Annotated in this window: 49 protein-coding genes and 2 pseudogenes; 22 read left to right on the forward strand and 29 right to left on the reverse strand. The window is 73.7% G+C overall.

Going from position 1 to position 56,878, the window contains the following annotated elements:
* Positions 1 to 191 (reverse strand): annotated as a pseudogene (locus ABZU32_RS25895) (hypothetical protein); the annotation flags it as partial.
* Positions 192 to 273: 82 nt separating this feature from the next.
* On the opposite strand from ABZU32_RS25895, the gene ABZU32_RS25900 reads away from it, so the two are divergent.
* The 8 genes from ABZU32_RS25900 to ABZU32_RS25935 all read left to right on the forward strand — a co-directional run bounded on the left by ABZU32_RS25900 (position 274) and on the right by ABZU32_RS25935 (position 7,676).
* Positions 274 to 1,302, forward strand: coding sequence for an AAA family ATPase (locus tag ABZU32_RS25900; protein WP_354853318.1), 1,029 nt, complete (start codon positions 274 to 276; stop codon positions 1,300 to 1,302).
* Positions 1,299 to 2,279, forward strand: coding sequence for a DUF58 domain-containing protein (locus tag ABZU32_RS25905; RefSeq protein WP_354925954.1), 981 nt, complete (start codon positions 1,299 to 1,301; stop codon positions 2,277 to 2,279). The genes ABZU32_RS25900 and ABZU32_RS25905 overlap by 4 nt, the downstream gene beginning before the upstream one ends.
* Complete coding sequence (locus ABZU32_RS25910; protein WP_354853314.1) at positions 2,276 to 3,223, forward strand: VWA domain-containing protein; 948 nt, start codon at positions 2,276 to 2,278, stop codon at positions 3,221 to 3,223. Before ABZU32_RS25905 ends, ABZU32_RS25910 begins: the two co-directional genes overlap by 4 nt.
* A gap of 64 nt (positions 3,224 to 3,287) precedes the next feature.
* On the forward strand, positions 3,288 to 3,926 hold the full coding sequence (locus tag ABZU32_RS25915) for a methyltransferase (protein ID WP_354925956.1): 639 nt from the start codon (positions 3,288 to 3,290) through the stop codon (positions 3,924 to 3,926).
* A 7-nt stretch (positions 3,927 to 3,933) separates the two neighbouring features.
* Positions 3,934 to 4,557, forward strand: a complete 624-nt coding sequence (locus tag ABZU32_RS25920; protein WP_354925958.1) for an RNA methyltransferase — start codon at positions 3,934 to 3,936, stop codon at positions 4,555 to 4,557.
* 241 nt (positions 4,558 to 4,798) lie between these two features.
* Positions 4,799 to 5,602 (forward strand): glycerophosphodiester phosphodiesterase, encoded by an 804-nt coding sequence (locus tag ABZU32_RS25925; RefSeq protein WP_354853308.1) that lies wholly within the window; start codon positions 4,799 to 4,801, stop codon positions 5,600 to 5,602.
* A 200-nt stretch (positions 5,603 to 5,802) separates the two neighbouring features.
* Positions 5,803 to 7,152, forward strand: a complete 1,350-nt coding sequence (locus tag ABZU32_RS25930; protein ID WP_354925960.1) for an MFS transporter — start codon at positions 5,803 to 5,805, stop codon at positions 7,150 to 7,152.
* 179 nt (positions 7,153 to 7,331) lie between these two features.
* Positions 7,332 to 7,676 carry an RNA polymerase-binding protein RbpA gene (locus ABZU32_RS25935; protein WP_184981820.1) on the forward strand — a complete coding sequence of 115 codons (345 nt, stop codon included), beginning with the start codon at positions 7,332 to 7,334 and terminating at the stop codon, positions 7,674 to 7,676.
* Positions 7,677 to 7,776: 100 nt separating this feature from the next.
* Here the strand turns inward: ABZU32_RS25935 and ABZU32_RS25940 are convergent, their stop codons facing one another.
* From ABZU32_RS25940 to ABZU32_RS25975, 8 genes are all read right to left on the reverse strand, one after another.
* Positions 7,777 to 8,733: a GNAT family N-acetyltransferase gene (locus ABZU32_RS25940; protein WP_354925962.1), complete on the reverse strand. Its 957-nt coding sequence runs from the start codon at positions 8,731 to 8,733 to the stop codon at positions 7,777 to 7,779.
* A 49-nt stretch (positions 8,734 to 8,782) separates the two neighbouring features.
* A complete protein-coding gene (locus ABZU32_RS25945) occupies positions 8,783 to 10,108 on the reverse strand; it encodes an MFS transporter (RefSeq protein WP_354925964.1) in 1,326 nt (441 codons plus the stop codon).
* Positions 10,108 to 10,896 (reverse strand): DinB family protein, encoded by a 789-nt coding sequence (locus tag ABZU32_RS25950; RefSeq protein ID WP_354925966.1) that lies wholly within the window; start codon positions 10,894 to 10,896, stop codon positions 10,108 to 10,110. Before ABZU32_RS25950 ends, ABZU32_RS25945 begins: the two co-directional genes overlap by 1 nt.
* 108 nt (positions 10,897 to 11,004) lie before the next feature.
* Positions 11,005 to 11,670 carry a hypothetical protein gene (locus ABZU32_RS25955; protein WP_354925968.1) on the reverse strand — a complete coding sequence of 222 codons (666 nt, stop codon included), beginning with the start codon at positions 11,668 to 11,670 and terminating at the stop codon, positions 11,005 to 11,007.
* A 496-nt stretch (positions 11,671 to 12,166) separates the two neighbouring features.
* Positions 12,167 to 12,736 (reverse strand): FxsA family protein, encoded by a 570-nt coding sequence (locus ABZU32_RS25960; RefSeq protein ID WP_354925970.1) that lies wholly within the window; start codon positions 12,734 to 12,736, stop codon positions 12,167 to 12,169.
* A gap of 213 nt (positions 12,737 to 12,949) precedes the next feature.
* Positions 12,950 to 13,693 carry a polyprenol monophosphomannose synthase gene (locus ABZU32_RS25965; RefSeq protein WP_354925972.1) on the reverse strand — a complete coding sequence of 248 codons (744 nt, stop codon included), beginning with the start codon at positions 13,691 to 13,693 and terminating at the stop codon, positions 12,950 to 12,952.
* Positions 13,693 to 15,279 carry an apolipoprotein N-acyltransferase gene (gene lnt, locus ABZU32_RS25970; RefSeq protein ID WP_354925974.1) on the reverse strand — a complete coding sequence of 529 codons (1,587 nt, stop codon included), beginning with the start codon at positions 15,277 to 15,279 and terminating at the stop codon, positions 13,693 to 13,695. The genes ABZU32_RS25965 and lnt overlap by 1 nt, the downstream gene beginning before the upstream one ends.
* 641 nt (positions 15,280 to 15,920) lie before the next feature.
* Positions 15,921 to 18,128 (reverse strand): helicase, encoded by a 2,208-nt coding sequence (locus tag ABZU32_RS25975; RefSeq protein ID WP_354925976.1) that lies wholly within the window; start codon positions 18,126 to 18,128, stop codon positions 15,921 to 15,923.
* 395 nt (positions 18,129 to 18,523) lie between these two features.
* Here ABZU32_RS25975 and ABZU32_RS25980 point away from each other — a divergent pair, with 395 nt between their 5' ends.
* The 6 genes from ABZU32_RS25980 (at position 18,524) to ABZU32_RS26005 (ending at position 25,455) form a co-directional block, all read left to right on the forward strand.
* Positions 18,524 to 19,741, forward strand: coding sequence for an ROK family transcriptional regulator (locus ABZU32_RS25980; RefSeq protein WP_354853290.1), 1,218 nt, complete (start codon positions 18,524 to 18,526; stop codon positions 19,739 to 19,741).
* A 235-nt stretch (positions 19,742 to 19,976) separates the two neighbouring features.
* Positions 19,977 to 21,323: an extracellular solute-binding protein gene (locus ABZU32_RS25985; protein ID WP_354925978.1), complete on the forward strand. Its 1,347-nt coding sequence runs from the start codon at positions 19,977 to 19,979 to the stop codon at positions 21,321 to 21,323.
* Between the two features lie 4 nt (positions 21,324 to 21,327).
* Complete coding sequence (locus tag ABZU32_RS25990) at positions 21,328 to 22,293, forward strand: sugar ABC transporter permease (protein WP_354925980.1); 966 nt, start codon at positions 21,328 to 21,330, stop codon at positions 22,291 to 22,293.
* Positions 22,290 to 23,177: a carbohydrate ABC transporter permease gene (locus ABZU32_RS25995; protein ID WP_354852860.1), complete on the forward strand. Its 888-nt coding sequence runs from the start codon at positions 22,290 to 22,292 to the stop codon at positions 23,175 to 23,177. The genes ABZU32_RS25990 and ABZU32_RS25995 overlap by 4 nt, the downstream gene beginning before the upstream one ends.
* Complete coding sequence (locus ABZU32_RS26000) at positions 23,177 to 24,451, forward strand: 6-phospho-beta-glucosidase (protein WP_354925982.1); 1,275 nt, start codon at positions 23,177 to 23,179, stop codon at positions 24,449 to 24,451. The genes ABZU32_RS25995 and ABZU32_RS26000 overlap by 1 nt, the downstream gene beginning before the upstream one ends.
* The gene (locus ABZU32_RS26005) at positions 24,448 to 25,455 is read left to right on the forward strand and encodes a BadF/BadG/BcrA/BcrD ATPase family protein (protein WP_354925984.1); all 1,008 of its coding nucleotides are present in this window, start codon (positions 24,448 to 24,450) and stop codon (positions 25,453 to 25,455) included. Before ABZU32_RS26000 ends, ABZU32_RS26005 begins: the two co-directional genes overlap by 4 nt.
* Before the next feature lie 8 nt (positions 25,456 to 25,463).
* On the opposite strand, the gene ABZU32_RS26010 is transcribed toward ABZU32_RS26005, so the two are convergent.
* The 5 genes and pseudogenes from ABZU32_RS26010 to ABZU32_RS26030 form a co-directional block, all read right to left on the reverse strand.
* The gene (locus tag ABZU32_RS26010) at positions 25,464 to 26,471 is read right to left on the reverse strand and encodes a LysR family transcriptional regulator (protein ID WP_354852855.1); all 1,008 of its coding nucleotides are present in this window, start codon (positions 26,469 to 26,471) and stop codon (positions 25,464 to 25,466) included.
* Between the two features lie 206 nt (positions 26,472 to 26,677).
* Entirely contained in the window at positions 26,678 to 27,733 is a 1,056-nt protein-coding gene (locus ABZU32_RS26015) for an amidohydrolase family protein (RefSeq protein WP_354925986.1), read from the reverse strand.
* Positions 27,734 to 27,892: 159 nt separating this feature from the next.
* Positions 27,893 to 28,096: pseudogene (locus tag ABZU32_RS26020) on the reverse strand (alpha/beta fold hydrolase); the annotation flags it as partial.
* 49 nt (positions 28,097 to 28,145) lie between these two features.
* Complete coding sequence (locus ABZU32_RS26025) at positions 28,146 to 28,601, reverse strand: Lrp/AsnC family transcriptional regulator (protein ID WP_354925988.1); 456 nt, start codon at positions 28,599 to 28,601, stop codon at positions 28,146 to 28,148.
* 120 nt (positions 28,602 to 28,721) lie between these two features.
* A complete protein-coding gene (locus tag ABZU32_RS26030; RefSeq protein WP_354925990.1) occupies positions 28,722 to 29,321 on the reverse strand; it encodes a TetR/AcrR family transcriptional regulator in 600 nt (199 codons plus the stop codon).
* Between the two features lie 70 nt (positions 29,322 to 29,391).
* On the opposite strand from ABZU32_RS26030, the gene ABZU32_RS26035 reads away from it, so the two are divergent.
* On the forward strand, positions 29,392 to 30,216 hold the full coding sequence (locus tag ABZU32_RS26035; protein WP_354925992.1) for a class I SAM-dependent methyltransferase: 825 nt from the start codon (positions 29,392 to 29,394) through the stop codon (positions 30,214 to 30,216).
* A 100-nt stretch (positions 30,217 to 30,316) separates the two neighbouring features.
* Here the strand turns inward: ABZU32_RS26035 and ABZU32_RS26040 are convergent, their stop codons facing one another.
* Positions 30,317 to 30,697 carry a hypothetical protein gene (locus ABZU32_RS26040; RefSeq protein WP_354925994.1) on the reverse strand — a complete coding sequence of 127 codons (381 nt, stop codon included), beginning with the start codon at positions 30,695 to 30,697 and terminating at the stop codon, positions 30,317 to 30,319.
* A gap of 211 nt (positions 30,698 to 30,908) precedes the next feature.
* Here ABZU32_RS26040 and ABZU32_RS26045 point away from each other — a divergent pair, with 211 nt between their 5' ends.
* On the forward strand, positions 30,909 to 32,564 hold the full coding sequence (locus ABZU32_RS26045) for an AAA family ATPase (protein WP_354925996.1): 1,656 nt from the start codon (positions 30,909 to 30,911) through the stop codon (positions 32,562 to 32,564).
* Between the two features lie 90 nt (positions 32,565 to 32,654).
* Here the strand turns inward: ABZU32_RS26045 and ABZU32_RS26050 are convergent, their stop codons facing one another.
* Both ABZU32_RS26050 and lanL read right to left on the reverse strand, forming a co-directional pair.
* Positions 32,655 to 32,792, reverse strand: coding sequence for a hypothetical protein (locus ABZU32_RS26050; RefSeq protein ID WP_354852844.1), 138 nt, complete (start codon positions 32,790 to 32,792; stop codon positions 32,655 to 32,657).
* Between the two features lie 196 nt (positions 32,793 to 32,988).
* Entirely contained in the window at positions 32,989 to 35,856 is a 2,868-nt protein-coding gene (lanL, locus tag ABZU32_RS26055) for a class IV lanthionine synthetase LanL (RefSeq protein ID WP_354925998.1), read from the reverse strand.
* Positions 35,857 to 36,383: 527 nt separating this feature from the next.
* Here lanL and ABZU32_RS26060 point away from each other — a divergent pair.
* Positions 36,384 to 37,292: a serine hydrolase gene (locus ABZU32_RS26060; RefSeq protein ID WP_354926000.1), complete on the forward strand. Its 909-nt coding sequence runs from the start codon at positions 36,384 to 36,386 to the stop codon at positions 37,290 to 37,292.
* Positions 37,293 to 37,298: 6 nt separating this feature from the next.
* On the opposite strand, the gene ABZU32_RS26065 is transcribed toward ABZU32_RS26060, so the two are convergent.
* The 9 genes from ABZU32_RS26065 to ABZU32_RS26105 all read right to left on the reverse strand — a co-directional run bounded on the left by ABZU32_RS26065 (position 37,299) and on the right by ABZU32_RS26105 (position 45,317).
* Complete coding sequence (locus ABZU32_RS26065) at positions 37,299 to 38,354, reverse strand: VWA domain-containing protein (RefSeq protein WP_354926002.1); 1,056 nt, start codon at positions 38,352 to 38,354, stop codon at positions 37,299 to 37,301.
* Complete coding sequence (locus ABZU32_RS26070) at positions 38,355 to 39,305, reverse strand: VWA domain-containing protein (RefSeq protein ID WP_354926004.1); 951 nt, start codon at positions 39,303 to 39,305, stop codon at positions 38,355 to 38,357.
* Between the two features lie 62 nt (positions 39,306 to 39,367).
* Positions 39,368 to 40,252, reverse strand: a complete 885-nt coding sequence (locus ABZU32_RS26075) for a DUF58 domain-containing protein (protein WP_354926006.1) — start codon at positions 40,250 to 40,252, stop codon at positions 39,368 to 39,370.
* A 4-nt stretch (positions 40,253 to 40,256) separates the two neighbouring features.
* Positions 40,257 to 41,246 carry a MoxR family ATPase gene (locus ABZU32_RS26080; RefSeq protein ID WP_354926008.1) on the reverse strand — a complete coding sequence of 330 codons (990 nt, stop codon included), beginning with the start codon at positions 41,244 to 41,246 and terminating at the stop codon, positions 40,257 to 40,259.
* A 24-nt stretch (positions 41,247 to 41,270) separates the two neighbouring features.
* Positions 41,271 to 42,077 (reverse strand): trypsin-like peptidase domain-containing protein, encoded by an 807-nt coding sequence (locus ABZU32_RS26085; RefSeq protein ID WP_354926010.1) that lies wholly within the window; start codon positions 42,075 to 42,077, stop codon positions 41,271 to 41,273.
* Between the two features lie 101 nt (positions 42,078 to 42,178).
* Positions 42,179 to 42,910, reverse strand: a complete 732-nt coding sequence (locus tag ABZU32_RS26090) for an ABC transporter ATP-binding protein (RefSeq protein ID WP_354926011.1) — start codon at positions 42,908 to 42,910, stop codon at positions 42,179 to 42,181.
* Entirely contained in the window at positions 42,883 to 43,641 is a 759-nt protein-coding gene (locus ABZU32_RS26095) for an ABC transporter permease (protein WP_354926013.1), read from the reverse strand. Before ABZU32_RS26095 ends, ABZU32_RS26090 begins: the two co-directional genes overlap by 28 nt.
* Positions 43,638 to 44,573 carry an aliphatic sulfonate ABC transporter substrate-binding protein gene (locus tag ABZU32_RS26100; RefSeq protein ID WP_354926015.1) on the reverse strand — a complete coding sequence of 312 codons (936 nt, stop codon included), beginning with the start codon at positions 44,571 to 44,573 and terminating at the stop codon, positions 43,638 to 43,640. Before ABZU32_RS26100 ends, ABZU32_RS26095 begins: the two co-directional genes overlap by 4 nt.
* Before the next feature lie 267 nt (positions 44,574 to 44,840).
* Entirely contained in the window at positions 44,841 to 45,317 is a 477-nt protein-coding gene (locus ABZU32_RS26105; protein ID WP_354926017.1) for a hypothetical protein, read from the reverse strand.
* 621 nt (positions 45,318 to 45,938) lie between these two features.
* Here ABZU32_RS26105 and ABZU32_RS26110 point away from each other — a divergent pair.
* The gene (locus ABZU32_RS26110; protein ID WP_354926019.1) at positions 45,939 to 46,841 is read left to right on the forward strand and encodes an alpha/beta hydrolase fold domain-containing protein; all 903 of its coding nucleotides are present in this window, start codon (positions 45,939 to 45,941) and stop codon (positions 46,839 to 46,841) included.
* Between the two features lie 86 nt (positions 46,842 to 46,927).
* Here ABZU32_RS26110 and ABZU32_RS26115 read toward each other — a convergent pair whose 3' ends face one another.
* Complete coding sequence (locus ABZU32_RS26115; protein WP_354852822.1) at positions 46,928 to 48,076, reverse strand: acyl-CoA dehydrogenase family protein; 1,149 nt, start codon at positions 48,074 to 48,076, stop codon at positions 46,928 to 46,930.
* A 105-nt stretch (positions 48,077 to 48,181) separates the two neighbouring features.
* Positions 48,182 to 49,297: a Xaa-Pro peptidase family protein gene (locus ABZU32_RS26120; protein WP_354852820.1), complete on the reverse strand. Its 1,116-nt coding sequence runs from the start codon at positions 49,295 to 49,297 to the stop codon at positions 48,182 to 48,184.
* A gap of 331 nt (positions 49,298 to 49,628) precedes the next feature.
* Between ABZU32_RS26120 and ABZU32_RS26125 the strand changes: the two genes are divergently transcribed.
* Genes ABZU32_RS26125 through ABZU32_RS26140 form a run of 4 tightly spaced genes read left to right on the forward strand, consistent with a single transcriptional unit; the run spans position 49,629 to position 53,778 of the window.
* Positions 49,629 to 50,297, forward strand: coding sequence for an NAD(P)-binding domain-containing protein (locus ABZU32_RS26125; RefSeq protein ID WP_354926021.1), 669 nt, complete (start codon positions 49,629 to 49,631; stop codon positions 50,295 to 50,297).
* Positions 50,298 to 50,345: 48 nt separating this feature from the next.
* Positions 50,346 to 51,410 carry an LLM class flavin-dependent oxidoreductase gene (locus tag ABZU32_RS26130; protein WP_354926023.1) on the forward strand — a complete coding sequence of 355 codons (1,065 nt, stop codon included), beginning with the start codon at positions 50,346 to 50,348 and terminating at the stop codon, positions 51,408 to 51,410.
* A 29-nt stretch (positions 51,411 to 51,439) separates the two neighbouring features.
* A complete protein-coding gene (locus tag ABZU32_RS26135; RefSeq protein ID WP_354852814.1) occupies positions 51,440 to 52,345 on the forward strand; it encodes a 5'-3' exonuclease in 906 nt (301 codons plus the stop codon).
* Positions 52,346 to 52,356: 11 nt separating this feature from the next.
* On the forward strand, positions 52,357 to 53,778 hold the full coding sequence (locus ABZU32_RS26140; protein WP_354926025.1) for an RNB domain-containing ribonuclease: 1,422 nt from the start codon (positions 52,357 to 52,359) through the stop codon (positions 53,776 to 53,778).
* Positions 53,779 to 54,001: 223 nt separating this feature from the next.
* Here ABZU32_RS26140 and ABZU32_RS26145 read toward each other — a convergent pair whose 3' ends face one another.
* Complete coding sequence (locus tag ABZU32_RS26145; RefSeq protein WP_354852811.1) at positions 54,002 to 56,752, reverse strand: DEAD/DEAH box helicase; 2,751 nt, start codon at positions 56,750 to 56,752, stop codon at positions 54,002 to 54,004.
* Positions 56,753 to 56,878 lie beyond the last annotated feature (126 nt).

Here is a 56,878-nt window from a genome sequence, read left to right on the forward strand (position 1 = left end):
GCCGCCGCCAGGAACCGCTCGCGGGCCGCCGCGTCCAGCGCGGCGCCGCGGGTCAGCAGCGCGATGGACACCGCGCGCCCCTCGGCGTCCTGCGCCAGGTACACGAACCCGGTGGCGAGCGACTGCAGCCGCGCCTGCACGACGTAGGGACCCAGCCTGGGCGGGTCACCGTACTGGAGCGGAGTGGCCACGCAGCCATGAAAGCACACCACGACACCCGGCTCACCGCGACGGTGCCGTGCACCTTTGCGCCGTGTTTGATGGAATGGCCGCATGACCGTTGCCGAAGAGCGCAGTGACGGGTCCGGGCCGGACGACGGCGCCGACGCGGACCTCCGTCTCCTACAGCAGTCCCTCGCCGAGGTCCGCCGGGTGATCGTCGGCCAGGACCACATGATCGAACGGCTGCTGGTGGCGTTGCTGGCACGCGGTCACTGCCTGCTGGAGGGCGTGCCCGGCGTGGCCAAGACGCTGGCCGCCTCCACCCTGGCGACCGTGGTGGGCGGCACCTTCGCCCGCATCCAGTTCACTCCCGACCTGGTGCCCAGCGACATCGTCGGCACCCGGGTGTACCACCCCTCCAGTGAGAGCTTCGACATCGAGCTCGGCCCGGTGTTCGTCAACTTCCTGCTCGCCGACGAGGTCAACCGGGCCCCGGCCAAGGTGCAGTCGGCGCTGCTGGAGGTCATGGCCGAGCGGCAGGTCACCCTCGCGGGGCGCACCCATCCGCTGCCGCGGCCGTTCATCGTGCTGGCCACCCAGAACCCCATCGAGTCCGAGGGGGTCTACCCGCTGCCGGAGGTGCAGCGCGACCGGTTCCTGTTCAAGGTGAGCGTCGCCCACCCGACCGCCGGCGAGGAGCTGGAGATCCTGCACCGCATGAGCGTCTCCCCGCCGCTGCCCTCCCAGGTGCTGGACCCGGCGCGGCTGATGGCGCTGCAGAAGCTCGCCGACCAGGTGTCGGTGCACCAGCTCGTCGCCGACTACGTCGTCCGCCTGGTCATGGCCACCCGCTCCCCCGCCGAGTACGGGCTGCGCGAGCTGGAGGAGGCCGTCGAGATCGGGGTGAGCCCGCGGGCCACGCTCGGCCTGGTGGCGGCCGGGCGCGGGCTGGCGCTGCTGCGCGGGCGCGACTACCTGCTGCCCGACGACGTGCGCGACGTCGCCGTGGACGTCATGGGCCACCGCCTGATGCTGACCTTCGACGCGCTGGCCGACGGCGTCGAGCCGGAGGACGTGGTGCGCCAGATCCTGGCCGCCGTGCCTCCTCCGCTCGTCGTGTGGAACCAGGCGCAGCGATGAGCGGCGCGCACGCCCCCGCCACCGGGCGGGCGGCCGGCCCCGAGCACGCCCTGCGGCGCCTGGAGCTGACCGTGGTCCGCCGCCTGGACGGCCTGCTGCACGGGCAGCACCAGGGGCTGCTGCCGGGCCCGGGCAGCGAGCCCGGCGACAGCCGGGTGTACGTGCCCGGCGAGGACGACGTGCGCCGCATGGACTGGTCGGTCACCGCCCGCACGACCGTCCCGCACGTCCGCGACCTGGTCGCCGACCGCGAGCTGGAGACGTGGGTGCTGGCCGACCTGTCCCCGAGCATGGACTTCGGCACCGCCGCGATGGAGAAGCGCGACCTGGTCGTCGCCACGGTGGGCGCCATCGGCTTTCTGACCAGCCGCATCGGCGACCGGTTCGGCGCGTATGTGATCCACGGTGACGAGGTGCACCGCCTGCCGGCCCGCACCGGCCGCCCGGCCATGTACGCGCTGCTGCAGACGCTGCTCGACGCCCCGCGCGGCGCCGCGGTCTCCGGCCCCACCCGCCTGGCCGAGGCCATCGACCTGATGGGAAAGGCGAGGCGCAAGCGGGGCCTGCGGGTGGTCGTCTCCGACTTCCTGGACCTCGGCAGGGACGGCGACCTGGCGACCGAGCGCGACTGGGAGCGGCCGATGCGCCGCCTGGCCGCCCGCCACCAGGTGCTGGCCGTGGAGGTGGTCGACCCGCGCGAGCTGGAGCTGCCCGACGTGGGCCTGGTCGCCCTGACCGACCCCGAGACCGGGCGCACCCGGGAGATCCACCTCACCCCGAAGATCCGCCGCGCCTACGCCGAGGCCGCCGCGGCGCAGCGGGCGGCCAACCGGGTGGCGCTGCGCCGGTGCGGGGTAGGCCACCTGGTGCTGCGCACCGACCGCGACTGGGTGTACGACATCGTCCAGTACACCCTCAGGCACCGTCGCACCGCCCACCTGGCCGGTCGGCACCCCACCAGGAGGGCGGGCGCGTGACCTTTCTGTCTCCGGGATGGCTGTGGCTGTTCGCGGCGCTCGCGCTGATCGTGGCGGCCTACGTCTACACCCAGTTCGCCCGCCGCCGGTACGCGATGCGCTTCACCAACCTGGCGCTGCTCAGCCTGGTCGCGCCCGAGCGGCCCGGGTGGCGGCGCCACGTGCCCGCCGCGCTGTTCCTGCTGATGATGGCCCTGCTGATCACCGCCGCGGCCCGGCCGGCCGACGCGACGCGGGTGCCCAGGGACCGGGCGACGATCATCATCGCGGTGGACATCTCGCTGTCGATGGAGGCCGCCGACGTCTCTCCCACCCGGCTGGTCGCGGCCCAGCAGGCGGCCCAGCAGTTCGTCAAGGACCTTCCCGAGCGGTTCAACGTGGGCCTGGTCTCCTTCGCCCGCTCGGCCGCGGTGGTCATCTCGCCGACCACCGACCACCTGGCGGTGATCACCGCCATCGGCAACCTGTCCACCCGTCCGGGCACCGCGATCGGCGAGGCGGTGTTCAACTCGCTGGACTCGGTGCGCTCGTTCGACCAGCGCGCGGTGACCGACCCGCCGCCCTCGGCGATCGTGCTGCTGTCCGACGGCGACAACACCTCAGGCCGCTCGGTCAACGAGGCCATCCAGGCGGCGTCGGGCCTGCACGTGCCGGTCTCCACCATCGCCTACGGCACGCCGGACGGCACGGTGAGCATCGACGGGCGCGACGTGCAGGTGCCGGTCAACAAGACCACCCTGCAGTCGCTGGCGGACGGCACCAGCGGGCGGGCCTACACCGCCGAGTCGGGCGACGAGCTGCGCGAGGTCTACAGCCAGATCGGCAGCTCGCTGGGCTACCGCATCGTGCACCAGGAGGTCGGCCAGTGGTTCACCGTGGCCGGCGTCCTGGCCGGCCTGCTGGTGGCCGGGGCCGCCATGCTCCTCGGCACCCGCCTCCCCTGACGACGCCGGCGCCGGGGCGGGCGTGGCGGCGAGCACCGCCGTGTGGTTGGTAACGTCTCTGCACGTGACGTCCAAGGGGGCACATTACTTCGACGAGCGGCCCGGCGCGGCCGCCCGGCCGGGCACGGTCGACGTCGTGCTGCCAGACCTGCACCTGCGCCTGGCCACCGACAGCGGCGTCTTCTCGCCCGGCCGGCTCGACCCGGGCACCCGGGTGCTGCTGGAGAGCGTGCCCGAGCCGCCACGGGAGGGCGACCTGCTCGACCTCGGCTGCGGCTACGGGCCGGTGGCCCTCACCATGGCCTCCCGGGCGCCCGAGGCGACGGTGTGGGCGGTGGACGTCAACCGGCGCGCGCTCGAGCTGTGCGAGCGGAACGCCCAAAGCGCGGGCCTTTACAAAGTAAGAGCGGCCCATGTGGACGAGGTGCCACGGCACGTGCGGTTCTCGGCGATCTGGTCCAACCCGGCCATCCGCATCGGCAAACCCGCGCTGCACGCCATGCTCACCCGCTGGCTCGACCGGCTCACCCCCGACGGCACGGCCTACCTGGTGGTGCAGAAGCACCTCGGCTCGGACTCCCTGCAGCGGTGGCTCGGCGAACAGGGCTGGGAGGCGACGCGCGCGGCCTCCCGGTCGGCCTACCGCGTGCTGCGGGTCGCCCGGGGCGGCCGCACATCCCCAGGCGACGACGAGGAGCGATGAACGCCCGATGAGCACAGGCACCCGCAGGCAGCTGCGCCCGACCGACGTCAAGCGGCTCAACCGCTCCTGGCGCCGGGGCACCGAGAACCGGCTGTCGCTGATCCTGGAGTCGGTGACGGGCCCGTTCAACGTCGGCTCGATCTTCCGCACCGCCGCCGCGTTCGGCGCCGACCAGCTGTGGCTGGCCGGCAACGCCATCCCGCCCACCAACCCCAAGGTGCAGAAGACCGCCCTCGGCACCGACCGGCTGGTGACCTGGCACGACCCCGTCCCCGCGCTGGAGGCGGTGCGCGAGGCCAAGGACCACGGCTACACGGTGATCGCCGTCGAGCTGACCGGCGACGCCGTGCCGCTGCACCGGGCGAGACTCGGCCGCGACGTGTGCCTGGTGCTGGGCAGCGAGGACCACGGCTGCTCCCCCGCCGTGCTGGAGGCCGCCGACGAGGTGATCTACATCCCGCAGGTCGGCCGGGTCGGCTCGTTCAACGTGGGCGTCGCCGCCGCGATCGTGCTGGCCGAGGCCCGCCGCCAGGAGTGGGCGGCGGCCGACGCCTCCGGCTCCGCGCCCGACGGCGACACCGATTCCGATTGGGGCACCGAAGGCGACACCGAGGACGCCGGCGGCACCTGACGGCCGCCCGCGGACCCGCCTCCCGCCGACCCGCCGCCGGGACGTGACCTGCCATGGCGGAGACCCGTCGGCGGCACCTGACGGCCGCCGCGCGAGCCCGCCGGAAGCATCCGGCGGCCCGCGCGGGCCCGTCCCGATCGGGTGATCGACTCCTCCCCGGGCCGGGAGAAGTGGCTTCGTGACCCGAATGTTCATCCAGGTAGGCTGACGTGACAGCCTTACACAGGGGATACTCCTCGTCGTGCAACGCCGCTACCCGTTCCTGGACCATCCCGGACCGCTCGCCTTCGCCCACCGTGGCGGGGCCGCCGAAGGCCGGGAGAACACCATGGCCGCCTTCTCCCGGGCCGTCGAGATGGGGTACTCCTACCTGGAGACCGACGCCCACGCGACCGCCGACGGGGTGCTGCTGGCCTTCCACGACCACACCCTCGACCGGGTGACCGACCGCCACGGCAGGGTGGCCGAGCTGCCCTACCGCGAGGTGCGCCGGGCGCTCATCGGCGGCGTCGAGCAGATCCCGCTGCTGGAGGAGGTCCTCGGCACCTGGCCGGACGTGCGGGTCAACATCGACGTCAAGGAGGCCCCGGCGATCGGCCCGCTGGCCGAGGCGATCCGCCGCACCGCCTCCTACGACCGGGTGTGCCTGACCTCCTTCTCCGACATGCGCCTGGCCAGGGCCCGCATGGCGGTCGGCCGCCCGATCTGCTCGGCGCTCGGCCCGCGCGGGGTGGCCCGGCTGCGCGCCGCCGCCATGGGCTCCGGGTACGGCCGGCTGCTCGGAGGCCTCGCCCGCGAGGGCGTCCCGTGCGCGCAGGTGCCGGTCGGGTTCCGCGGCGTGCGGGTCACCACCCGGGCGCTGGTCCGCACGGCCCACGCCCTCGGCATGCAGGTGCACGTGTGGACGGTGGACGACCCGCGGGTCATGGAGCGGCTGCTCGACCTCGGCGTGGACGGCATCATGACCGACAACATCTCCGGGCTGCGCGACGTGCTGCGCGACCGGGGCCAGTGGCACCCGAGACGTCCCGCCGCCCACGCCTGAGGCTTCCCGCCGCCCCTTCCCTGGGGCGGCGGCCCCCACTCCGCTCCCGCCGCCCCTTGCCTGGGGCGGCCCGCACTCCGCTCGCGCCGCTCCTCGCCCCCTCCGGGGCGCCGGACGGCAGTCCGCTCCCCCGTCCCCTTCACGGCCCGGCGCCCGCCGCGGCGCCGCCCGCACCCCCTGTGACCCATCAGGAGACCCCCATGAGCAGCACCTCCGTCGTCGCCGAAGACCCCCCAGAGTCGCGCAGGCGGGAGCAGCGGGGCTGGTACTGGTACGACTTCGCCAACTCCGGCTTCCAGACGACGGTCATCACGGTCTTCCTCGGCCCCTACCTGACCTCCCTGGCCGAGCGGGCCGCCGGCGGGGAGGAGGGGCTGGTCGGCTTCCTCGGCTTCGACGTGCGCGCCAAGGCGTACTTCTCGGCCGTCGTGACGGCGTCGGTGGTGCTGCAGATCCTGATCATGCCGATCGCCGGGGCGCTGGCCGACCATACCGGCCGCAAGCGGGAGCTGCTCGGCGTGTTCGCCTACCTGGGCGCGGCGGCGACCCTCGGGTTCTACTTCGTCGCCGGGGACGCCTACCTGCTCGGCGGCGTGCTGTTCATCGTCGCCAACACCTCCTTCGGCGCGGCCATGGTCGTCTACAACTCCTTCCTGCCGCAGATCGCGGGCGCCGAGGAGCGCGACGCGGTCTCCTCGCGCGGGTGGGGCTTCGGCTACCTCGGCGGGTTCGCGCTGCTGGCGATCAACCTGGCGCTGTACCTGGGCAGCGGCATCGAGGAGGGCCTGGCCGTGCGCATCAGCCTGGCCTCCGCGGGCGTGTGGTGGGCCGTGTTCACCGTGATCCCGCTGCTGCGCCTGCGCAACCGCCCTGTGGGCACCCACGACGCCACGTCCGTCAGGGCCGTGGCCGGCAGCTTCCGCCAGCTCGGCCGCACGCTGGCCGACCTGCGCCGCTACCCGCGCAGCCTGCTGTTCCTGCTGGCCTATCTGATCTACAACGACGGCGTGCAGACGGTGATCTCGTTCTCGGCGACCTACGCCGACCAGGAGCTCGGGCTGAACAAGACCGTGCAGATCACCGCGATTCTGGCGGTGCAGTTCTTCGCCTTCGGCGGCGCGCTGCTGCTCGGCCGGCTCGCCGGGCGGTTCGGCACCAAGCGCACGGTGCTGGTCAGCCTGGTGGTGTGGACCGGCGTGGTCGCGGTGTCGTACTTCCTGCAGAAGGGCGCGGCCGTGCAGTTCTACGCCATCGCCCTGATCATCGCGATCGTCCTCGGCGGCACGCAGGCCCTGTCGCGGTCGCTGTACTCGCTCGTGATCCCGGCGGGCAAGGAGGCGGAGTACTTCAGCCTGTTCGAGGTCAGCGACAAGGGCTCGGCGTTCCTGGGGTCGTTCACGCTCACGCTGGCGCTGCAGCTGACCGACAGCTACCGCTCGGCGATCCTGTCGCTGCTGGTGTTCTTCGTGGCCGGTTTCGCGTTGCTGCTGGCGGTGAACCTGCCCCGGGCCGTGCGCGAGGCGGGCAACGCGGTGCCTTCCCACCTGTAACCCCGCGGGGGCCGGGCGAGCGCCGCCCGGCCGGGGGGCGCAAAGATCGGCGGGTATCGAGGACCGCGCGAAATGGCGCGATTGGATCACCCTCAGGGTGGGAATCCATCCACGGTATCAAGCGTTGTAAGCCGTGGAGACCCACCCCTCATGATGGGGCCCTCAGGAGGCATTGAAACATGGGCGAGCGTGCACTACGCGGTACCCGTCTCGGAGCCACCAGCTACGAGAACGACCGCAACACCGATCTGGCCCCGCGCCAGGAGGTGCCTTACACCTGCCCGAAGGGCCATCGCTTCGACGTGCCCCTTGCCGCGGAGGCGGAGATCCCGGCGACCTGGGAGTGCCGTAGTTGCGGCGCCACCGCCCTACGGGTGGACGCCGAGCAGCCGCAGCAGAAGAAGGCCAAGCCACCGCGCACCCACTGGGACATGCTACTGGAGCGCCGCACGATCGAGGACCTGGAAGAGGTGCTGAACGAGCGCCTTGCGATCCTTCGGGCACAACGGCGCAAGAGCGCCTGACCTACCGGCCGATGCCTCCGAGCCGCCCTCCGCGGGCGGCGTCGGGGGCATCGTTGTTCTCACCGGACTTTCATCCGGCCTTTACCGGTCGTGTACCCGCTCACCGCGCCGCGGCCGCCTCGCGCCGTGGGACGGCGCCGCGCGGCACGAGGTGGACGGCCCTGCCGCGCAGGAACGGCGCCTCGAAGGGACGGGTGTCGAGGTCCCCGCCGCCGCTGAACACCTCAAGGCGCAGCTCGCGGCCGGGGTGGGGTCCGGCGTAGGCCAGGAAGAAGGACGGGTCGCTGAGGCGGCCCAGGTGGAGCAGCAGGTCGGCCTGGTCGGCGCCGGTTTCGGGGTCGACGCTCTGGGACGGGACGCCGGTGAAGCCCAGACGCCACTTGAAGCCGAACAGGCCCGGCTTGGCGACATGGCCGTAGATGTTGGGGTCCATCCCCAAGGTGAGCGTCGGGTAGCCGCGCTCTCTGGCCACCTGGGCGGCCGCCATGTAGAGCACTCTGGCCAGGCTGGACTCCCGGTGGCGCGGGCCGACCGCCGAGAAGCGCAGGTGGACGGCGGAAAGGTGCGGCCGCTGCCAGGCCAGGCAGCATCCGGCCAGCTCGCCGCCATCGTAGGCGCACACCGCGAAGTGCTCCCCCGCGTCCCGCATGAGCGCGTCGCGCTGCTCGGCGGCGACGGCCCAGCCGTGCCGCATGCCGGCGACGCGCCCGGCGTACAGCGGCAGGAACGCCGCGAGCAGGCGCTCGTCCACCGGTTCGGCGCGCACCGTGAGCCCGTCGGAGGCGGCACGGCGCCGCGCCGTCCTGACGTTCTGGCGCTCCTTGGTGGACAGGCGGGCCAGGAACTCCTCCTCGCTTCCGCCCGTGGCGGCCGTCCAGGTGATCAGGAACGGCTTGGGCAGGAACCCGGCCCGGCGCAGCCGCGCCCACTCGGCCACGGGCGGGTCGGGCACCCGTACGACGTCCAGGCGCTCGCGGTGGGCCCGCCAGCCGCCCTCGAGGGCCTCGGCCGCGTCGACCAGGCCGATCCTGATGCCGCGGAACTCGGTGATCTCCATCGTCTCCCCAACCGCGCCGGGCGGGGCCGGCGCCTCGTGACCGGTGGTGTCAGGCTCCGGACCGCGCCGGCACGGCGGCCGTGCCGGCCGTCCCGGCCCGTCCGGCCGCGGCGGCGGGCCGGTCCTGCGCGGCCGCCGGCGGGCCGGTGGCGGCGGCCAGGTGGGCGCCGGCGCGGCGCAGCGGGCTCGCCAGGAACCCGGCGGCCACGACGAGCTGGACGACTCCGAGCCCGGCGAACACCGGCGCGGCCCCCACCCGGGCGGTCACCCACCCGCCGAGGACCGCCCCGAGCGGCACCGGCGTCCAGGACAGCACCTGGCCGACGGTGACCACCCGGGCCAGCATCCCGGCCGGCGCCAGGCGCTGCCGCAGCGTGCGCAGGTTGACCACGAAGAACATCCCGAGTCCCGAGCCGAGCGCCCACAGCAGCACGACCGCCGGGTAGGACTCCACGACGCCGATGCCGAACATGCACACCGCACCGCCGAAGAACGGCAGCAGGATGGCCCGCCCGGGGCCGAGGCGCCGTCCCAGCCGGTCGCTGAACAGCGAGAACAGCGCGGTGCCCGCGCCCGCCGACACGAACAGCCAGCTCACGGCGCTGTCGGCGGCCAGGTAGTGCTGCTTGGCCAGGGTCACGATCTGCTTCTCCGCCGTGGCGCCCACCAGGAGGTTGGTCAGCGCCAGCATGATCGCGCAGGCCCGCAGCACCGGGTGGCCGAAGACGAACCGGACCCCCTCGGCGATGGCCCGGCGCACCGGCTCGCGCCCGCCGCCCGTGACCCGCTCGGGCAGCGAGCGGCGCAGCCCGGCCAGGCAGCAGGCCGAGAAGGCGAACGTCGCCGCGTCCAGCAGCAGCGCGGTGGCGGCCGGCATGACCATCAGGCCGGCGCCGGCCACCGCCGGGCCGAGGACCCCTGCCGTCGAGGAGGCGGCCGAGAGCCGGGCGTTGGCCGTGTCGAGCCGGTCGGGGCCCACCAGCGACGGCATGACCGCGAACTCGGCGGCGTTGTAGGCGATGGTGAGCGTCGAGGCGGCGAACCCGGTCAGGTAGATCCACCAGATCTCCAGCGCCCCCAGATGCGCCAGGACGGGGATGGAGGCGATGAGCGCGGTCCGCCCGGCGTCCGCGGCGATCATGACCGTGCGGCGGGAGAGCCGGTCCACGTAGGCGCCGATGACCAGGCCGAACAGCGGGTAGGGCAGGAACTCCACGGCCATCGTGATCCCCAGGTCGAGCGGGGACCCGGTGAGCCGCAGCACCAGCAGGGGGATCAGCACCAGCGACACGGCCGACCCGAGGTTGGAGACCGACTGGGCCACCAGGAACACCCGGTACGGCCTGCCCAGCCCGCCGCGGGCGTGCCGGGCCATCAGCCGAGGGTGTAGCCGAGGGCGGTGGCGACCGACTCGGTCTGCTTCTTGTGCTCCAGCTCGTGCAGGGACATGGCCCGGCAGATGTCCAGGACGGTCACCGTGCCGTCGCGGGTGTGCTCGCCGGAGTACTCCAGCTCCTCGGCGGTGATCTGGTCCAGCGCGGCGATCCACTCCTTGCGGCGGGCCTCGAAGGCGGCCAGGCGGTCCTCCAGCGGCGTCCTGGCCCGGCCCAGCACCCGCTGCACCTCGGTCACGTCCATGTCGGGCAGGGTGACGCCCGGCTGGGTGAGCACCTGGAGCACGCGGGGCGCCATGATCGAGTCGGCCGCGATGACGTGCAGCGCGATCTCGGTGATCGTCCACTCGCCCGGCGCGGGGCGGGTGGCGGCGTCCTGGCCGACCATGCCGGCGGTGCGGCGCAGCTTGGCGGGGGTCTGGGAAAGGTCGGCCAGCAGCCCCGCCAGCTCCAGGGAGGCGGCGCGGCCGCCGGTGCGCATGCCGTAGGGGCGCCACTCGACAAGGGCGCTGTAGTGTTCGGCCGGCTCGACGGTGGACCACCCCTCGGGGTCCTTCCGGGCGGCCTCGTCGATGTCGTAGTAGTTGATCCAGGGGACGTAGCCCGCGACCCGCCTGCCGTCCTGCTCAAGGACGCTGACCATGCTGGGCGTGGCCGGGCCGCCGCCGGGCCGCTGCTCCACGTCGATGTAGACGATCTTCTCGGTGGTGCCGCTGCCCGGCGACCTGCGCACGCCCATCAGCGTGCCGGTCATGGTGATCTCGGACATGGTGGCCATCACTCCCGTGCCGTTGTCGGTGTGAAGATGAACAGGGGGCGGGTCACCGCCCGGGCCGCGACCGCGGCGCCGGACGGCGGCACGCGCCGGGATGGGCCTTCAGGAGGCGCCGAGCGGGACGATCGCCGGCAGGCGGAAGAAGGTGTGGTACCGGGTGTCGGTGCTGCCGAGGTAGATGATCACGTCGTAGGGGTCGATCGGCTCCTCGCGCGGCTCCAGCCAGGTGGCCTGGAAGTGCTGCTCGACCAGCAGGCCGTCGCCGATCGCCTCGAACAGCTCCTCGCGGGTGTAGGCGCGCGTCTCGCGCTCGTCGGGGGTGCTGGTGAGGAAGCCGGAGAAGTACATGTCCTCGGGCAGTCGCCGGCCGGTGCGGGCGAACAGCTCGGTGGCCTTGCGGGCGGTGTCCTCGCTGTGGATCCAGTGGACGTCCTCGCCGCCGATCTTCAGGCACTCGCCTTCACTGGCGTTCTTGCGGTTGACGAAGATCGGATTGCAGTCGACCCGGTGCTCCTTTTTGATCGCCATGACGACCTCGAGGTGCGTGCTCTCGGGGAGGTGCTCCAGCTCGTGGCGGGCGATCTCGAACCCGTAGCTGATGTGCAGGTGCGGCAGGTGCTCGTGCAGGTGCTCCTCGAGGTTCTCGAAGGGCGCGTGCGGCATGTGGGTCGCGACGGGGGTCTCCCGCCCCGGCAGGTCGAAGATGCCTCCGAACGGGGGCAGACAGGGCCGGATGATCAGGTCGGGCTCGGCCAGAGCGGTCGTCATTGCCTCACTCCATTCCCTCGGCGCCGGCGACGGCCGGCGGTTCCCCACCGCCTGGGCCGGGCCTGCGGGCTCACCCCGGCGGCGGCCATCGGCGATGGCCGGGCGCGGCGCCGGGACGGGACGATCGCAAGGTGCCCGCCGGGCGCGCGCGGGCACGCCTGTCCCGGCGTGCGCGATGGTCGGGTGCGAGGGCCGGCCCGTTCCCCGTCCGGCGGCGGTTGGATCTCTGGAGTGTCGCAGCCGCCCGCCGGAGGGTCGAGACGCCGTAGGGGGCTAAGGGCCCGAAGTGGGGTACCCCACCCCAAGCCAGGCATAGGGTGGGGCACCTTGGCTCAAGCCGGGCACGCGTCGCGGTCACCCCGGCCGGAATCACGGGGTCGGAGTCATCCCGGCCGGAGTCACGGGGTCGGAGGTACCCCGACCGGAGCCACGAGGTCGGACTCACCGCGGCCGGAGCCACGGGGGCGGAGGCATCCCGGCCGGGGCCGGGCGCGGGTCAGCGGGGAGGGCGTTCGGCGCCGTCGTCGGCGGGGCGCGGGGTTCCGGGGGCCAGGCGCGGGCCCGAGGCGGCGTCGCGGGGACGCTCGTGCTCCTCGACGACCTGGCCGCTGACCACGCGCACCCCGTCCGGGCGCCGCGCGGACCCTCCGGAAGCGCCGCCGGAGAACATCACGCCGAACGGCGAGGCCGACGCCATCGCGCGCACGCGGCGGCCGAGGAACCAGCCCAGGCCGCGGCGGGCCAGCGGACGGGTGAAGGGCAGGATCAGGAAGAAGCCCAGCACGTCGGACAGGAAGCCCGGCGTCACCAGCAGAGTGCCGCCCGCGACGACGAGCGCCCCGTCGGCGAGCTCGCGCTCGGGCATCCGCCCGGACTCAAGGGCCTGCCGCAGCGCCCGCCAGGCGCGCCGGCCCTCCCGGCGGACGAGCCAGGCGCCGATCAGGCTGTCCAGGATGAGCAGCCCGACGGTCTGCCAGCCGCCGATCACCTGGCCGATCTGGATGAGCACCCAGATCTCCAGCACCGGCACGACGAGGAATGTCAGGAACAGAACGACACGCAGCATGGCCACACACCACCTCTCGACCTAGAACGTCCGGCCACCCCCGAGGGTTCCCGAGGACCGGCCGGCGTGACCCAGGCGGGGGGCCGGCAGGACCATGCCTCCACCAGGGATCTCCGGTGGCGGGGGGCCGGTAGGACCAGATCCCCTCCAAGGATCTCCGGCGGCGAAGGCCGGCAGGACCAGCCCCCTCCATGGTCGCCGGCGTCCCTGGGGTCAGCGGGAGCGGCGCAGGCGGCGGGGCAGCGAGGCCAGGCCCCACACGGTGACCAGCCACAGGGCCTCGGCGAAGACGGCGCGGCTCATCTTGCTGGCCCCGGCCGTGCGCTCGACGAAGGTGATCGGCACCTCGGCGACCCGCAGGCCCTGCCGCACGGTGCGCAACGTCAGGTCGACCTGGAAGCAGTAGCCCTGGGACTGCACCTCGTCCAGTGCGATCTTCTCCAGCGCGGAGGCGCGGTAGGCGCGGAATCCGGCCGTGGTGTCGTGCGTCGGCACGCCGAGCATGAGGCGGACGTAGATGTTGGCGCCCTTGGACAGGGCCTTGCGCGAGGCCGGCCAGTTGACCAGCTCGCCCCCGGGCACGTAGCGGGACCCGATGACCAGGTCGGCCCCCTGCGCCAGGGCGTCCAGCAGCCGGGGCAGCTCCTCGGGGCTGTGGGAGCCGTCGGCGTCCATCTCCACCAGGACGTCGAACCCCTCGGCCAGGCCCCAGCGGAACCCGGCGATGTAGGCCGCGCCGAGGCCCTGCTTGCCCGGGCGGTGCAGCACGTGGACGTGGTCGTCCTCGGCGGCGAGCCCGTCGGCGATCTCCCCCGTGCCGTCGGGGCTGTTGTCGTCGGCGACCAGCAGGTGCGCCTCGGGCACCGCCGCTCGCAGCCGCTCGATGATCATGGGGAGGTTCTCGCGCTCGTTGTACGTCGGCACGATGACGAGTACCCGCCCGAGAATCCGCTCCATCACCCATCCTCTTCGTCGGAACTGTCGTGTTCTGGCGTGGGACGCCGCCGGAGGGCGGCGACCAGGGAGCCCGCCGCGATGAGCACCAGCGCCCATTCGGGCGCCGCTCCCACCCGCGTCGCGATCGTCTCGCCGGTGCGGACGGGCACGGTCACCACCGCCATGTCGGCCACGCGTTCGGCGGTCCGCCAGCGCACCCGCCCATCGGGGTCGACATATGCCGAGATGCCGGTCGTCGCGGCGGTGATCACCGCGCGATTGTGCTCCACCGCCCGCAGCCGGGACATGGCGAGCTGCTGCGGTGGCAGATTGGTGAGCGCGTAGGTGGCGTTGTTGGTCTGCACGACCAGAGGCGTGGCGCCCGTGCGGACGGTGCTCCGCACGGTGCCGTCGAAGGCGACCTCGTAGCACTCGACGGCGCCGACCGTCACCGGGCCCATCTTCAGGTCGCCCTCGCGGTCCCCCGGGAGCGACTGGAGACCCACCAGTTCGACGCGCTTGATGAACTTCTGCAACAGGTCCTTGAAGGGGACGAACTCCCCGAACGGGACGAGCTTCCGCTTGTCATAGTAGGCGCCCGGCCCGGTGGCGGGATCCCAGACGATGCCCCGGGTGTAGCGGTGCAGACCGTCGGGTGCGCGCACCACGGCGCCGACGAGCACCGGCACCCCGATGTCGCGCACCGCGCCGTCGATCACCGTACGGGCGTAGGAGCTCTGGTAGGGGTCGATGTCGGTGGAGTTCTCCGGCCAGATCACGATGTCGGGCCGCTCCACCTTGCCCGCGCGCACGGCCTCGGCCAGCTCGTGGGTCTTGTCGGCGTGGTTGCGCAGCACGACGGCCGGTTCGTCGCCGAGGAAGCCCATGCCCGTGCCGGGAACGTCGCCCTGGATCACCCCGACCCGGATGGCGCGCGCCGCCTCCGCCCCCGGGCGCGGCACCGCGTACCCCAGCAGCGGCACCGCCACGGCCCCCGCCAGAGCCCACACCGCGGGCCGCGCGGCGCCCCGGAGGAACGCCGCGAGCCCGCCGGACAGTAACGCACCGCACAGGGCGACGGTGAAAGTTACAAGCGGAGCACCCCCCAGAGCGGCGTACGGGGTGAACGCCGAGCCGCCCTGGCTGAACGCCACCCGGACCCAGGGGAACCCGCCGAGCGGGAATGCCCCCCTGGCCCACTCTTGTGCCACCCACAGGGCCGCCACCCACAGCGGCCAGGACCGCAGCCTGGTCACCAGGGCCACCCCGGCCGACATCACGGCGAAGAACAGGCTCTCCACGGCCACCAGCAGCAGCCACGCGTCGTCCCCGATGGGACGCACCCAGGTCAGCGCGGGCAGCAGGAACGCCGCGCCCCCCGCGTACCCCAGCACGGCGGCCCGCCGCACTCCCGCCCCGCGCACCGCCAGGGTCAGCAGCGCGACGCCGACCGGCGCCAGAAACCACAGGTCAATGGGGGGAAAGGCCAGGAAGAGCAGCACACCGCCGAGCGGTGCGGCGCCTGACCGCCACAAAGCACGCGAAGCCGACAGCACGCCGGAAGGGGCCGGCGCCCGCTCGATGTCCTGCACAGTGGGGTGGGCCACAGGGGCGGGTCTTCCTTCGGGGTCTTCGGTAACCCCCGAACGCTACCGCCCAGCGCTCCGCACTCCAACCGCCGGGCATCCGCGGCGGCGAAAGATCACGCATGGTGATCCCTGGGCCTCCCCCGTCGGGCGGGAACCCAGGAACCACGCTGCGACTCTGGCACGAGACGGGAAGAGGGCCCGGACGACCCTTCGGACCGGATCCGTCCCGTCGGCGGCGAGCGCGGAATTCCGTTGTCTACTGGGTGTCCAGGCCCCTCCCGGGTCCAACCCCCCACCCGGCTGGGGTGCCCCGACTCGACCGAACGCCGGCGCTGCGCCTGGCTGAGCAGACGGAGTCGTGCTCCGTCATGACGCAGAATCCGACGATGTCTGAAGACGGCCAACCGGTAGTCCCGTGCTGGACTGTCCAGCAAACTACCGACCTCAGCTCAGATGTCAACCGTGTCCCGATCAGCGGAAACACCAAGTTTTCGCAGCTAGGACAGGAGACGTGAGTACCCGTCAATGCCGCCATGTGGTCCTTAAGCCGGTCAGAGGCGGTCTCCCCCGCGACGGCCCGGCCTCCATCCCGCCCCCACGCGAGCACCGGTCAAAGGCGCCCGAACCCCGCGCGAGCGAAGCGAGCGCCAAGGAACGACCTAGGGGGAGGGGATCCTTTCGCAGCGGGACAGGGCGGGGGGCAGGTCGCCGGTGTGCAGGACGCCGAGGCGGCTGGTGGCGCGGGTGAGCGCCACGTACAGATCGCTCGGGCCGCGCGGCGACTCGGCGAGGATCTCGGCCGGCTCGGCGATGAGCACCCCGTCGAACTCCAGGCCCTTGGCGTCGGCCACGGTGAGCACGACGACGGGGGCCTCGAGCGCGCCGGGCACCGGGCCCGCGACCGCGCCGGGCACGGCCGAGGTGACGGCCTCCCCCAGTTCGGCGGCGCGCGAGGCGGGGACGATGACCGCGAGCCGGCCGCCTTCGACGATCTCACCGGCCGCGATCGGCCCGATCTCGCGCGCGGCGGCCAGCTTCCTGGCCCACGGGGGCACTCCGGTCTCCCGCACCGAGTCGGGCGCCTTGAGGTCGGGGCCGACGAGGGTGAGGACGTCGGCGGCCACGGCCATGAGTTCGACCGGGGTGCGGTAGTTGACGGTCAGCGTCTCCTCGCGCCAGCGCCCCCGCGCGTAGGGGTCGAGCACCTGGCCCCAGGAGGCGGCGCCCGCGGCCGACCCGGTCTGGGCGATGTCCCCCACGATGGTCATGGAGCGGTTGGGGCTGCGGCGCATGAGCATCCGCCAGGCCATGGGAGACAGTTCCTGGGCCTCGTCGACGATGATGTGCCCGTAGGCCCAGGTGCGGTCGCCCGCGGCGCGCTCCGCGGTGGTCAGGTAGTTCTCGTCGCCCCGGTGCCGTGCGGCCAGGCGCTCCGCGTCGATCATGTCGGACATGCCGGTCAATTCCAGCACTTCGCGGGCGTAGGTGAGCTCGGAGTCGCGCTCGGCCTCCTCGGCGCGCCGGGCGGCGGCCAGCTCCTCCTCGGCCTGCATGGCGGTGGCCCGCAGCACCTGGGGGTCGATGTCGCCGAGCAGCTCGGCGGCCTCGTCCAGCAGCGGCACGTCGGCCTCGGTCCAGGACACGCCGCCACGGGGCGTCTCGCGGAACAGGATGTCCTGCTCGGCGTCGCTCAGCCCGGCGTAGGCCATGCGCGGGCGGGACCCGAACAGGCCGATGAGAAGCTGCTGGGGGGTGAGGTAGGGCCACAGGCGGTTGAGCGCGCTCTTGACCGCCGGCTCGGTGCGCAGGTCCTCGCGCAGGTCGGCGAGCTCGTCCTCCTCCAGCATGCCGCGGCCGAGCGCCTTGGCGGCCTGCTTGGCCAGCACGTTGAGCACATGACGGACGAACACCGCCCTGGCCTGGTTGTGCGGGCGGCGGCTGCGCACCGCACGGCTCTTGGCCGCCTCGCAGGTGCGCTGGTCCAGGCGCAGGGTGAAGTTGCCCATGGGGATGTCGACCGGCTCGCGGGGAACGCGCTGGCGGTCGCGCAGCGCCCGCGCCACCACCTCGGCCATGCGGGCCGACCCTTTGATCGCGGCCGCCGGCGCGGACTCGCGGGCGGTGGCGGTGATCCCCGGGTACAGCTCGCCGACGGTGGACAGCAGCACGTCGGTCTCGCCCAGCGAGGGGAGCACCTGCTCGATGTAGCGCAGGAAGGTGAGGTTGGGGCCGACGATGAGCACGCCCCGGCGCGCCAGCCGCTCGCGGTGGGTGTAGAGCAGGTACGCGGCGCGGTGCAGGGCCACGACCGTCTTGCCGGTGCCCGGGCCGCCCTGGACCACCAGCACGCCGTTGAGGTCGCTGCGGATGACGCGGTCCTGCTCGGCCTGGATGGTGGCGACGATGTCGCGCATGCGCCCGGTGCGCTTCTCGTCCAGCGCGGCGAGCAGGGCGGCCTCGCCGTTCAGGGTGGCCCGGTCGGCCTCGCTCAGCCGGTCCAGGTCCAGCAGGTCGTCGTCGAGGCCGATCACCCGCCGTCCCTTGGTCTGCAGGTGGCGCCTGCGGGTGACGCCCATGGGCGCGGCGGGGGTGGCCCGGTAGAACGGCTGGGCGACCGGGGCGCGCCAGTCGATGAGCAGGCGGGCCTGGTCGTCGTCGGAAAGGCCCAGCCGGCCGATGTAAAGAGGCCCTTCCTGTGCCAGGTCGAGCCGCCCGAAGCACAGGCCGTTCTCGACGGCCCACAGGCGGGCGAGGCGTTCGGCGTACATTCCGGCGAAGGAGTCGCGTTCGGAGCGGTTCTGGTGGGTGCCGCCGCCGCCCTGCGCGAGCACCTCGTCGAGCTGCCCGCGGGTGCGTTCGCGCAGCACGTCGAGCCGCTCGTAGAGCGCGCCGACGTAAGTCTGCTCCTTTACGAGCTCTATTTGACGAGAAGCCCCTGCTTCATTATTATTGGTGGTAATGTGAAACTCCGGGCCTTTATGCGCTTTATGGTGAATAAGAGGACAAGGGCCCAGAATAGCAGATCGGCCACCGGCCATCAGTTCTCCCGCGCCGCCCTTCGAGGCGGCGTTCGTGCTTTCCGGCCGCCCACCCGCGCGAACCTCGCCGCGAACCTCCTTGTCACAGCTTGGTAGCGCCTCTTGACCAGGCGCGGGGCCACGGCTGTACGTTCTCTCTTAGTTAGGAAACCTTCCTAACTCCAGGACGCGGCCGCCGCCATGCCGGAAGGTCCGCGACCGCCGCCCGAACGGGGAGGGAGCCCGTGCCCAGCACGAACACGGACGCGCGACCGGGAAGGCCCCGCCTGCTGCGGGAGATCAACGACCGCGCCGCGCTGCGGGTCATGCTGGAACGCGGGCCGCTCACCCGCCCCGAGCTCGGCGCGCTCACCGGCCTGTCCAAGCCCACGGCCTCCCAGTTGCTGGCTCGCCTGCGCACCGCGGGCCTGGTCGTGCTGGACGGGGTGCGCGAGGGCATGCCGGGCCGCACGGCCGAGCTGTACCGCATCAATCCGGCCGCCGCCCACGTCGCCGCGCTGGACGTCACCCGCACGCGCATCGCCGCCTCCGTGGCCGACATCACCGGCACGGTGCTCGCCGAGCACGTCCACCCCACCCCGGGCCGCAGCGGCGGCGACGTGGTGGCCAAGGTGCGCGCCGCCGCCGAGGGCGCCTGCCACGCGGCGGGCATCGCCGTCGACGACCTGCACCGGGTGGTGATCGGCATCCAGGGAGCGGTCGACCCGGCCACCGCCCGCCTCGGGTACGCGGCCCACATCCCCGGCTGGCACATCCCCGACCTGGTGGGAACGCTCCGCGCGGGTCTCGGCGTGGCGGTGGACGTCGAGAACGACGTCAACCTCGTCGCCCTGACCGAGCGGGCCCACGGCGTCGCGCGCGGCCACGCCGACTTCGTGCTGCTGTGGGCCGACGAGGGCATAGGAGCCGCGCTGGTGCTCGGCGGCCGGCTGCACCGGGGCGCGACCGGCGGCGCGGGCGAGGTCGGGTACATGCCCATCGCCGGCGCCCCGACCGCCAAGCAGACCGGCAAGCGGGGCGACCACGGATTCCAGTCCCTGGCCGGCGGCCCCGCCGTGCTGCGGATGCTGCGCTCTCACGGCCTGCGCGGCGGCGACCCGGCCCGCGCCGTGCGCGCCGCCGTGCGGGACGCCGCCCGGGGCGGCGAGGCCGGCGAGCGGGCCTGCCGCGGGCTGCGCGAGCTCGCTTCGCGCCTGGCCGTGGGGCTCGCGCCGATCGTCGCGGTGGCCGACCCGGAGATCGTCGTGCTGACCGGCGGCATGCTGCTGGCCGGCGGCGAGGCGCTCGCCGGGCTCGTGGAGGAGGAACTGCACGCGCTCACCCTGCCCCGCCCGCCGGTGCGGCCGTCCGCCGTCGAGGGCAACCCCGTGCTGACCGGCGCCCTCGGCCTCGCCCTGTCCACCGCCCGCGACGAGGTCTTCGGCTCGGCCGTCACCGCCTGAGCCCCCTGTTCCGTCCCGTCGTCCACCCCACTCCACCACCTCCATCCCCGGCCCGCCGACCGTCGTCCACCCACTCCACCGCCTTCGTCCCCGGCCGGCCGTCCCTTCCGCCGTTCCCGACCCCTTCCGTCCGTTGTCCGCCCAGCCCCGGCGGGTCGCGCGCGACCCGCCGGCCGTCCCCGCCCACCCCTCCCCCGCTCACCTCCTCACCGCACAGCCCCCTGGGAGGCACCCCGTGAAACCACGCCCGAAGCTCGCGGCGGCGGCCCTGGCCGTCGTGGCCGCGCTGGCCACGCCGGCCGTGTCCGCCTGCACGGCCGGCACCGAGAACGCGCCCGCGAAGCCGCAGAGCGGGAGCACCCCCGACCGGACCCCGGTCACCATCACGATGTGGCACGGCTTCGTCGCCGACAACGAGCTCAAAGCCTTCGACGACGCCCTGGCGGGGTTCCACCGGCAGTACCCCTGGATCACCGTCACGACCACCAAGGCCGTCCAGGACGACCAGATCATCCAGGCCTCGCGCGGCGGCAACCCGCCGGACGTGGCGCTGTCGTTCACCACCGACAGCGTCGCGACCTTCTGCAAGACCGGCATCTTCCAGGATCTCGAGCCGTACATGGCGGCGAGCAAGGTGCAGGAGTCGCTGTTCCCGAAGGTCATCGCCGAGTACACCCAGTACAAGGGCCGGCGGTGCGTGATGCCGATGCTCGCCGACACCTACGGCCTGTACTACAACAAGAAGCTGATGAAGGGCGCGCAGCCCCCGAAGACGCTGTCGGAGCTGGCCGCGCTGACCAAGAAGCTCACCGTGCGCGACTCCAAGGGCGACATCAAGGTCGCCGGGTTCGTGCCTAGCAGCCAGATGTACGAGAACGCCCCGATCCACACCGGGACGATGGTCGGCGCGAAGTGGACCAACCCGGACGGCACCTCGGCCATCGGCGGCGACCCGGCGTGGAAGAAGCTGATGACCTGGCAGAAGGACCTGGTCGACTGGTTCGGGTACGACAAGCTGGAGAAGTTCCGCAAGAGCTTCGGCGACGAGTGGTCGGCCGACAACCCCTTCATGAAGGGGCAGGTCGCCATGGCCATCGACGGCGAGTGGCGCAACGCCATGATCGCCTCCGACGCCTCCGGACTGGACTACGGCACCGCGCCGGTCCCGGTCGCCGACGACCGGCCCGACCTGTACGGCGGCGGCTTCATCGCCGGCACGGTCATCGGCATCCCGCGGGGCGCCAAGCACGCGCAGGCCGCCTGGGACCTGGTGCGCTATCTCACCACCGACACCGACGCGCTGGTCACCCTGTCCAACGCCCTGCGCAACGTGCCGAGCACGCTGCCGGCGCTGCAGTCGCCCAAGCTGGACAAGGACCCCAACTTCCAGACCTTCCTCGACATCTTCGCCAGCCCCGCCAGCAGCACTCTGCCCGCCCACATCAACTCGGCCTTCAACCAGCAGACGCTGCAGGAGGCGCAGATCAAGTGGGAGTCCGGCCGCGGTGACGACCTGGACGCGCTGCTCGCCGACGTCGACAAGAAGATCGACGACAAGCTGAAGCTCACCGCGGGCGGCTGATCCGATGGCGACGACGACGCTCGGGCGCCGCGGGAACGCGGCGCCCGTCCCGGCCCGGTCCCCGCGGCGCCGCCGCGGCCTGGTGGCCCTGCTGTTCCTGTCGCCCTGGCTGGTGGGCTTCGGGCTGTTCTTCGCCTACCCGCTGCTGGCGACCGTCTACTTCTCCTTCCAGCGGTACGACCTGTTCAGCCTGGAACCGGTGGGGCTGCTGAACTACCGGTACTTCCTGCGGGACGAGGCCGCCTGGACCGCCATCAGGAACACGCTGTGGCTGGTCGCGGTGATGGTGCCGCTGCGGGTGGCGTTCGGCCTGGGCGTCGCCCAGCTCATCACCCGGCTCAAGGCCGGGGCCGGCTTCTTCCGCACCGTGTTCTACCTGCCCTCGCTGGTGCCGCTGGTCGCCGGGACGCTGGGGTTCGTGTACCTGCTCAACCCGGCGAGCGGACCGGTGGCGGCGGCGTTGTCGGCGCTCGGCCTGCCCTCCCCCGACTGGTTCGGCGACCCGGCGTGGGCCAAGCCCGGCCTCACCCTGCTGGCCCTGTGGTCGGTCGGCGACCTGATGGTCATCTTCCTGGCGGCGCTGCTGGACGTGCCCAAGCAGCTGTACGAGGCCGCCGCGCTGGACGGCGCCGGCGCCTGGCAGCAGTTCGCCCACGTCACCCTGCCGGTGATCCGCCCGGTGCTGATGTTCGCCGCGGTCACCGGGGTCATCCAGACGCTGCAGTACTTCACGCAGGCGATGGTGGCGGCGCGGGTGGCCTCGGGAGGCACCGACTCGGCCGGGACGGTCTTCGTCCCCGGCTACCCCGACCAGTCCACCCTCACCTTCCCCGAATGGCTCTTCCACCAGGGTTTCCGCGACTTCGCCATGGGCTACGCCTGCGTGCTGGCGCTCATCCTGTTCGCGGTCTCCATGGTGTTCACCCTGATCCTGCTGCGCCAGTTCCGCGGCATCGAGGAGGAGGCATGACCCTCACCGCGGCTCCCGCCCCGCCCGCCGGGCGCGCCCGGCCTCGCGTCCCGCGCGGCCACCGGCGGCGCGTCGCGCTCGGCTGGATCGCCACCCACGCGCTCGCCATCGCCCTGGCGATCATGTTCATCGGCCCGCTGGTGTTCATCGCCCTGACCGCGGTGATGACCGACCACCAGGCGCTCACCTCGCGGCTGTGGCCCGACCACTTCGAGTGGGGCAACTTCGCCGACATCTTCCGGCGGGCGCCGCTGCTCACCTGGATCGGCAACACGCTGCTGTACGCGATCCTGGCCACGGTGTTCATGCTGGTGTCGTCCATCCCGGTCGCCTACGCGCTGGCGCGGCTGCGCTTCCCGGGGCGCAGGCTGGCGTTCCTGCTGGTCATCACCACGATGATGTTGCCTCCGCAGGTGGTGGCGGTGCCGATCTACATCCTGTGGGCGCGCTTCCACCTGACCGGGACGCTGTGGCCTCTCATCCTGCCCATGCTGCTCGGCGACGCGTTCTCCATCTTCCTGCTGCGGCAGTTCCTGGTGACCATCCCCCGGGAGTACTCCGACGCGGCGCGGGTGGACGGGTGCGGGGAGCTGCGCACGCTGGTGCGGGTCATCCTGCCCATGGCGCGGCCCGCGATCGCCGCGGTGGCGCTGTTCCAGTTCTTCTATTGCTGGAACGACTACTACGGTCCCCTGCTGTACGCCGGGACCGAACCCTCGAACTGGACGCTGTCGCTGGGACTGGCATCCTTCAAAGCCGTGCACCACACACAGTGGAACCTCACCATGGCCGCCACCCTGCTGGCCATGGCACCGGTGATCATCGTGTTCTTCTTCGCCCAGAAGGCCTTCATCGAGGGCGTCAAGCTGACGGGAGTCAAGTGATGAAACTGGCCGTTGTCGGGGGCGGCTCGACCTACACGCCCGAGCTGATCGACGGCTTCGCGCGCCTGCGCGACGAGCTTCCCATCTCCGAGATCGTCCTGGTGGACCCCGACGAGCGGCGGCTCGCGCTGGTGTCGGCGATGGCGTCGAGGATGCTGCGCAGGGCCGGCCACCCGGCCGTCGTCTCCACGGCCGCCACCGTGGACCAGGGCGCGGCGGGGGCGCAGGCCGTGCTGCTGCAACTGCGGGTGGGCGGGCAGGCCGCCCGCGACGTGGACGAGACGCTGCCGCCGGCCTGCGGCTGCGTCGGGCAGGAGACCACCGGCGCGGGCGGGCTGGCCAAGGCGCTGCGCACCGTCCCGGTGGTGCTGGACATCGCCGAACGCGTCGCCAAGGTGGCGCCCGACGCCTGGATCGTGGACTTCACCAACCCGGTCGGCATCGTCACCCGGGCGCTGCTGCAGGCCGGGCACCGGGCCATCGGCCTGTGCAACGTGGCCATCGGGTTCCAGCGGCGCTTCGCCGCCCACCTCGGCGTCGCCCCCGAGCGGGTCTCGCTCGGCCACGTCGGGCTCAACCACCTCACCTGGGAACGTTCCGTCCACGTGGACGGCCGGGACGTCCTGCCGGAGCTGCTGGCCGACCACGGTGAGGAGATCGCCGCCGACATCGGCCTGCCCGCGCCGCTGATCCGGCGGCTCGGCGTCGTGCCGTCGTACTACCTGCGCTACTTCTACGAGCACGACGCCGTGGTGGCCGAGCAGCTCGGCAAGCCCTCCCGCGCGGCCGAGGTGGCCGCCCTGGAGGAGTCGCTGCTGCGCATGTACGCCGACCCCGCCGTGGACACCAAGCCCGAGCTGCTCGCCAGGCGCGGTGGCGCCTTCTACTCCGAGGCGGCGGTGGCCCTGATCGCCTCGCTGGCCGGCGACCGGGGCGACGTGCAGGTGGTCAACCTCCGCAACGACGGCACGCTGCCCTTCCTGCCCGACGACGCGGTGATCGAGGTCCCCGCGCGGGTCGGCTCCTCCGGCGCCACCGCCCTGCCGGTCGCCCCGGTCGAGCCGCTGTACGCCGGGCTGATCGCGCACGTCACCGCCTACGAGGCGCTGGCGCTGGAAGCCGCCCTGCACGGCGGCGCCGACCGGGTCGCCGACGCGCTGCTCGCCCACCCGCTGGTCGGGCAGGCGTCCCTGTCGGCCGACCTGGCCGCCCGGCTGGTCGCCGCCAACCGCGCCTTCCTGCCCTGGGCCGGCGACGGGGCGGTGCCCGCGTGAGGACGGTCCTGGCCGTCGACGGCGGCAACAGCAAGACCGACGTCGCCCTGGTGGCCGAGGACGGCACCGTCCTGGCCACCGGCAGGGGCGGCCCGTTCGTCCCGCAGAGCGCGGGCGTGGCCGCCGCGATCGACGTGCTCGGCCACACCGCGCGGCTGACCCTCGGCCCGCAGGCGGAGCCGCCGTACGCCGACCTGGTGGCGGCGTACGTGGCCGGGGCCGACCTGCCCGTGGAGGAGGACCTGCTCCACGACGAGATCATGGCCCGCGGGTACGGCCGGCGGGCCGTGGTCGGCAACGACACCTTCGCGCTGCTGCGGGCCGGCACCTCCCGGCCGTGGGGCGCCGCGGTGGTGTGCGGCGCCGGCATCAACGCGGTCGCGGTCGCCCCTGACGGCCGGGTCGCCCGCTACCCGGCCCTCGGCAGGATCAGCGGCGACTGGGGCGGCGGCCTGGGCCTGGGCGAGGAGGTGCTGTGGCACGCCGTGCGCGCCGAGGACGGCCGGGGCCCGGCGACCGCCCTGCTCGACGTCGTGCGCGGGTTCTTCGGCGTGCGGCTGGCCGAGGAGGTCACGATCGCCCTGCACTTCGGCGAGCTGCGGGCCGACCGGCTCCACGGGCTGGTGCCCGAACTGCTGGCGGCCGCGGCCGCCGGAGACGCGGTCGCCCGCGACGTGGTGGAACGCCAGGCCGACGAGGTCGCCGTGATGGGCGTGGCCGCGATGCGCCGCCTCGGCATGCTCGACGACCCGTGCGAGGTGGTACTGGGCGGCGGCGTGCTCACCTCGCGCGACCCGCTGCTGACCGCGCTGGTCGAGGAGCGGTACACCGCGCAGGCGCCCCGGGCGGCGCTGATGGTGGCCGCGCTGCCGCCCATCGCGGGGGCCGCGCTGCTCGGCCTGGACCGCCTCGGCGCCGGGCCGGAGGCCGCCGACCGGCTCAGGGACGCCTTCGCCGGCGCCCCCGGCGGCCGTCCGGCGCCCACCGCCGCACCATCGGCCTGACGGCTCGGTCAGGCCAGGCGGGCGCGCACCTCGGTCAAAAGCCGGCGGAACCAGGCGTGCCCGGGATCGGCGTCGTGCACCGGGTGCCACCAGAAGGCCTCGACCAGCGGGACCGCCTCGAACGGGCATTCCAGGACGCGCACGTCCAGCGCGTCGGCCACGACGGCGGCGAGCCTTTCCTGCATGAGGGCGATGGCGCCGGTGTCACACACCAGCCGCGGCATGGCCAGGAAGGACTCGGCGACCGCGATCACGCGCAGCCGCACGCCGAGCAGTTCCATCTGCCGCCACGGGGCCGCCCTGCCCATCGGGTCGTTGAAGGTCGTGACCCAGGGCAGGGCGTCCAGGTCGGCCATGGTCAGCCGGTCGCCCACCACCGGGTTGGCGGTGGAGACGACGCAGACCCACCGGTCGCGGAACAGGTCCATTCTGCGCGGCAGGTCGAGGTAGCCGTGCGGCATGAGCACGCCGTCGGAGGTGCGGTAGAAGTCGGGGTCGCGGGAGAAGGCCTCGGGCGTCGCCGGCTCGAAGCGGACCGAGGCGTTCGGCGCCCGCCGCTCCAGCACCCCGATCAGGTGCCGGCCGGCCACGCTCAGGCCGTAGTCGGAGGACACGACGGTGAAGGTGCGCCCCGACCTGGCCGGGTCGAACTCCGCCTGGGCGGAGAACACCCGGTCCACGGCCGAGACGGCGACGGCGGCCAGCGGGCACAGGTGCCGGGCGAAGGGGGTCAGCTCGTAGTGGTTGCCCACCCGGGTGAGCAGTTCGTCGTGGAAGTGGCGGCGCAGCCGGGCCAGCGCCGCCGACAGGGTGGGCTGGGTTCGCCCGAGCCTGAGCGCGGCCCCGGTCACCGTGCGCTCGGTCAGCAGCGCGTGCAGCGCCTGGAGGTGGACGTTGTCCAGGCCGTGCGGATGGGCCCGCGCCTCCCCCGGCCCGTCCGGCGGCCAGGCCCTCGGACCGGCGCCGGCCGGCGGGGACGCACCCCGCGCGGGGCGGCCCGGCTGCTTGGTGCCCACGTCAGCACCCTACGCGTCCCCCGAGATGGCGCTCGACGCCGGTGCCGGGTCTCCGCGCGGCCCCGTCCTGGGGGGCACCACCGCCGGGACATGGGGGCCGTCCTGGCGCCCGCCGCCATCCCCGCCTCCCCGCCGTCCCCGCCGTCCCCGCCGTCCGCGCGGACCGTCCGCGCGGGCCCTCCGCGCGAGCCGGGGGCGGCGCCGCGCTACCCGGGCGGCCAGGCGGCAGGCAGCAGGCTCAGGTCCGCGGCGTTCCCCCCTCTGATGGCGTTCGCGGCGACCGGGTCGGGCACCGCTTCGTGCACGCGCCGCACCGGATCCTCGACGCCCATGTCGAACGGGTAGTCCGAGCCGAGCAGGACCCGGCCGACGCCGACGGCGCGGACGAGGGCGACGAGCGCCTCAGGGGCGTGCACGACGGTGTCGTAGTACAGGCGGCGCAGGTAACAGCTCGGCAGGTGCCGGCACGTCCGCGCCTCGGGCCGGACGAGCCAGGCGTGGTCGAGGCGGCCGGCGAAGGCGGGCAGGTAGCCGCCGCCGTGGGCGGCGACGAACCGGAGCGCGGGATGGCGGTCGAGCACGCCGGAGAAGATCAGGTGGGAGAGCGCGACGACGTGCTCCACCGGCTGGCCCACGCTGTTGGACAGGTACCAGCGGTCCAGGCGGGCGTCCAGCGAGCATCCCCACGGGTGCAGGAAGATCACGGCGTCGAGCTCCTCGGCGCGCCGCCACAGCGGCTCCAGCCGGGGGTCCGACAGTTCGGTCGGCGGGCCGCCGCCCGGGCCGGTGGCGTGCGAGGTGATCTCGACGCCGCGCAGGCCGCAGCGCACGACGGCGTCCTCCAGCGCGGCCAGGGCCACCTCGGGGTGCCGGATGGGCGCGACGCCCAGGCCGCACAGCCGCTCGGGCAGGCCGGCGCAGTGGGTGGCGACCCCTTCGTTGGTGGCCTGCGCGATGGCCCAGGCGAGGCTCGGGCCGGCCCACGGGTGGTAGAGGTGCGGGGCGACCGAGACGACCTGGGCGTCCACACCCGCCGCGGACATCGCGGCGGCGCGGGCGCCGAGATCGGTCAGCCGTTCCCTGCACTCGTCGAACCGGCGGTCGCTGACCCGCGCCGACTCCGGTCCGAGCCGCGCCCGTTCCAGTTCCTCGTAGGCCACCAGAGCGGGGCGGCCATCGGCGAGCGCGTGGACCTCGGGCAGCCAGACATGTGCGTGGACGTCCACCGTCGGGCAGGCGCCGTTGCTGGTTCCGGAAGGCATGTCCGCCTCTCATGACGGCGACTCTTGCTCACCATCCTGAGCAGCAGAACAGGACAAAGCAACACAATTCCGACGATAGACACATAGAAGGCGTCTATCCCGCCCCCACCGAAGGCTTGTCCAGCCTGCTCCCGCATCAGGGCTTCGGCGTCGCCGGCCTCATCCCCCGGCTTCACCCGCGACGAATGCCGCGGCGAGCCGGGCGTACTCTTCGGGCTCCTCGGCGTGGACGAAATGCCCGGCGCCGTCGAAGCGGCGGAACGTCCCGCTCGGGACACGCTCTCGGAACAGGCGTATCTCCTCCGGGCCGGTCACCGGATCATGGCCGCCCTTGATCAGCAGGGCAGGCTGGGTGAGCCGTTCGCGGGGCGGACACTCCCCGGCACGACCGGCCTTGCGCGGCGGTCGGCGTTCAGGGGGCGCCGGTGGTGAGGTCGGGGGTGCGGTGCTCGTAGGGGGTGCTGAGCACGATGGTGGTGCGGGTGGAGACGTTGGCCGACGCCCGGATCTGCTGCAGGAGGTGCTCCAGCGCGTTCGGCGACTGCACGCGCACCTTGAGGATGTAGCTCTCGTCACCGGCGACGCTGTGACAGGCCTCGATGGCGGTCAGGTGCTCGAGCTTCTCGGGCGCGTCGTCGGGAGCGGAGGGGTCGATCGGTTTGATCGACACGAAGGCGGTGAGCGGCAGCCCGACCGCGTCGTGATCGACCAGGGCCGCGTACCCGCGGATGACGCCGCGTTTCTCCAGCCTGCGCACCCGCTGGTGCACGGCGGACACCGACAGGCCGGTCTCCTTGGCGAGGTCGGTGAAGCTCATGCGGCCGTCCACGGCCAGCAGCATCACGATTCGGCGATCGATCTCCTCCACTCCGTAAACGGTAGCGCCCCATGAGCCCGTTTCGTCATCTAACCGGTTACGTCATGGTTCCAACCGACCTCCCTACGTGGCCGCGAACCGGCGCGCCCCGTCGGCGCGTCGATCGGCGGCCTACCGCAGGGGGTTTCGGGCGACGCCGGTGACGATCGCGGCGACCACCTTGTGCACGGCCCCCGCCTCGGGCGGGACGCCCGTGCGGTCGGCGAACATCAGGTGCCCGGTGCCGATCAGCATGGCGGCGAGGGTGTCCACGTCGGCGTCGGCCGCGACGCGGCCGAGCTCGCGCTCGGCGGCGAGATAGGAGCCGATCATGATCGCGGCCTCGGTCAGCACGGGGACGCCGGCCGGCCAGGCCTCGCGCAGCCGGTCGCGGAGCTCGTCGCGGGAGCCGACCAGGCCGACGACGGCCACCGCCACCGACTCGAACAGGGCCGTGAGCGCGGCGGTGAGGTTGCCGGCGACGGTGCCGGTGCCCGCGGCCTCGCGCAGGGCGGCCGTCTGGCCGTCGATGAGGCCGACGCGGTCCAGGACGAACTCGGCGAGGAAGCCGTCGAAGTCGGCGAAGTGCCGGTGCAGGACGCCTTTGGCGCAGCCCGCCTCCGTGGTGACCGCCCTGCTGGTCAGCGCGCTCGGCCCGTCCCGGAGCAGGACGCGCTCCGCGGCGTCGAACAGCTGTTTGCGCGCGTCGCGGATGTGCACGCCCGTCGGCACCGCACATCCCTCCTTCCACGGCCGGTCCCGCCCGATTGATAAGTGGGCAAGCGCCCACTATGGTGGGCGCATGCCCACTCTACCGCCGGCGGAGGCCTCCCCTCCCCCGTCCGAGCCGCACCACGCCCGGCAGATCGCCGAGTCGTTCGGCGTGGACGCCGAACGCTACGACCGGGCGCGTCCCCGCTACCCCGAGGCCATGGTCCGGCGGATCGTCGCCGGCAGTCCCGGCCCCGACGTCCTGGACGTCGGGATCGGGACCGGCATAGCCGCCCGGCAGTTCGAGGCCGCCGGCTGCCGGGTGCTCGGGGTCGAGCCCGACGAGCGGATGGCCGGCTTCGCGCGGCGCGGAGGCCTGGAGGTCGAGGTGGCGACGTTCGAGGCATGGCAGGCCGCCGGCCGGGCCTTCGACGCGGTCATCGCCGGGCAGGCCTGGCACTGGGTCGACCCGGTCGCCGGCGCGGCGAAGGCCGCCCAGGTGCTGCGCCCCGGCGGGCGGCTGGCGGTGTTCTGGAACGTCTACCAGCCCGAGCCCGAGATCGGCGAGGCGTTCGCCGCGGTGTACCGGCGGGTCCTGCCCGACGCGCCCATCCCTCAGAGCGGGGCGTCGGACGCGGACCCGTACTCGGCGCTCAGCGCCAAGGCGGAGGACGGCGTCCGGCAGGCGGGCGCGTTCGGCGAACCGGAGCGGTGGCGGTTCGACTGGGAACAGCCCTACACCCGCGACGAATGGCTGGACCAGGTGCCGACCACCGGCCTGCACACCCGACTGCCGTCCGACACGCTGCGGGAGGTGCTCGACGGCATCGGCGCCGCGATCGACGCGGTGGGCGGCGGTTTCGTGATGCGCTTCGCCACGGTGGTGGTCACCGCGGCGCGCACCGGCGCCCTCTGACTCCACTCGGCGCCCCATGACAGCGCCCCGTGACAGCGCCCCGTGACAGCGCCCCGTGACAGCGCCCCGTGACCCGGCGCGACGTGAATCCCTCCGTCGGTCAGCGGCGGCGGCCGATCCAGAGCTTCTCGGAGATGTGGCAGATCCGGTGGCGCTTCCTGCAGATGGCCGCCTGGGCCGGAGAGTGGCCGACCACGCTCGCGTTGGACACGTGCTGGACGCCCCGCATGTAGGTGGGGCTGTGGACCTGCGCGTAGCTGTAGTTGTGCCGGCCGTTGCCGATCACGATGGGCCCGCGGTCACCGGTGGCGGCGATGGCGCGCGCCTCACGGGGAACGGCCGCGGCGCCAGCGGGGGCCGTCGTCCCGGCCGCGGCGGCCGACAGCGCGACCACGAGCACGGCGCGCGCCGGCCACCGCGCGCCGGGGAACCCCCGGTCGGACGGGCCGGGAGCATGGCGGCGGTCCAGGGCGTTGCGCACCTTGCCTCCCCAGGTCGCTCGCCGGCCGTCCGGTCGGATCCGGCGCCGGCGTCCCTCCGCCCATACCCGGCCGACGCTCCCCGATCTCCCCGGGGACGGGGCGCCGCACAGAAGATTGCCGCCTGTTTGCCATCGCCCGCCCGCTCCTCGCGTCAGGGCTCGGGGCGGGGGAAGGCTCCCTGAGGGGACAGGCCCGGGGGGAAGGTCGGCGATGGGCGCGTGGGCGCAGGTCACAGAGACGCACTCGGGCGTCGTGGTACTGCTCGGAGACCGGGCGTACAAGATGAAGAAGCCGGTGCGCTTCGGGTTCCTGGACTTCACCGACCGGGAGGCCCGGCGGGCCGCCTGCCAGGAGGAGGTGGCGCTCAACCGGCGGCTGGCCCCCGACGTCTACGAGGGCGTCGCCGACGTGATCGGCCCGGACGGCCGGCCCTGTGAGCACCTGATCGTGATGCGGCGCATGCCCGCCGAGCGCCGCCTGGCCCTCCTGGCCCGCTCCGGCGCGCCGGTGGGCGAGCACCTGCGGCGCATCGCCCGCCAGGTGGCGAGCCTGCACGCCCGGGCCCGCCGCGGCCCGGAGATCGACCGGGAGGGCGGCGGCCGGGCGCTGCGGGCCCGCTGGACGGCGAGCCTCGCCGAGGTCCGCGAGCTGCACAGCGGCCCAGGCGAAACCGGCGAACCCGCCGAACCCGCCGAACCCGCCGAACCCGCCGAACCCGCCGAACCCGCCGAACCCGGCCAGCATGGCGACCCCCGCGAACATGGCGAACTCGGCGAACATGGCCGATCGGGCTGGTCCGGTGAGCCCGGCGGTCCGGGAAGCCCCGTCGGCGCCGCGGCGCTCGGCGTGATCGAGCGGCTCGCGCTGCGCTTCGTCGACGGCCGCGAGCCGCTGTTTCGCGCGCGCGTCGAGCAGGGCCGCATCGTGGACGGGCACGGCGACCTGCTGGCCGAGGACATCTTCTGCCTGGACGACGGGCCGCGCATCCTGGACTGCCTGGAGTTCGACGAGCGGCTGCGCTTCGTCGACGGGCTGGACGACGCCGCGTTCCTCGCCATGGACCTCGAGCGGCTCGGCGCGCCCGGCGAGGCCGTCGCGTTCCTGGACCGCTACGCCGAGTTCTCCGGCGACCCCTCCCCGCCGTGCCTGGTGCACCACTATGTGGCCTACCGGGCGTTCGTCCGCGCCAAGGTGGCCTGCCTGCGGCACGGGCAGGGCGGCACGGGGGCGGCGCGCGAGGCCGGCGAGCTGGCCGAGCTGGCGCTGCGCCACCTGCGGGCCGGCGCGGTGACGCTGGTCCTGGTGGGCGGGCCGCCCGGGACGGGGAAGTCGGCGCTGGCGGGCGCCGTGGCCGACCGCCTCGGGTACACGCTGCTGAGCAGCGACCGCGTCCGCAAGGAGATGGCGGGCCTGGCGCCGCAGACCCGTGCCACTGCCCCCTTCGAGGAGGGCATCTACCGGCCCGAGTGGACCGAGCGCACCTACGGCGAGCTGCTGTCGCGGGCGGAGCGGCTGCTCGGCCTCGGTGAGCCGGTGGTCCTGGACGCCTCCTGGACCGGCGCCGCGCACCGGTCGGACGCCGAGCGGGTCGCCCGGCGCACCTTCACCGACCTGGTGGCGCTGCGCTGCGCGGCGCCGGCGCGGGTGGTGGCCGAGAGGCTGGCCCGCCGCACCGCGGGCGTCTCGGACGCCGGCCAGGCCGTCTCCGAGGCCATGGCGGCCAGGACCCCGCCGTGGCCGGGCGCCGTGGAGATCGACACGGGCGGCGCCGTGGAGGACGCCCTGGACCAGGCGCTCGGCGCCCTTCGGCCGCCCTGCGCCCCCGCGGCTCCCCGTTTCCCCCGCCCCCGCCTGGAGCCCGGCTGATCGGCGGCGCAGGCCGCCGGCCGACGGCGCAGGCCGCTGACCGGCGCGCAGGCGGCACGGGCGGGCGGCCGCCGGCGGTCCGCGCCGTGTTCACCACGTCCACTCGCAGGCCGTGTCGTACATGCAGGTGTCCTCGCCGGGCCACCGGCCGGTGGGCGGCATGGCATGCATGGCGGGCATGGCCGCGGGCAGGGCCTGCAACGCCCGGACGTCGGTCTCCGTCGTCACCGTCGTCGCCTCCTTCGGATCGTAGCCGCGGCCGCCGTCGCCGTGGACGTGCTCGCCGTTGTGCCGTCGTGCGCGTCGTCCCGCGCGATCGGTCCACCTCCTCCGATGTCCGCTGTTGCGCCGGGGCATGGTCCCGCCCCGCCCAGGGCCGCGCTCGGCCGGGACCGCTGGGCGCGGAGGATCAGCGCGCGGATGATCAGCGGGCGGCGGGACCCGGCCCGGCGAGGACCTCCGGCAGCCACATGCGCGGCCCGCCGTCGCGCAGCCGCAGCAGCAGGGCCACCACGCCTGACAGGCCCACGTTGAAGCCGGCGGCCATCTCGGCGTCCTGGTCGCCGGGGACGACCATGCGCCCGTCCCGCAGGGCGTGCCGAAGGCCGATCGCGGCGGCCAGGTCCAGGGCCCATCGCCGGTGCCGCCCGCCGCCGCCCATCTCGGCCAGGTCCAGCAGGAACTCGGCGTCGCCGGACAGGCCGTGGCACTGACCGGCGCCCGCGTGCCACCGGGAGCGGTGGACGGCGACGGCGGCGCCGCGCGCCAGGTCCAGCAGGGCCTCCTCGCCGGTCTCGCGCCACATCCGCACCAGGAACGTGCCGACGCCCGAGGAGCCGCTGCACCAGTGCGTCAGCGGCCGGTCGTCGCCCTCGCCGCCCGGCCAGTAGGCGGCGTCCCGCTCGACGCGGGCCGCCCGGACGAGCGTGCCGGCCGCCTCGGCCGCCAGCTCCACGTAGGCCGGCTCGCGCAGCGCCCGTCCCGCGGCGAGCAGGAAGGCGGCGTTGCCGGCGACGCCGTGGGCGAAGCCGTAGTGGACCAGGCCGGCCAGGGTGGAGGCGAAGTCGCGCGGGATCGGCCACAGCAGCCGCCCGTCCGCGCGCGTGGCCGCGCCGGAGACCGACGCGGCGGCCTCGCGGGCCCGGTCCAGGAAGACCTCGCGGCCGGTGACCTCCCAGAAGCGCAGCTGGGTCAGGCCCGCGCCGGAGGTCCCGTGGCAGACGTCGGGGTTGGGCCAGCGCAGCGGGACGCGCAGCGCCAGGTCGGCGGCCAGCCGTTCGAGGTCGTCGTCGCCGAGCGCCCGGCCGGCCTCCAGCAGGGCCCAGGCGGTGCCGGAGCGGCCGAAGTACAGTCCGGGCAGCATGCGGGGTTCCCGCGGCACCCCGCGGCGGATCCATCCGGCCGCCGCGGCCACGGCCTCGCGCAGCGCCGGGTCCGGCCGGCCCCGGTACGCCCGTACCAAGACGCCCAGCACGCCGGCGGCGCCGTGCTGGACGTTGAACGGGTCGGCCGACCCGCCGAAGCCTCCGGCCGGCCACAGCCGTTCCCCGGCCGAGGTGTCCATGGAGGCGACCAGATGCGCGAGCCCGTCGTCCAGCAACCGCCCGAGGCCGCCGCCGCGGTCCCCGTCTTCTTGCTCCTTCTGCGCGTAAGACCGAGAGGCGCCCGCGGCCCCCGCCCGGCCGCCGGACAGGTCCGGCGGGCCGGGCGGGACGGACAGGGCGCGACGGACCTCGGCGAGACCGGGGCGGCGGTCGGGGTCCTCGTGCAGGAGGGCGAGGATGAGCGGCGCCAGGCGGGCGGCGGCGGGATTGCCCCGGGACGCGTGGGCGAGCCACGCCCCGAGGCGCTCGCGCAGCGGCCGTCCCGGCGGGTCGTCGGCGGGCAGGCGGGGGTCGGCGCCGGTGACCAGGTGGAACAGCGTCGCCCCCAGCCCGTGAAGATCCACCGACTGGGCGGGAGCGGGGCCGAACCCGGTGCGCGTCCCCTGCTCGGGGGCGCCGTAACCCGGGGTGCAGGCCCGCATCACCGGCTCGCCCGGCCGGGCGAGCAGTTCCAGGTCGATGAGCCGCAGCCCGCCGTCCCCGGCGACCATCACGTTGCCGGGGTTGAAGTCCTGGAGCACCAGGCCGCGGGCGTGGACGAGCGCCACCAGTCCGGTCAGCTCGGCGGCGACGCGCAGGGCCCGCCCCGGCGGCGGACCCCAGGAGCCGTCCTGGCCGCGGGCCGTCTCCGCGTGGATCGCGCGCACCCATTCGCGCAGGGTGACCCCGGCGATCGCCTCCTGGACCAGGAACAGGTCGCCCTGCTGCTCGAACAGGCCGCCGGTGAGCGGGGTGATCCCGGACGGCTCCAGCAGCTCCAGCATGGCCGCCTCGTGCCGCAGGGCGTCGCGGACGTCCAGGCCGCCCGGAGTCGAGCCCACGTGCCTGCGGGCCTGCTTGATGATCACCGCCGATCCGGTGCGCTCGTCGACGGCCTGGAACACCCCGCCCTTGAGCGCGTGGCGCACGGCCCCGTGGACGACGTACCGGCCGCCCAGGAGCACCGCCTCGACGGCGCCGCCGTCCCCTGCCCGCGCCTCCCCCGGCCCCGGCGGCCCGGACGACCCGGACGGACCGGACGACCCGGACGGACCGGGCGGCGGGGCGAGGTCGGCGGCGAAGGGGTCACGCGGCGCCCAGGACGGCGCGGCGTACCAGGGCCTGCGCTCGTCCAGGACGTACGACCCGTCCGGGGCGACCAGCATCGCCACGCGCGAGCCGTCGTTGCCGAGCCTCACCCGGCCGCGGTGGGCCCCGTACCGGTAGTGCACCAGGCTGCCGGGCCGGTAGGGGCGGTCGGAGAGGATCACCGGCCCCGGCAGGCCCTCGGTCGCGCGGTGCAGTTCCTCGGCCAGGGCGCGCAGGCGCTCGTCGTCGGCGTCGGGGTAGGCGGTGATGAACTTGCCGCCCGCGGCGCGGTCGTACCGCGGTGAGGTCAGCTCGGCCACCCGATCGAGGGTGCCGGCGAACTTGAACGGGCAGCCGTGCCGCGCGAGCACGGCGGCGGCCCTGGCCAGCACCAGCGGGGCCGACAGCGGAGTCGCCGACAGGTGCAGTTTCCATCCCTGCGCCAGGGACCCGCCGGCGCCTCGCACCGAGCACCAGAACGCGCCGGGCTCGACGCGCCGGCCGTCCGCGCCCTGCCGTTCCAGCACCGCCCGCACGACGTCCACCAGGATCGTGTCCCCCGCGGGGTCGCCGGGCGCCGGCGCGGCGTCCGCGCCGCTCCCCGGCGGCCGGGCGTTCACCGCGTCTCACCCTGCGAGGCACGGTGAACGCACCGCGGCGGGAATGCTCGGGCGACGTCCCCCGTCACGTGCGCCGGGCGGCGAGAAGCGCCCATCATGGACCCCCGTTCTCAAGCGCGCGGCCACCACGGGCTTGCCCGCACCGTGGTCGAGGCCGTCCCCACGACTCCGCCGGCGGCACCCGCAGACCTGTTCCCCGTGCCGCGGGCCCCGCCGCACCCCATGCAACGCCCCCGGCCGGGCTCTGTCTGCGTACTAATACCGGCACGCCGCCCTGTTTCCACGGCGTCGGAAGGCCGGAAGGCTCCGGGGGGCCCAGGAGAACATCTGCGGGGTGCGCGGACCGGCGATGACGCGCGGCCACCGCCGCCGGTGCACGACGAGGAGCGCGCCGAACGGCCATACCGGCCTCTGACCTGGTAAAACCCTGGGCCGGATGTCCTAAAGGCCGCTCAAACCACTCGCCCCGACATGGCAGCCTGAGGCTCGTGCGTAATCGGAACGTAATCGCAGGCATATGCGCGGCCATGTTCGCCCTGGTCGGCGGCGTTTCCACTCCCGCCATCGCCCGGCCCGCGCCCCCGGCCACCGTCCTGGCCACCGGGACGACCGCCGCGGGTGGATCGGTCCTCTCCGCCGCCGTACCCGTGGCGCTCCCCGCCGCCGCGCGCCGGGCGCCGGAGGTCTACGGGCGCGCCACCTTCCTGCTCGACGCCTCCTCCGGCAAGGCGCTGCTCGACGAGAACGCCGCCGACCGGCTGCCGATCGCGAGCCTGACCAAGGTCATGACCGCCTACGTCGTCCTTCGCGAGGCCAAGCTCACCGACGTCGTCCAGGTCACCGGCGCGGACGTGAGCCACGCCGACGACAACGGCGGCACGAGCGCCGACCTGCGCCCCGGCGACCGGGTCCCGGTGGGCGAGCTGCTGTACGGCCTGATGCTGCCCTCGGGCGCCGACGCCGCCCACGCGCTGGCCCGCACCTACGGCCCCGGCGTCGAGGGGTTCGTCGCCAAGATGAACGCCACCGCCCGCGGGCTCGGACTGGCCGACACCCGGTACGTCAACCCCGACGGGCTGCCGATGTCCGGCGGCGACGGCTACTCCACCGCGCGCGACCAGGCGCGCCTCGCCGCGGCGGCGCTGCGCGACGCGACCTTCCGCGAGGTCACCTCGACCGAGACCCACTCGGTGGACGCGACGGACGGCCACGGGGCCTACACCTGGACCAACACCAACCACCTGCTCGGCGACCCGGGCGTGCTCGGCGTCAAGACCGGTTTCACCAACGCGGCCGGCTACTGCCTGACCTTCGCCGCCGACCGCGACGGCCGCCGCCTGGTCGGGGTCATCCTCGGCGAGGACGTCTCCAGCCGCCGCTTCTCCACCGCCGAGTCCCTCCTGGACTGGGCCGCGGACGACTCCACCTCGTCCTGATCCGCCTCAGCGGGCCGGTGGGCGGGGGCGGTTCCACCACAGGGTGAGGGACAGGGCCGTGGTGATGAGGACGCCGCCCGCGGCGGCGAAGACGGCGGAGGCGTCCACTCGGCGGTCGACGACGGTGAAGCTGCTGGGCAGGGCCTTGAGGGCGGTCTGGAGCTGGTCGGCGTTCTCGGCGCGGTGGTAGGCGCCGCCGGTGGTCCGGGCGATCCGTTCGAGCGCGGGCTCGTCGATGGTGCGGGGGTTGCGTCCCCGGTCGAAGCCGCCGCGACCGCCGCGACCGTAACCGCCCAAGCCGCCGTAGCCGTCGAACTGGGAGTTGTCGCAGACCATCGGGGCGGGGGCGGTGGTGCCGAACCCGATGGGGAAGACCCGGACGCGGCGCAGGGCCGCTTCCCGCGCGGCGGTCTGGGGCTCGACGCCCTGGGTGTTGGCGCCGTCGGTCAGCACGATGATGGCGGCCGCGGCGTCGCCGCCGCCGCCGTTGCCGGGGTCGGCGCCGGTGGGGGCGACCGACGGGTCGACCTCGGCGATCGCGTCGATCGAGGTGAGCACCGCCTGGCCGATCGCGGTGCCGCGGGACACGGTGAGGTTCTCCATCGCCTCGATCAGCGCGTCGGTGTCGTCGGTGGGAGGGACGAGCAGCCCCGCGGTGCCCGCGAAGGTGACCAGGCCGATGCGCGGTCCGCCACGCTGCGACTCGATGAAGTCCGCGGCGGCCTTCCTGGCGGCGGTGATGCGATTGGGCGCGACGTCGGTGGAGCACATCGAGCCGGAGGTGTCGAGCGCGAGCAGGATCGTCGCCGACGTCCTCGGCACCGGCACTGACGCCTGGGGGCGCGCGGCGCCGAGCGCGAGCAGCGCGAGCCCGGCGACGAACAGCGCGGCGGGGATCTTCCGGGTCCAGCGGCTACGGCCGGGCAGGGCGCTGCGGACCAGCGCGATCGAGGTTACCCGCACGGCGGCCCGCTTCCGCCGGCGGCGGGCCCATTCGCGGACGGCGAAGATCAGCGGGATGACCAGGATCGACAGCAGCGCCCACGGCCATGACAACGACATTCAGATCACCCGGTCAGACCGCAGCACGGTGAGCGCCGCTCCCGCGGTGAGCAGCGCGAGGGCGAGCCCGATCAGCCCGCCGGCGAGCGGAAGCGGCTCGTCGGAGACGGTGAGCCGCAGGTCGATCGTGCCGGCGATCCCGTCGAGCCGCGCGGCGTCCGAGGCCGGGTGGTAGGCGCCGCCGGTCGTCCGGGCGATCAAGGTGAGGGTGTCCTCGTCGAGCGAGGTCCGCAGGTGGTAGCCGTCGACCTTCACCGTGGCCCCGGCCGCGGTGCCGACCCCGACGGTGTGGACGTGGACGCCCGCCCGCTGGGCCACGGCGGCGGCCCGGCCGACGTCGGCGCCCTGGTTCTGGCCGTCGGAGAACATCACGATCGTCGCCGACGGCCAGTAGCCGATGTCGGGCGCGGCGTCGTCCCGGCCGAGCGCCACCGGCCTGCCGCTGATCGCCGACAGCGAGGCCAGGATGGCCGTCCCCAGCGAGGTGCCGCCGGAGACCTTCAGCCGGTCGACGGCCGCCAGGGCGATGGAGTGGTCGGCGTCGGGCCGCGCGGTGGTCAGCGCGCCGCGTTCGAAGGCGACGACTCCGATGTCGACGCTGTCGGGCTGCGCCGCCACGAACGCGCGGGCCGCCCGCTGCGCGGCCGCCAGCCGGGTCGGCGCGACGTCGTCGGCGCCCATGCTGCCGGAGACGTCGATGGCGAGGACGACGGTGCCGGCGGTCCGCGGGACCGGCACCATGGCCGCCGGTCCGGCGGCGGCGACGGCGAGCACCCCGACGCCGGCGATCGTCAGGCCGATGCCGCGGTGCGCCCGGCCGCCGCCCGGCACCGCGAGCCCGGCGGCGGCGAGCGCGGCCGTCCGGCGGCGCGCGGACACGACGGCCGCCCAGGCGAGGGCCGCGGTGACCAGCAGCCCGACGGCCAGCAGCAGCGGGGAGGACAGGGTCATGAGTCCTGCTTCACCGGCCGCGCGACCAAGGGCCCGTCCATCGGCGACCTCGGCGAGCCCGGTCATGGCGACCGGTCCCGGGTCCGGGCGACGACCTCGGCGAGCGCCTCGGCCAGGTCCCGTTCGGTGCCGATGCGGTGGACGGGCACCCCGGCCCGGCGCATGCCCGCCGTGAGCCGGGCGTCGCGGGCGTCGACGGCGGCGCGGAAGCGGGCCCGCAGCAGCGGGTCGGCGGAGTCGACGACGAGCTGTTCGCCGGTCTCGGCGTCCTCGACCACGATCAGCCCGGCCTCGGGCAGCGCGTCGTCGGCGGCGTCCACGATCCGCAGGGCGACGACCTCGTGCCGCCGGACCAGGCGCTGGAGCGAGCGCTCCCAGTCGCCGTCGCCGATGAAGTCCGACAGCACGACGATCAGCGCGCGGCGGCGCGCGAGCCGCCCGGCCGCGTCCAGCATCCCGGCCAGATCGGTGGTGGCGCCGCCGCGCGCCTCCGAGGTGCGTTCGAGCTCGGCGCCGATCCGCAGCGCGTGCCGCCGGGTGGTGCCGGGCGGGACGACGCGCAGCGTCCCGGTGTCGAACATCAGGGCGCCGACACGGTTGCCGCCCCTGCCGAACAGCCGGGCCAGGACGAGCGCGAGCTCGGCCAGAACGTCATGCTTGCCGCGTCCCGGCCGGCCCGCCGCCATCGAGGCCGAACGGTCGAGCACGAGCCACACCGTCAGCTCGCGGTCCTCGGTGAACAGCCGCAGATGCGGCTCGTCCAGCCGGGCGGTCGCGTTCCAGTCGATGTGCCGGGCGTCGTCGCCGGCGTGGTAGGCCCGCAACCCGGCGAGGTCGACGCCTGCGCCGCGGTGCGCGGTGCGGTGGGCGCCCTGGAGGCGGCCGTCGAGCCTGCGGACGACCTTCCACTCCAGGCGGAGCAGGAGCTTCTCGGAGGCTGTGGCCATGGGCTCAGCGTCTCCGCAGGACGACGTCGGGCGCCCGGACGGCCCCGAGCACCCCGGTGATGATCGTGTCGGCGTCGACGTCGTCGGCGAGGGCCTCGTAGGACAGCACGAGGCGGTGGCGCAGCACGTCGAGCGCGAGCTCGGTCAGGTCGTGCGGCAGGACGTACTCGCGGCCGCGCAGGAACGCCAGCGCCCGGGCGCCGGTGACCAGGGCGATGGACGCCCGCGGGCTCGCCCCGTAGGTGAGGTACCGTTCCAGCTCGCCGAGCCCGGCCGTCGCCGGGGAACGCGTCACGGCGACCAGCCGCACCGCGTAGTCGACGATCGCCGGATCGACGTACACCGCCTGGGCGCGGGCCCGCATCGCGATCAGCTCCTCGGCCGTCACCATCGCCTGCGGCGGCTCCGGCGGACGCAGCGCCCGGCCGACGATCGCCTGCTCCTCGGCCTGCGTCGGGTAGCCGACGACCACCTTCATCATGAAGCGGTCGACCTGCGCCTCCGGCAACGGGTAGGTGCCCTCCGACTCGATCGGGTTCTCCGTCGCCATGACCAGGAACGGCTCGGGCACCCGGAACGTCTCGCGGCCGATGGTCACCTGGTGCTCCTGCATCACCTCCAGCAGGGCGCTCTGCACCTTGGCGGGGGCGCGGTTGATCTCGTCGGCCAGCAGCAGGTTGGCGAACACCGGGCCGAGTTCGGTGCGGAACTCCCCGGAGTGCTGGTGGTAGACCCGCGTGCCGACCAGGTCGGCGGGCACCAGGTCGGGGGTGAACTGGACGCGCTGGAAGCTGCCGTCGATCGCGGCGGCCAGGGAGCGGACCGCGAGCGTCTTGGCCAGGCCCGGCACGCCCTCGACGAGCAGGTGGCCGTCGGCGACCAGCGCGACGGCCATGCGCTCCAGCAGGGTGTCCTGCCCGACGATGGTGCGTTTGACCTCGAACAGCACCTGTTCGAGCGGATGGGCCGGCTCGGGGGACGTGGTCGAAGTCATGTGTTCCTTCTCGTGACGCTGCGGTCAGATCTGGGGCCCGTCGCCCGGCGGGCCGTCGCCTTCGCTCCCGCCCAGGGCCGCGCCGATCGGCACGGCGAAGGCGATGCCGGCGAACGCCTCGTCGCCTCCCGGGTCGGCGATCGAGACGACGATGCCGATGACCAGGCCGCGGGCGTCCAGGAGCGGACCGCCGGAGCTGCCCGGGTTGACGGAGGCGTCGAACTGGATGAGCCCGTTCAGGCCGCCGTCCTCGACGGTCCGGTCCAGGCCCGACACCACGCCGGTGGAGAGACTGTAGGTCAGGCCCAGCGGATTGCCGATCGCCACGACGGGCGCGCCCACGGCGACGGCGCCGCCGAGCGTGGCCGGGACGACGATCTCCGGCAGCCCCGCGGGCTTGAGCGTCGCGACGTCGCGCCGGGGATCGGACGACGCGACGGCGGCCTTGGCCCTGGTGCCGTCGGCGAAGGTCACGGTGACGTCCTTGGCGCCTTTGACGACGTGGTTCGCCGTCAGGATCGTCCCGTCCTCGGCAGCGATCACCCCGGTTCCGAGCGACCGCCCGGCCCGGATGACCACCACCGACGGGCCGGTCCTGGTGAAGACCTCGGCCGCCGTGAGCGTCGCGCCGGGCGTCGGCGTCGGCGTCACACTGGGCGCGGCGCGCTCGCCGTTCCCGCCGCCTCCCAGCCGGTACGCCGACACCGCCACGACGACGAGCACGACGACGAGCAGGACGAGCACGACGCCGGTGGCGGCGAACCGCCGAGCCCGCCCGGCCACGGCTCCCCGAGCCTCGGCCGCGCCGGCCTCCTGCGGCACGCGCTCCATCGCTCCAACCTATAAAGCTCAGGCAAAATTGCCACAAATCCCAGCTAAGAACTCCCTGTGAACCGTCCCCGCAGCCGAGCACGGCCGGCACGGACGAGCCGTCAGGGCGAGATGGGCGCCTCGAGGTCCACGGGGACGTGGAGGAGGGTGAGCAGGCGGCGGCGCAGGCCGGAGAAGCCCGGGACGTCGACGGCGCGGGGACGGCCGAGATCGACCTCGATCTCCTCGGCGATGCGGCCCTGGTCCAGGACCAGGAGCCGGTCGGCGAGCAGGAGCGCCTCCTCCACGTCGTGGGTCACGAGCAGGGCGGCGAAGCCGTGCCCGGCGTGGAGCCTGCCGAACAGGGCCTGCATCTTCAGCCTGGTCAGCGCGTCGAGCGCGCCGAACGGCTCGTCGAGCAGGAGCAGGTCGGGCTCGCGGACCAGGGCCCGGGCGAAGGCCACGCGCTGGGACTGCCCGCCGGACAGCTCCGAAGGCCAGGCGCCGCTCCGGTCGGCGAGCCCCACCTCCTCCAGCGCCGTCCTCGCGCGCTCGCGGGCGTCGCGGCCGCGCACGCCCAGCGCCACATTGTCGGCCACCCGTTTCCAGGGCAGCAGCCGGTGCTCCTGGAACACCACGGCCGTGGACCCGGTGGTCGTGAGCTCACCGGTGGCCTCCTGGTCGAGTCCGGCCAGGATCCGCAGGAGGGTGCTCTTGCCCGACCCGCTCTCCCCCAGCAGGGCGACGACCTCGCCGCGCCGGATCCGCAGGTCGACGCCGGCGAGGACCGTCGTGCCGGCGAACACGCGGCGGATCCCGGTGGCGGCTACGACGCTCGCAGGCCTCGACGCCATGACAGCGTCCTCCTTTCAGCGGTGCGCAGGGCCAGGTCGGACAGCAGGCCGAGGGACGCGTAGACGACCAGCCCCAGCACGACGATCTCCGTCTGGCTGAAGTCGCGGGCCTCCATCATCATGAAGCCCAGCCCGCTCTGCCCGTTGACCTGCTCGCCGACGACCAGGCTGAGCCATCCCGCGGCGAACGCCAGCCGCAGGCCGAGGAACAGCGACGGCATCGCGCCCGGGAGCACCACGTGCCTGATCCGCTCGAGCTGTGTGAGACCGCAGGTGCGGGCGGCCTCGACCAGCCTCTCGTCGATGCCGCGGATGCCGGCGTAGGTGTTGAGATAGATCGGGAAGAACGCGCCCAGCGCCACCAGGGAGATCTTGAGCGACTCGCCGATGCCCACCCAGATGATGAGCAGCGGGACGAGCCCGAGATGCGGCAGCATCCGGGCGGCCTGGACGGGCGGGTCCACCAGGTCGTCCCCGGTGCGGAGCAACCCGGCGACCGCGCCCAGGACCAGGGCGAGCGAGCCGCCGATGAGCAGCCCGAGGGCGGCCCGTTCCAGGGATTCCAGCAGGTGCAGGCCGAGGGTTCCGTCCAGGGACAGCCGCCAGGCCGCCGCCGCGACGTCGCTCGGCGCGGGGAGCTTGTCGTGCGGGAGGACGCCGGCCCGGGCGGCGCCCTCCCATCCGGCGACGAGCACGATCGGGGTGATCAGCCGCCGTGGCCTGAGCCTCACTGCAAGATGTCCAGGAAGCTCGGGTCGATGAGGGACGTGACGTCGACCTTGGCGGGAATGAGGGCGAGGCCGGCGAAGCCGTCCGCGATCTGCTGGAGTTCCTCGCCGACCGCGGCGTCCACCGGCGCGAGCGGCTGGGCGCTGCGGGCCAGGGCGCGGCGGGCGACGTCCTCGGGGATCTTCAGCTCGGGGGCGAGCAGCTTGACGCGCTCCTCGGGGTGGGCGATGCCCCAGTCGGTGACCTCGCGGTAGACCTTGAGGTACGCGCGGACCGCGTCGGGCCTGTTCTTCAGGATCTCCGGCGAGGCCAGCAGATACTCGCGGTTGTTGGCGAGGCCCGTGGCGTCGGCCAGGACCTTCACGCCCGGGCGCTCGGTGAGGGAGAAGTACGGGTCCCAGATGATCCAGGCGTCGACCTGGTCGTTGTCGAACGCGGGACGGGCCTCGGCCGGCTTGAGGTACTGGACCTCGATGTCGGTGATCTTCATGCCGTTGGCCTCGAGGAGCTTGACCAGCAGCCAGTTGACGTTGGACCCCTTGTTGAGCGCGACCTTCTTGCCCTTGAGGTCCTTGAAGGAGGTGAAGCCGCTCTTCTCCTTGACCAGGACGGCCTCGCCCTTCGGCACCGGCCGGGAGGTCGCGATGATCTTGAACTTGGTGCCGCCGGCCGCGGCGAAGATCGGCGGGGCCTCGCCGGTCTGGCCGATGTCGATGGCGCCGGCCTTGAGCGCCTCGGTCAACGCGGGACCGCTCTCGAACAGCGACCAGGTGGCGTCCGGGGCCGACCCCTTGGCCTTGAGCAGGCTCTGCCCGCCGAACCGCTGGTAGCCGACGCGCAGGTGCTCCTTGCCGGCCTTCGTCTCACCTCCCCCGCAGGCGGACAGACCGCCGACGAGGGCGAGCACGCCGAAGAGGAGGATGATGCGGCGCATGGGGGGCTCCTTGGGTGGAACACAGCAAACGGCCGCAAGTATGCCCAAAAACCTACCTTTTGTATAGGGTAAGTAGGGATTTCGGTCCCGACCCTTCTCGGCGAGGCCACGACGTCCACCCGGGACGGCGAACCGACGAACGACGTGCTCCCGGCGCGGGATGGGGCCCACCTGGCGAATGCGCCCCGCAGGGCGGGGCCGCGCGAGCGGCGGCGGTGCGCCTCGGGCTCGCGGACGACCCCGCCCTCCCTGGGGCGGTCCCGGCGGTCAGCTGTAGGAGACCGACTGCAGGCTGCAGTTGGTGACCCACGGGCCGGGGTAGACCGGGCCGGTGGAGCAGCCCCAGCTGGCGGTCACGACGTTCGTCCCCGCGGGGATGCTCGTCAGGCCGGTCGAGCCGGGCAGGTCGTACTGGTGACCGCCGCTGCACACGGCGGACACCCCCACGTACCCGGCGTCGTTGGGCAGCGTCTGGCTGAACTGGAAGGAGTGCGTGGCGGGGACCGCGGTCACGCTGCCGACCGTCGTGGACCAGGAAGGAGATGAGGTGACGACCCGCAGACCGGAGGGGTACCAGTCCCGGGTGTCCCCGGAGTAGTCGACGTTGTAGCAGTCCACGGTCGCGTTCAGCACGGCGGTGGTGGCCGCGGCGGGTGACGACACGGCCACCACGCTCAGCACCCCCGTCGCGACCAGAGCAGAACCGAGCGCCAGCACCCGCCGAGCCGATCTCACAGCGAACATGGGCATCCTTTCTCGCGCCTCTCACACCGCGCCTCTCACACCGGCCACCGCGAATTCAGCACCTTCTCCGGGCACCGGTCAAAACGCAAGAACTTTCGGCGGGTCCGAAACCCACGCGGCCATCGGGGCGCGAAATGCCTGCTCCGACGACGGCCCGATTTCGCGAAACGGAAAGATGCACCGACCCGCGGCCCGGCGCCAGAAGGATCCACGGGCGGCGGTCCGGCGTCCAGCGGTAATCGCGGAATTCTCGCGGAGCACCCCCCGCGAAATGTTTCGGCGAAACGACGTCCCGCGATCGCCGGCACCCCGGCCGCTCCGTGAAAGATTCAGCCCGCCCGGCAGCCGGCGCACGGGCTCCGGGCCGCCGGGGCGAGAGGTCACGGCGGCGAACCGCCCCGGGGCTTTCCAAGGAGTCCGGTGTCCGAATCGGCACGCGTGCCGCGTCGGTGGAGAGGAAGGCCGCCGCCGGCGAAGGCGGCGGCACCGAACGGGAACGGGGCCGGAGTCACCGAACAGGAGTCACCGGGCCGGTCCCCTCGCGCGTCGCGGACGGACCCGCCGAGCCGGCGATCCGCCGCACGCGACATCTCACACCCCACCTCACGGAAGGACCATACGATGGCGCGCAGGAAACCGGAGATCGTCAGGGACCACTGGCGCGACATGACGCGGGCGGCCCAGGACGACCCGGACCAGACTCCCGAGGAGATCCGCGAACGGGTCGAGCGTTACTGGCCCGGCCTGACGACCGACCCCGGCGGCGTCGACTACCTGGAGACCGAGGTGGCCGGCCTGCCCGCGCTGTGGGCGGTCCCGAAGCACAGCCCCGAGGACCGCGTGATCCTCAGCGTGCACGGCGGCGGCGGCGTCAGCGGCTCGATCTACACCCACCGCAAGATGTTCGGCCACCTGGCCAAGGCCGCCGGCGTCCGCGCGCTGATCACCGGCTACCACCGGACGGCCTATCCCGTGCCGGTCGAGGACACCGTCACCGCCTACCGCGGGTTGCTCGACCAGGGTTTCGACGCCGGGCGCATCGCGCTCGCCGGCGACTCGCTCGGCGCCGGGGTGTCCCTGGCGGCGATCCTGCGCGCCCGCGAGCTCGGCCTTCCCCTCCCCGCCGCGTTGATGCTGCTCTCCCCGTGGGTCGACATGACGGTCGGCGAGGAGACCTTCGACACCAACCGCGCGACCGAGGAGTTCTTCTACAAGGAGGTCGTGGAGATCCTGGCGTACCTGTACCTGGGCGGCGCCGACCCCAAGGACCCGCTGGCGAGCCCGCTCCACGCCGATCTGAGCGGCCTGCCGCCGATCTACATCCAGGCGGGCGGCGACGAGACGCTGCTCGGTGAGGCCCGCCGGCTCGCCGGCAACGCCCGCGCGGCCGGCGTGGACGCCGAGATCGAGGTCTTCCCCGGCCAGTTGCACACCTTCCAGATGGCCGCCGGACGCTCGAAGGTGTCCGACGACGCCATCGGCAAACTGGCCCAGTGGGTCCGCCCCAAGCTCCACCTCCCCTAGGCCCGGACGGCCGCACGCCGGTGAGCCCGCCCGCGGGCTCACCGGAACGACGGTCGCACGACCCCGGCTCCAAGCGAGCGCCGGGTTCAGCTTTCCTTGGTGAGGGCGCGGGAGATGACCACGCGCTGGATCTGGTTGGTGCCCTCGACGATCTGCAGGACCTTGGCCTCCCGCATGAGGCGTTCGGCCGGGAAGTCCTCGACGTAGCCGTAGCCGCCGAGGACCTGCACGGCGTCGGTCGTGATCTTCATGGCGGCGTCGGTGGCGAACAGCTTCGCCATCGCCGCGCGGGTGCCGTACGGACGGCCCGCGTCGCGCAGGCGGGCGGCGTCCAGGTACAGCGAGCGGGCGGCGGCGATCTGGGTGGCCATGTCGGCGAGCAGGAAGCCCAGCCCCTGGAAGTCGGCGATGCGCCTGCCGAACTGGCGGCGCTCGCGGGCGTAGGAGACGGCGGTGTCCAGGGCGGCCTGGGCGACGCCGACGGCGCAGGCGGCGATGCCGAGCCGTCCCCCGTCCAGGGCGGCCATGGCGATGCGGAAGCCCTCTCCCTCGCCGCCGATCAGCGCCTCGGGCCCGAGTCGCACCCCGTCCAGGCGCACCTGGGCCGTCGGGGAGGAGCGCATGCCCATTTTGCGCTCGGGCCGGCCGAACGACAGCCCGGGTGTGTCCGCCGGTACGTGGAAGCAGGAGATGCCCCGGGCGCCGTCGCCGGAGGTGCGCGCCATCAGGGTGTAGAAGTCGGCCACGCCGCCATGGGTGGTCCACGCCTTGACGCCGTCCACGACGTACCCGCCGTCGGCGGCCTGGGCCCGGGTGGTCAGGGCGGCGGCGTCGGAGCCGGACTGCGGTTCCGACAGGCAGTACGCGCCGAGCAGCTCGCCACCGATCATGGCGGGCAGCAGGTCGGCCCGTCTGTCCTGCGCGCCGTAGGCGGCGAGCGGGAAGCACGACAGGGTGTGCACGGAGACGCCGAGGCCGACGGCGAGGAACGCGCCCGCCAGCTCCTCCACCACCTGCAGGTACACCTCGTAGGGCTGGGCGGCGCCGCCGTGCTCCTCGGGGTAGGGCAGCCCGAGCAGGCCGGCCCTGCCCAGGGTGGTGAACACCTCGCGGGGGAAGCGGCCGTCGGCCTCGTCGCCGGCCGCGCGCGGCGCGACGTCCTTGGTGATGATCTCCCGGACGAGGTCCAGCAGGTCGTGGGCTTCGGGCGTGGGCAGGGCGCGGTCGACCGTCATGTCGGCACTCCAGGTCACGGGGGGGCGGGGATGAGGAGTGGCGTCCCGCCGCACGGCCTCCCGGGGAGGTCGCGGGGCGGGACGGTGGGCACGCGTCGGCCTGGGTCAGACCACGACGAGGTCGTGGGGCCGGTTGTTGAGGCGCTCGCCGCCGGTCTCGGTGCACACGACGATGTCCTCGATGCGGGAGCCGTGGCGTCCGGGCAGGTAGACGCCCGGCTCGACGGAGAAGGCGAACCCGGGCGCCAGCGGTTCGGCGTTGCCCGAGACGATGTAGGGCTCCTCGTGGGTCTCCAGCCCGATGCCGTGGCCGGTGCGGTGGATGAACCGCTCGCCGTACCCGGCGTCGGCGATGATCTCGCGGGCGGCGGCGTCGACGGCCTCGCACGGCACGCCCGGCCGGACGGCGGCGCACGCGGCCTCCTGGGCCTGGCGCAGCACCTCGTAGTAGGCCGAGAAGTCGGCGGGGGGCTCTCCCACGCTGTAGGTGCGGGTGGAGTCGGAGCAGTAGCCGCTCGGCATCTGGCCGCCGATGTCGACCACCACCGGGTCGCCGGCCTGGATGACCCGGTCGGACAGCTCGTGGTGCGGGCTCGCGCCGTTCGGGCCCGAGCCGACGATGACGAAGTCGACGGTGGAGTGCCCGGCGGCGAGGATGGCCTCGGCGATGTCCCTGCCGACCTCGCGCTCGGTGCGGCCCTGCTTGAGCAGACCGGGAACCTGGGCGTGGACGGCGTCGATGGCGGCGCCCGCCTCGCGCAGGGCGGCGACCTCGGCGGGGCTCTTGCGCATGCGCAGCTCCCTGAGCACCGACCCGGCCAGCACCTGCTCGGCGCCGGGGAGGGCGGAGCGGAAGCGCAGCGACTGCATCGCCCACATGCGGTCGGCCAGCCCCACGGTGGCCACCGCGCCGACCCGGCGCGCGACCAGGGCGTAGGGGTCGTCGGTCTCGTCCCAGGCGACGAACTCCAGGCCGAGCCGGGAGGCCGGGGAGTGCTCGGCGGCCGGCAGCTCCAGCCGGGGCACCACCATGAACGCCTCGCCCTCGGCGGGCACCACGAGGCAGGTGAGCCGCTCCAGCGGCAGGGCGTCGTATCCGGTGACGTACCGCAGGTCGGGGCCGGGGGTCAGCAGCAGCGCGCCGATGCCGGCGGCGGCGGTGGCGGCGCGCACGTCGGCCACGCGCGTCACCGGGTAGAGGTCCAGGGACGTCGTTGTCACACCGACCAATCTATTCCACCGGGATCACCGCCGTCCGCACCCCCCGGCCTCGTCCCCGCGAAGCCCTGTCGCGCCGGATCACGGCCGCGGCGCTCTCGGCGGGCCGCCGCCATCGCGTAGCCTTGTTGACACGTCAACACTTGACGCGGCAACCATCCGATATGCTTGACTCGTCAAGGAGATGGGCCGGGCCCCCACCTGAGGGCCGTCCGCGGCCACCTCTCCGGCACCCCTGACCCGCGAGCGGTTCGACGTGCTCGCCGACGTCCTCGCGGCGCCGCGCGACCGTCCCCACCCGAACGGGTCGCCGTTCCCCCAAGGAGGGATCCTGATGACCGGCGGAGCCTCACCGGCGCCGACCTCGCCGGCGCGGGTCGCCGTGCTCGGCGCCGGGCACGCCGGGCCCGCGATCGCGCGGGTCGCGATCGCCGCCGGCCACCCGGTGACGATCTCCGCCTCCGGCGACCCGGAGAAGATCGCCCTCATCGCCGGCGTGCTGGTGCCCGGAGCCGAACCCCGCTGGGCGGCCGACGCCGTCGCCGACGCCGACATCGTGATCCTCGCGATCCCGCTGCACCGGTTCGCGGCCTTCGACCCCGCCCTGGTCGCCGGCAGGCTCGTCGTCGACACGATGAACTACTGGCCGCCCACCGACGGCGTCCAGCCCCTGTTCGAGGACCCCCGGTACGGCAGCAGCGAGATCGTCCAGCGGCGGCTGTCCCGGTCGACGGTCGTCAAGACCCTCAACCACATCGGCTACCACGAGCTCGAAGAGGAGCGCCGGCCCGCCGGCTCGCCCGAACGCCACGCGCTCGGCGTCGCCGGCGACGACCCCGGAGCGGTGGGCGTCGTGGCGGAGTTCATCGAGCGCATCGGCTACGACGCGGTCCGGCTGGACGGCCTGGGCGCCGGCCGGCTGTTCCAGCCCGGCGGCCCGGTCTTCGGGGCCTCGCTTCACCGCGCCGAGTTCGAACGGGCCCTGGACGCCCAGGCCGCCTGAGGCGTCCCCCGCGAACCACCCCGATCCCACCGCAAAGAAAGACGCGACATGACCGCGACATCCTCCGCCGCCGAAGGCCGGCCCGCTCCCCTGGTACTCGGCCTGGACACCTTCGGCGACGTCACCAGCGGCGACGACGGCCGCCCGCTGTCCCACGCCCAGACGATCCGCGACATCGTGGAGCAGGGCGTCCTCGCCGACCAGGTGGGACTGGACTTCTTCGGGATCGGGGAGCACCACACCGGCGACTTCCCGCTGTCGGCGGGTGACGTGGTGCTCGCGGCGATCGCCGCCCGCACGACCCGCGTCCGGCTCGGGTCGGCGGTCACGGTCCTCAGCTCCGACGACCCCGTCCGGGTGTTCCAGCGCTACTCCACGCTGAACGCCGTCTCCGGCGGCCGGGCGGAGGTCATCCTCGGGCGCGGCTCCAGCGTCGACTCCTTCCCGCTGTTCGGCTACGACCTCGCCGACTACGAGGAGCTGTTCGAGGAGAAGACCCAGTTGTTCGCCGAGCTGCTCAAGGGAGGGCGGGTCACCTGGAAGGGCAGGACCCGCGCCCCGCTCGTCGACCAGGACGTCGTGCCGCACACCGAGGACGGGCCCTTCCCGGCGTGGATCGGCGTCGGCGGCAGCCCTCAGTCGGTCCTGCGCGCCGCGCGTCTGGGCTTCCCGCTCATGCTGGCGATCATCGGCGGGCCCCCGGCCCGCTTCGCCCCCTTCTCACGGCTGTTCCGGCAGGCCCTCGCGGAGTCGGGACGCGCCGCCCTGCCCGTCGGGGTGCACTCCCCCGGACACGTCGCCGCGACCGACGAGGAGGCGCTGGAGGAGTTCTGGCCCAACTACCTGGCGGTCATCCGGAACGCCGCCAGGACCCGGGGGTTCACCGTCCCGACCAAGCAGTCGTTCCTGCGCGAGGTCGGGCCGCACGGGGCGCTCTACGTCGGATCCCCGGAGACCGTCGCCCAGAAGATCGCGGCGAACCTGCGCGCGCTCGACGCCGGCCGCTTCGAGCTGAAGTACGCCATGGGCGGGCTCTCCCACCGTTCGCTCATGAAGAACATCGAGCTCTTCGGCACCAAGGTCGCCCCGCGCGTGCGCGAACTCCTGGCGTGAGCGGGGGCGGGTGCTGGAAGGATGGGCCCATGCCAGGGTTGATGCTGCTCGACACCCCATCGCTGTACTTCCGCGCCTACTACGGCGTCCCCGAGTCGATGACCGCCCCCGACGGCATGCCGGTCAACGCCGTCCGGGGCCTGATCGACATGATCGCCACGCTGGTGCGCGCCCACGGCCCCGACGAGCTGGTGGCCTGCATGGACGCCGACTGGCGTCCCGCGTTCCGCGTGGCGGCGATCCCGTCCTACAAGGCCCACCGGGTCGCCACCGGGCACGAGGAGGAGGTGCCCGACACCCTGGCACCCCAGGTGCCGGTGATCGAGCAAGTGCTCGACGCGGTCGGCATCGCCCGGGTCGGCGTGCCGGGGTACGAGGCCGACGACGTCATCGGCACCTACACCTTCAGGGCGAGCGGGGCCATCGACATCGTCACCGGAGACCGCGACCTGTTCCAGTTGGTCGACGACAAGCGCCCGTGCCGCGTCCTTTACACCATAAAGGGCATTCGTAACCTGCAGGCGATCGACGAGGCGCAGGTCAGCGCCAAGTACGGCATCCCCGGCCGCGGTTACGCCGACTTCGCCACCCTGCGCGGAGACCCCAGCGACGGGCTGCCCGGCGTGCCGGGGGTCGGCGACAAGACGGCCGCCGCCCTGATCACCCGGTTCGGCTCGCTGGAGGCCATGCTCGCCGCGCTGGACGACGGGGTCGTCGACGGCTTCCCGGCGGGCAGCCGCCTCAAGCTCGACAAGGCGCGCGACTACCTCGCCGTCGCGCCCGCGGTGGTCAAGGTGGCCCACGACGCGCCTCTGCCGGAGGTGCCGATCGCCCGGCCGGTCGCGCCTCGCGACCCCGAGGCACTGGTCGAGTTGGCCGACCGCTATGGCCTGGACGGCCCGCTGAATAGGCTGCTCGCCGTGCTTGCCGCATAAGATCCCTGATTGTGAGTCATACGACGATTCATGCGTCCGGTGCTCCCCGCCTCGCGGAGGGCTTCGAACGCATCCGCGACGAGCTTCGGCTGCCCGAGGCGTTCCCCCCGCCGACCCTGGAGGAGGCCGCCCAGGCCGCCGCCACGCCGGCGCCGTCCCTGCCCGACCGCACCGACCTTCCCCTGCTGACCGTCGACCCCGCCGGGTCGATGGACCTGGACCAGGCGCTGTGCATCGAGGAGCGTCCCCGCGGCTTCCGGGTCTGGTACGCCATCGCCGACGTCGCCTCCTTCGTGCGGCCGGGCGGCGCGATCGACGACGAGGCCAGACGGCGCGGCGAGACGCTGTACATGCCCGACGAGCGGGTGCCGCTGCACCCGCCCGTGCTGTCGGAGGGCGCGGCCAGCCTGCTGCCCGGCGTCGTCCGGCCGGCGGCGCTGTGGTGCCTCGACCTGGACTCCGACGGGCGCACCATCGGCGCCGACGTGTCGCGGGCCCTGGTGCGCAGCCGCGAGCGGCTCGACTACGACTACGTCCAGGCCGCGGTCGACACCGGCACCGCCGACGGGACGCTGCGGCTGCTGCCCGTGGTCGGCGGGCTGCGCCTGGCGCTCGAACAGGAGCGCGGCGGGGTCTCCCTGCCGACCCCCGAGCAGGAGGTCGTCGCGCACGGGGACGGCTACCGGGTGGAGTTCCGCACGCCGCTGCCCGCCGAGACGTGGAACGCGCAGATCTCCCTGATGACCGGCATGGCCGCGGCGGCGATGATGCTCGACGCCGAGATGGGCGTCCTTCGCACCCTGCCGCCCGCGCCGCCGGAGACCGTCGCGCGGGTGCGCAGGATCGCCTCCGCCCTCGGCGTGGCCTGGCCCGACGGCGCCGGCTTCGGACAGGCCGTGGCGGCCCTGGACCCCGGGACGCCCGGGAGCGCCGCGTTCCTGAAGGAGGCGACGGTGCTGCTGCGCGGGGCCGGGTACACCGCCTTCAACGGCGAGCCGCCCAAGGACGCCTCGCACGCCGCCGTCGCCGCGCCGTACGCCCACGTCACCGCTCCCCTGCGCCGCCTGGTCGACCGGTACGGCACCGAGGTGTGCCTGTCGGTGGCCGCCGGGGTGCCGGTCCCCGAGCCGGTCCAGCAGGCCCTGTCCGAGCTGCCGGCCCTCATGGCGGGCAGCGGGCGCCGCGCGTCCGCCGCCGAGCGGGCCTGCGTGGACCTGGTGGAGGCGTTCGTGCTGCGCGACCGGGTCGGCCAGACCTTCGACGCGGTCGTGGTGGACGTCGAGGACGGCCGGCCGGGCGGCGTCGTCCAGGTCGCCGACCCGGCCGTCGTGGCCCGCTGCGACGGCGACGGCCTGCCCTTGGGCGAGAAGGTCCAGGTGCGCCTCACCCGCGCCGACCTGCTCACCCGCGAGGTCCGCTTCACCCTCGCCTGACCGGCGGGACCGTCGTCCCCTCGCTCCACCGGCGAGGTCCGCTCCACCGGCAAGGTGCGCTCCACCTCCGCCCGGCCGGCGAGCACCCCGGCCGCCGGGGACGGCCCGCGCCCCCGCCGACCGGGGAGCCGCCGTCAGGCTCGACCGGGGAGCGGCCGTCAGGCGACCGGGGAACGGCCCCCGGACGCTCGGGACGAGCCTCGGACGACCGGGGGAACGGGCCTCAGGCGACCGAGGAGTAGGCGACGACGCCGCGGCGCAGGGAGTCGATGGCCTTGCCGGCGTTGTGCCGCACCTTGCTGTTGTGCGGCGCCGCCTTGCCCACCTGGTCGAGCAGGTCGATGAGCTGCTTGGCCCAGCGGACGAAGTCGCCGGCCGCCAGGTCGCCGTCGGTGAGCACGGCGTCCAGGCTGTGCCCCTTCGCCCAGCGGAAGGCCGCCCAGGCGAACCCGAAGTCGGGCTCGCGGACGAACGACAACCCGTGGTCGCGCTCGATGTCCTCCAGCTCGGCGAAGATGCGCACCATGGCCGCCAGCGACTCCTTGACCCCGCCGGCCGGGATCTTGGGCTGGCGCGCGTCGTCGGCCTGGCGGGACTCGAACACCAGCGACGACACGCACGCGGCCAGCTCGGCCGGGTCCAGATCGTCCCAGATGCCGGCCCGCAGGCACTCGGAGGTGAGCAGGTCCAGCTCGGTGTACAGCTGGGCGAGCCTGCGGCCCTCGGGCGTGACGGCCTCGCCCTCCAGGTAGCCGAGCTGGTCGAGCACCCCGCACACGCGGTCGAAGGTGCGGGCGATCACGTGGGACCGGCTCTCGACGCGCCGGCGCAGGCCCTCGGTCTCGCGCAGCAGCTTGTGGTAGCGCTCGGCCCAGCGGGCGTGGTCCTCGCGCTGGTCGCAGCCGTGGCAGGGGTGGGCGCGCAGCCGGCGGCGCAGCTCGGCGATCTCCCACTCAGGAGTGCCGGGGGCCGAGCCCCGGCCGGCCATGGTGTCGGCGTCGTGGTCGCGGACCCGCACCGGACGGCCCAGGTCGCGGTCGCCGATCTTGGCGTGCAGGGTGGCCACCAGGTTCGCGCGGTCCTTGGGCGCCCGCGGGTTGAAGCCCTTGGGGATGCGCAGGTGCTCCACCGGCTCGACCGGCACCGGGAAGTCCGCGGCCGACAGCCGCTTGACCTGCTTGCCGATGGTCAGCACCAGCGGCGAGGGCCCCTCGGTGCGCATGGTCAGTCCCGGGTCCAGGATGACCGCCAGGCCCGCGCGCCTGCCGCCGGGGACGCGGATCACGTCGCCGGGCTTGAGCGCCTCCAGGGACCGCACGGCCTGCGCCCGCCGGGCCGTGCCGCGCTGGCGCGACAGGTCGGACTCGCGGTCCGACAGCTCCCTGCGCATGCGCGCGTACTCCTGGAAGTCGCCCAGGTGGCAGGTCATCGCCTCGGCGTAGCCCTCCAGCGCCTCCTCGGCGCGCCGCACCTGCTTGGCGATGCCGACGACCGCCCGGTCGGCCTGAAACTGGGCGAAGGAGGACTCCAGCAGGGTGCGGGCCCGCTCCCTGCCGACCTGGCCGACCAGGTTGACGGCCATGTTGTAGGAGGGGCGGAAGCTGGAGCGCAGCGGGTAGGTGCGGGTGCTGGCCAGGCCCGCCACCGCCACCGGGTCCATGCCGGGCTGCCAGGCGACCACGGCGTGGCCCTCGACGTCGATGCCGCGCCGGCCCGCCCGCCCGGTGAGCTGGGTGTACTCGCCGGGGGTGAGGTCGGCGTGGGTCTCGCCGTTCCACTTGTCGAGCTTTTCGATGACGACCGACCGCGCGGGCATGTTGATGCCGAGCGCGAGGGTCTCGGTGGCGAACACCGCCTTGACCAGGCCGCGGGTGAACAGCTCCTCGACGACCTCCTTGAAGGCGGGGAGCATGCCGGCGTGGTGGGCGGCCAGGCCGCGTTCGAGGCAGTCGCGCCACTCCAGGTACCCCAGCACCGACAGGTCCTCGTCGGGCAGGTGGGCGGTGCGCTCGTCGACGATCGTGCGGATCTCGTGGCGCTCGCTGTCGGTGGTGAGCCGGATGCCGGCGTGCAGGCACTGCAGGACGGCGGCGTCGCAGCCGGCCCGGGAGAAGATGAAGGTGATGGCGGGCAGCAGCCCCTCGGAGTCGAGCTTCTCGATGGCGTCGGAGCGGCTGACGGAGTTTGCCGAACGGCGCGGCCGGGAGTAGCCGCGGCGGCCGCGCGCCTGCGCCAGTCGCTGCTCGTCCCGCGAGATGCGCATCAGGCTCGGGTTGATGCGCGGCCGGTTGTCCTCGTCGACGAACAGGTCGTACAGCCGGTCGCCGACCAGCATGTGCTGCCACAGCGGCACGGGCCGGTGCTCGTCCACGATCACCGTGGTGTCGCCGCGGACCTCCCCCAGCCACTCGCCGAACTCCTCGGCGTTGCTCACCGTGGCCGACAGGGCCACCACGCGCACCGACTCGGGCAGGTGGATGATGACCTCCTCCCACACGGCGCCGCGGAAGCGGTCGGCGAGGTAGTGCACCTCGTCCATGACCACGTGGCTCAGCCCCGCGAGGGTCGAGGAGCCGGCGTAGAGCATGTTGCGCAGCACCTCGGTGGTCATCACGACGATCGGCGCGTCACCGTTGACGCTGTTGTCGCCGGTGAGCAGCCCGACCTTCTTGGCCCCGTAGCGGCGCGCCAGGTCGTTGAACTTCTGGTTGGACAGCGCCTTGATCGGCGTCGTGTAGAAACACTTGCTGCCCTGCTCCAGAGCGAGGTGCACCGCGAACTCGCCCACGACGGTCTTGCCCGAGCCCGTCGGGGCCGCCACGAGCACGCCGTCACCGGCTTCCAGGGCCCGGCACGCGTCGAGCTGGAACTCGTCCAGCTCGAAGTCGTACAGGCCTCGGAAGGAGGTGAGGGCGGGCCCGCCGGCGGCGTGCTTCTCACGGAATGCGGCATAGCGTTCCGCAGGCGTCGTCATGCACTTCAGCCTACCGATAACCGCTTTCCGGTCCCGTCCACGATCCCGCCCGAGGTACCACGGTCGATCGTCCTGCCGCCTCCAAGGACGGTCGCCGTGAGATCAGCCATGCGCGTACGGGCTGGA

It is taken from the genome of Sphaerisporangium sp. NPDC005288 (assembly GCF_040607475.1).
GTDB lineage: Bacteria > Actinomycetota > Actinomycetes > Streptosporangiales > Streptosporangiaceae > Sphaerisporangium > Sphaerisporangium rhizosphaerae.

Coding starts and splice junctions, on each gene's coding strand:
- ABZU32_RS26085 (WP_354926010.1), bottom strand. CDS start 42,077: ATGGAGCGCGTGCCGCAGGAGGCCGGCGCGGCCGAGGCTCGGGGAGCC.
- ABZU32_RS26075 (WP_354926006.1), bottom strand. CDS start 40,252: ATGGCCACAGCCTCCGAGAAGCTCCTGCTCCGCCTGGAGTGGAAGGTC.
- ABZU32_RS25935 (WP_184981820.1), top strand. CDS start 7,332: ATGGGCGAGCGTGCACTACGCGGTACCCGTCTCGGAGCCACCAGCTAC.
- ABZU32_RS26090 (WP_354926011.1), bottom strand. CDS start 42,910: ATGGCGTCGAGGCCTGCGAGCGTCGTAGCCGCCACCGGGATCCGCCGC.
- ABZU32_RS26115 (WP_354852822.1), bottom strand. CDS start 48,076: ATGACGGTCGACCGCGCCCTGCCCACGCCCGAAGCCCACGACCTGCTG.
- ABZU32_RS26065 (WP_354926002.1), bottom strand. CDS start 38,354: ATGTCGTTGTCATGGCCGTGGGCGCTGCTGTCGATCCTGGTCATCCCG.
- ABZU32_RS25995 (WP_354852860.1), top strand. CDS start 22,290: ATGACCCTCACCGCGGCTCCCGCCCCGCCCGCCGGGCGCGCCCGGCCT.
- ABZU32_RS26045 (WP_354925996.1), top strand. CDS start 30,909: ATGGGCGCGTGGGCGCAGGTCACAGAGACGCACTCGGGCGTCGTGGTA.
- ABZU32_RS25905 (WP_354925954.1), top strand. CDS start 1,299: ATGAGCGGCGCGCACGCCCCCGCCACCGGGCGGGCGGCCGGCCCCGAG.
- ABZU32_RS26135 (WP_354852814.1), top strand. CDS start 51,440: ATGCCAGGGTTGATGCTGCTCGACACCCCATCGCTGTACTTCCGCGCC.
- ABZU32_RS25955 (WP_354925968.1), bottom strand. CDS start 11,670: ATGACGACCGCTCTGGCCGAGCCCGACCTGATCATCCGGCCCTGTCTG.
- ABZU32_RS26125 (WP_354926021.1), top strand. CDS start 49,629: ATGACCGGCGGAGCCTCACCGGCGCCGACCTCGCCGGCGCGGGTCGCC.
- ABZU32_RS25950 (WP_354925966.1), bottom strand. CDS start 10,896: ATGTCCGAGATCACCATGACCGGCACGCTGATGGGCGTGCGCAGGTCG.
- ABZU32_RS26015 (WP_354925986.1), bottom strand. CDS start 27,733: ATGCCTTCCGGAACCAGCAACGGCGCCTGCCCGACGGTGGACGTCCAC.
- ABZU32_RS25990 (WP_354925980.1), top strand. CDS start 21,328: ATGGCGACGACGACGCTCGGGCGCCGCGGGAACGCGGCGCCCGTCCCG.
- ABZU32_RS26060 (WP_354926000.1), top strand. CDS start 36,384: ATGTTCGCCCTGGTCGGCGGCGTTTCCACTCCCGCCATCGCCCGGCCC.
- ABZU32_RS26105 (WP_354926017.1), bottom strand. CDS start 45,317: ATGTTCGCTGTGAGATCGGCTCGGCGGGTGCTGGCGCTCGGTTCTGCT.
- ABZU32_RS25920 (WP_354925958.1), top strand. CDS start 3,934: ATGAGCACAGGCACCCGCAGGCAGCTGCGCCCGACCGACGTCAAGCGG.
- ABZU32_RS26080 (WP_354926008.1), bottom strand. CDS start 41,246: ATGACTTCGACCACGTCCCCCGAGCCGGCCCATCCGCTCGAACAGGTG.
- ABZU32_RS26000 (WP_354925982.1), top strand. CDS start 23,177: ATGAAACTGGCCGTTGTCGGGGGCGGCTCGACCTACACGCCCGAGCTG.
- ABZU32_RS25960 (WP_354925970.1), bottom strand. CDS start 12,736: ATGCTGCGTGTCGTTCTGTTCCTGACATTCCTCGTCGTGCCGGTGCTG.
- ABZU32_RS26110 (WP_354926019.1), top strand. CDS start 45,939: ATGGCGCGCAGGAAACCGGAGATCGTCAGGGACCACTGGCGCGACATG.
- ABZU32_RS25965 (WP_354925972.1), bottom strand. CDS start 13,693: ATGGAGCGGATTCTCGGGCGGGTACTCGTCATCGTGCCGACGTACAAC.
- ABZU32_RS25945 (WP_354925964.1), bottom strand. CDS start 10,108: ATGGCCCGGCACGCCCGCGGCGGGCTGGGCAGGCCGTACCGGGTGTTC.
- ABZU32_RS26035 (WP_354925992.1), top strand. CDS start 29,392: ATGCCCACTCTACCGCCGGCGGAGGCCTCCCCTCCCCCGTCCGAGCCG.
- ABZU32_RS26130 (WP_354926023.1), top strand. CDS start 50,346: ATGACCGCGACATCCTCCGCCGCCGAAGGCCGGCCCGCTCCCCTGGTA.
- ABZU32_RS25900 (WP_354853318.1), top strand. CDS start 274: ATGACCGTTGCCGAAGAGCGCAGTGACGGGTCCGGGCCGGACGACGGC.
- ABZU32_RS26100 (WP_354926015.1), bottom strand. CDS start 44,573: ATGCGCCGCATCATCCTCCTCTTCGGCGTGCTCGCCCTCGTCGGCGGT.
- ABZU32_RS26145 (WP_354852811.1), bottom strand. CDS start 56,752: ATGACGACGCCTGCGGAACGCTATGCCGCATTCCGTGAGAAGCACGCC.
- ABZU32_RS25940 (WP_354925962.1), bottom strand. CDS start 8,733: ATGGAGATCACCGAGTTCCGCGGCATCAGGATCGGCCTGGTCGACGCG.
- ABZU32_RS26070 (WP_354926004.1), bottom strand. CDS start 39,305: ATGACCCTGTCCTCCCCGCTGCTGCTGGCCGTCGGGCTGCTGGTCACC.
- ABZU32_RS25930 (WP_354925960.1), top strand. CDS start 5,803: ATGAGCAGCACCTCCGTCGTCGCCGAAGACCCCCCAGAGTCGCGCAGG.